This is a genomic window from Burkholderia sp. Tr-20390, assembly GCF_017104595.1.
Classification (GTDB): domain Bacteria; phylum Pseudomonadota; class Gammaproteobacteria; order Burkholderiales; family Burkholderiaceae; genus Burkholderia.
Genome location: NZ_JAAGPC010000006.1, coordinates 56,873 through 111,087, shown reverse-complemented (window position 1 = coordinate 111,087; position 54,215 = coordinate 56,873). Strand labels below are relative to the sequence as shown.

Below are 54,215 nucleotides of genomic sequence, written 5' to 3'. Positions count from 1 at the left end.
CCGAGCGCCTCGCCGAGGCCGACCTGCCGGACGATGCGCGCGCACGGCTCGCCGCGCTGCGCGGCGGGCTCGACCGCAGCCGCCACCTGATCGGGCAGCTGCTCGCGCTCGCGCGGGCGCAAAGCGCGCCGGCCGCGCCGCCCGGTGACGTGTCCGTCCATGCGATCTATCGACGCGTGCTGGAAGACCTGATGCCGCTCGCCGACGCGAAAACCCTCGACATCGGCATCGAGGACGCCCCGGACACGCACGTGCCCGTCGACGAGCTCGAACTCGTGTCGCTCGTGATGAACCTGGTCGACAACGCCATCCGCTACACGCCGCCGGGCGGACGCGTGGACCTGTCGACGCAACGCACGGACACGCACGTGTACGTGACGATCGCCGACACCGGGCCGGGCATCGCGCCGCACGAACGCGAACGTGTGTTCGACCCGTTCTACCGGGTGCCCGGCAACGCGCAGATCGGCTCCGGGCTCGGCCTGTCGATCGTGAAGATCGTCGCGGACCGGATCGGTGCCGACATTACGCTCTCGTATGCGGATGAAACGGAAGCGCGCGGGTTGCGCATCTCGGTGCGGATTCCGCTCGTGCGGCCGCCTGGCGCGGCGCAGCCCGACAGCCGGGCCGATACCCCGGCGCAACACGCACGACGCGACGCAGGCCGCGCCTGAGCGTCAGCCGCCGATCGTCCCGCGATCGATCTTGCGCGACAGGATGATCGACGTCGTCGTGCGTTCGACGCCTTCGAGCGTGCCGATCTGGTCGAGCAGGTCGTTGAGCCGTTCGGGCGAATCGGCGCGCAGCCACGCGACGTAGTCGTACTCGCCGCTCACCGCGCACAGCAGTTGCACCTCGGGCATCCGGTCGAGCTTGCGCAGCACGTCCTTGCCGAACTTCGGCGTGAGAATGATGCCGACATACGCGTAAATGCTTGCATCGAGCACGTCCTGCCCGAGCCGGACGCTGTAGCCGGCAATCACGTTGGTGCGTTCGAGCCGCGCGATGCGGGCGACGACTGTCGTGCGCGCGACGTCGAGCTGGCGCGCGAGATCCGCGACGCTGGCGCGCGCATCGGCCTGCAGCAGCGCGACCAGTTGCCGGTCGAGATCGTCGAGTTGGTCGAGGCGGGGTGGACGCATGAGGCTGGGCCGGGGCACGACGCGCCGGCTGAGTGGAAGGTGACGCGATGATAGCGCCGAACGCCGGCCCGCCCAAACGCCATCGCCCGGACCCGAGTCGGACCTTTCAATTTCGATTCGTATCGGATGTAAGCAAGTGTCGCATTCACTGCTGCGCTGCACGCAACGTGCTACTAATACCGTGCGACGCGAGAAGCGCGCTTGCGGCAGTTGCCGCCGCGCCCGCTCGCAAGACACCACCCCGGAGAGCCAACCATGAAGAAAATCTCGCTCACCCTCGCTACGCTCGCCGTTGCAGCCAGCGCGTTCGCGCAAACCCCGGCGCAGCCGCAAGCGCTCGCCCAGGCCCCCGCAACGACGGCCGCGTCGTCGGCCCCGAGCGCCGAGCAGCGCGCGGCACGCCATGAAGCGCGCGTCGAGCAGCGCATCAAGTATCTGCACGACCAGTTGAAGATCACGTCGGCGCAGGAACCGCAGTGGAAGACGTTCGCGGACACGATGCGCGACAACGGCGACACGATGGGCCGCCTCTATCGCGAACGGATGGCGAAGCACGACGTCTCCGCGCTCGACGACATGAAGCAGTACGCGGAACTGTCGCAGGCGAACGCCGACGGCGCGAAGAAGCTCGCCGACACCTTCGCACCGCTCTACGAGAGCTTCCCGGCCGACCAGAAGGCGCTGGCCGACACGACGTTCCGCAGCTGGCTGCACCACGGCGGCGAGCACCGCGGCAAGGGCAAGACGAAGGGCACGGATGGCAAGGCGGCAGCCGCGCCGGCCGCCAGCGCCCCCGCGCAGCCCTGACGCCCGCCCTGCCGGCGCCGTACCGCCCGTCCGGGCCGAACGGCGCCGCGCCAGGCGACCGGCGCGTCACACGGCGCGCCGAATTCGGGATAAGCTCCCCGCTTTTACCGCTTTCCCGCCCTTTCCCGTCATGCTCGAACTCAAGCACCTCGACCTGCGCACCGATCCGCAGGCCCGTCGCGTCGTCAAGGACGAAACCGTTGCCGTTGCCTTCGCGCAGGCCGACGGCGAACTGATGAGCCTCGAAGGCCCGAACCGCTACGCGGCGGGCGACGCGCTGATCACGGGCTCGACCGGCGACCGCTGGGTCGTGTCGCGCGCGCGCTTCGACGCCAAATACCTGCCCGCCGATCCGGCACTCGCACACGGCGCACCGGGCGCCTACCGGAACCGGCCGGCCGTCGTGCTCGCCCGCCGGATGGACGAGCCGTTCACGATCGCCCGCTCGGAAAACGGCGACACGCTGCGTGGCGTGGCCGGCGACTGGGTGATGCAGTACGCGCCCGGCGACTACGGTGTCGTGCAGGCCCAGCGCTTCGCGCAGGTCTACCGCGACGCGTAATGCAGCGCGCCGGCATGGCGCCGGCGCGAACGGTCACGCAAAGTCTTCGTCGAGTACGAGTTCCGCGTCGCGCTCGACGGCCTCGCCGGCCGCGTGACGCTCCTCGAGCGACCCGAGCATCGCTTCCGTATACGCATGCAGCACCGCATGGCTGCGCGCCCGCTGCATCGGCTTGAGCGCAAAATAGCGCGCGAGCGCGGCCGGCACGATACGGATATCGAGCGTCATCCGCTTCGGCGCCGAGCCGAAACGCATCGCGAGCCACTGCACGGACAGGAACCGCCCGCGTGCGTCGCTGCTTTCGGCGAAACGCGTCTGCTCCGGAAAGAGATCGCAGATCACGCGTGCGAGCGCGTCGAATTCCGCGCTCTGGCATTCGATCAGATAGTCATCCATCCCGTCTCTCCCGTCAGGCTGCCGCTTGCGACGGCCGGCATGCCTTCACCAGCACGACGACCAGGATCGCGGCGAGCACGAAATACGCGGCCTCGACCCCGCCGGCCGGCAGCACGCGCACCTGGTACAGCAATGCCGGCGCGGCCGCGAGCGCATGCAGCACGATCGCGAGCGGCAACACGCCCGCGCGGCCGGCGCGCACGCCACGCCAGACCAGCACCGACAACGCGAGCTGCAGCACGAATGCCGTGCAGCGTTCGAGCAGCAACAGCAGCATCGACTGCGCCGACAGCGTCGCGAGCATCACGTGCAGGCGCACGACGGTGTCGCCCGGCAGGTCGGCGAGTTGTGCTTCGAGCTGGCCGCGGCTCGCGAGCCACGCGAGATACGACCACTGGCCCCACACGAGTACGCCGACGAACCATGCCTCGGCGCCACCGTGACCGATCCCGTAGCCGATTCCGCGGCTGTCGCCTGCCGACGACGGGCCATAGCGGCGATTCAGGAAACACATCCCGAGATAGCGGCCGACTTCCTCGAATACGGCGGTCGCGAGCGCGCTGTACGCGACGAACGCGAGCGGCTGCGTGAGCCAGCCGTCCGGCGGCGTCTGGCTCAGCACGAGCCCGTGGAACGCGCGTTCGAGGATCATCGCGAACAGCGTGAAGACGGCCACGCCGACGATCGTGTCGCGGCGGTTCAGCGCCAGCGGCTTGCGCAGGAGTCGGTAGAGGACGAGCGGCAGGAGCGCGATGATCAGCGTGGCGGCGATCAGCACCGCCAGCGTGACGGGAGCGACAGTCATGAATTTCCTTGTTCGGGGCAGCGCACCTGACGCGCTGCGTGCCCCGAATGATACTCAGCTTGCGGTCGACGCGCGCGCAACCAGCTCGCCCGGCAACAGCGAGACGCGTACGTCACCCGCCGCACCGTCGATCCGCTCGTGCACGAATTCGACGGCCTTGTAGCCGATTTCGTAGGTCGGCTGGCGGATCGTCGTGATCCCGATCAGCTCGGCCCATTCCGGATCGTCGATCGACAGCAGCGCCGCCCGCTGCTGCCATGCGGTGCCGAAGCGCGCGCGCAGGTGGCGCGCGATCGCGAGTGCGACCGGCGCGTTCGCGGCGAACAGCGCCGCGCGCACGCCGCGCCGTGCCGCGTCGTCGATGCGGGCATCGATGTCGGCCAGCGCCGTCGTGACCGCGTCGGGTTCGTTCAGGTCGAGCACGACCGTCGACGGCACCGTCAGCCCGCGCGCCGCCAGTGCCGTGCGGAACGCGGCCTCGCGCAGGCGCCGCGAGCTGACGCGCTCGAACGGCTGCACGACGAAATGGATCGCGTCGAAACCGTGTTCGATCAGGTGCGCGAGGGCCGTCTCGATCGCGTCGGCGTTGTCGAGGCCGATCAGGTCGGCCTCGAAGCCTTCGACCGTGCGGTCGACGAGCACGGCCGGGATGCCGGCGCCGCGCAGCGGGCGCAGCACGTCCTCGTCGGCACCGAGCGCGTTGACGATCAGCCCTTCGACGCGGTAGGTCGTGAGCAGCTGCAGGAAGCGGCGCTCCATCTCGACTTCATTCGCCGCGTGGCAGATCAGCGGCATGTAGCCGAGCGCGTGGCATGCGGCCTCGACGCCCTGCAGCACCTCGACGGTATAGGGATTGGTCAGGTCGGCCGCGAGCATGCCGAGCAAGCGGTTGCGGCCGCGCTTGAGCCCGCGCGCCATCTGGTTCGGCCGGTAGTTGAGCTGCGCGATCGCCGCTTCGATCCGCTGGCGCAAATCGGTGGACAGCACGTGCGTCTCGCCGTTCAGATAGCGCGACACACTGGTCTTGCCCGTGCCGGCCTCGCGCGCGACGTCGCTGATCGTCGCCGGACGCGTCGTGGTTGGTTGCGAATCGGTCACTGTCGTGCCTCGCGACGTACGATCCGCGCCGCTTCGTGAGCAGACGGACCTTTGTTGTTGGAAACGTAAGCCACCCGGTGGAATCTCCCTGTCGGTCAGCGTTAGCGCTTCAGCGCTTACGCTGACCCCATGCTTCGCGGTCGATCCACGTTAGCGCTTTAGCGCTTACGTGGATCCCATGCTTCGCGGTCGATCAGCGTCTGCCCTTCAGCACCGGCGCGTCGGCACCCGCCCCGGTCACCTGCAACAGCAGTCGGCCGCACCGGACTGGCGCGGATACCCGTCGCGGGACGCCGCCGGCAGCATTGCCGGGCCGTCGATGCGACGCGCGGGGATCATAACGCAGCCAGCCCTCCGGCACCAAGACCATCGACTCTAACGAAGCCGGCGCCCCGCCGGCCGGGGGTCGCCCCGCTACCGCCGCGGCTCAAGCGCGCGCGAGCGCATCCGGATTGACGAGATTCGTGCGCAGCGTGCCGGCCAGCGCGCCGACCAGGTTTTCCGCGGCGCAGCGCGCCATCGCATGGCGCGTCTCGTGCGTCGCCGAGCCGATATGCGGCAGCGCGACGACGTTCTTCATCTGCAACAGCGGCGAATCCGCCGCCAGCGGCTCCTTCTCGAACACGTCGAGCCCCGCGCCGCGGATCGTGCCCGCGCGCAGCGCATCGATCAGCGCGGCTTCGTCGACCACCGGCCCACGCGATGCGTTGATCAGGATCGCACCGCGCTTCATCTTCGCGAATTCGGCCGCACCGATCAGGTGGTGCGTTTCCGGCGACAGCGGCACCTGCAGGCACACGAAATCCGATTGCGCGAGCAGTTCGTCGAGCGTGACGCGCCGCGCGCCGTACTGCGTCTCGGCTTCCGCGTGCGCGGAGCGGTTCGCGTACAGCACCTGCATCCGGAAGCCGAGCGCCGCGCGGCGCGCGACCGCGCCGCCGATCCGCCCGAGCCCGACGATGCCGAGCGTCTTGCCCTGCACGTCGGTGCCGTACAGGTCGGGGCCGATGCTGTGATGCCAGTGGCCGGCCTTCACCCACTCGGCCAGCTCGACCACGCGTCGCGCGGACGCGAGGATCAGCGAGAACACCGTATCGGCGGTCGACTCGGTCAGCACGTCGGGCGTATGCGCGAGCACGATCCCGCGCCGCGTGAGATCCGCGACGTCGAAGTTGTCGTAGCCCACCGAGATCGTCGACCACGCCTTCAGCCGCGGTGCGCGGTCGAGCATCTGCGGCGTGACCTTCAGGCTCGCGCCGATCGCGCCGTCCGCGTCGCCGAGTGCATCGGCAAGGGCGGCGGCGCCGTCGGCCTGCACGACGTCCGCATGCTCGCGCAGGTACGCGAGGACGTCATCGGGCAGCGGCTTGTACGCGACGATACGGGGCTTCATCGGATTCATTTTCCTTGCAGCGGCGTCGCGAGCGGATGCGCATCGCGCGCCTGGGGTTTGACGGACAGCGTGAGGATCACCGCGGCGACGAGCGCGGCGCTCATGAACGCATACGACGCGACGGGCGAGCCGGTCGCCCCGTTCAGGTAGCCGACGAAGTACGAGCCCACGAACGAACCGAGCGCGCCCATGCTGTTGATCAGCGCCATCGCGCCGCCGGCGACGTTCTTCGGCAGCAGTTCCGGCACGATCGCGAAGAACGGGCCGTACGGCGCGTACATCGCGGCGCCGGCCACGACCAGCAGCGCATACGAGATCCAGAAGTGCGACGAGCCGAGTGCGTACGATGCGGCGAACGCAGCCGCGCCGATCAGCAGGAACGGCCACACGAAACCGCGGCGGGAGCCGACCTTGTCGGACGCCCACGATGCGGCAATCATCGCGATCGTCGCGGCGAGATACGGCAGCGCGGACAGCCAGCCGGTCGCGACCATCCCGAGGTCGGAGCCGTTCTTGACGATCGACGGCAGCCACAGCACGAAGCCGTACACGCCGATGCTCCAGCAGAAATACTGGGCGCACAGCTTGATCACGGCCGGCGAGCGGAATGCTTCGCCATAGTTGCGCACGGGCTTGATCGCTGCCTGCTCGGCCGCGAGTGCGGCGTCGAGGTCACGCTTTTCCTGCGCGTTGAGCCACGGCGAATCGGCCGGCTTGTCCTGCACGAGGAACCACCAGCACACAGCCCAGAGGACGGCCGGCACGCCTTCGGCGATGAACATGTGGCGCCAGCCGAATTCATGCACGAGATAGCCCGACACGATCGACATCCACAGCACCGTGACCGGGTTGCCGAGGATCAGGAACGTGTTCGCGCGCGAGCGCTCCTTCTTCGTGAACCAGTTGCTGATGTAGATCAGCATCGCCGGCATCACGGCTGCCTCGACGACGCCGAGCACGAAGCGGATCGCCATCAGTGACGGGATGTTGCTGACCACGCCCGTGAGCGCCGCGCACGCGCCCCACAGGATCAGGCTGACGAACACGAGCTTCTTCACGCTGCGGCGTTCCGCATAGATCGCGCCGGGAATCTGGAAGAAGAAGTAGCCGAGGAAGAACAGCGCGCCGATCAGCGACGACAGGCCCTTGCTGATCCCGAGGTCCTGGTTGATGCCGGCCGCGGCCGCGAACCCGTAGTTCGCGCGGTCGAGGTAGGCGAGGCTGTACGTGATGAAGACGATCGGCATGATCGTCCACCAGCGGCGGGCAGCGAGAGAGTTGGCCATCAGAATGTCTCCTGTGTCGGCCGGAGTTAGCGCTTTAGCGCTTACTCCGGCCCCATGCTTCGCGGTCGATCAGCGTTAGCGCTTTAGCGCTTACTCTGATCCCATGCTTCGCGGTCGGCCGGAGTTAGCGCTTTAGCGCTTATTCCGGCCCCATGCTTCGCGGTCGGCCAGAGTTGGCGCTTCAGCGATTACTCTGGCTCATGCTCCACAATCGACCAGAACAAACGCGTCAGCGCCCGTCCCGGTCCCGTACCATGCCGTGCGCATGCACGACGAAATGAGTCCGCGGATTGTGCCGTGTCCGGCCTCTCATTGCGCGGTGAAGGTTTCCTCTAGGCGATCGGCGCCATTGCTGACGTTTTCGAATCGATCGAGCGCGGCGCGGGTCGGCAGTCCTTCCGAGTCGCCGATCACCTGGATCGCGAGCGCACCGATCCGGTTGCCGCGCGCCACCGCCTGCTCGATCGTCTTGCCCTCCAGCAGCGCGCTGACCACGCCGACCGCGAAGCCGTCGCCGGCGCCAACCGTATCGACGACGTTCTGCACGCGCTCGCCCGTCACCGTTCCGTCACGGCCGTCGGCCGTCCGGTAGTACGCACCTTCCGCGCCAAGCTTGATCACGACACCGCGCGCGCCCTGTGCAAGATAGAAGCCCGCGATGTCGGCCGGCGTGTCGTGCCCGGTCAGTTGCCGCCCTTCGGCGATGCCCGGCAGCACCCAGTCCGCGAGCGACGCGAGCGCGTTCAGCGTCTTCGCCATCACGTCGGCGGACGGCCACAGCGTCGGGCGCAGGTTCGGGTCGAACGAGATCGTCTTGCCGGCCGCGCGCATTTCGCGCGCGAGCTTGAACGCGAGCTCGCACGACGTCGCGGAGATCGCCGGCGCGACGCCCGTCAGGTGCAGGTGGCGCGCGCCGAGCACGTAGTCGGCCACGTAGTCGTCGCACGACAGGTGGCTCGCGGCCGAGCCCTTGCGAAAATATTCGACAGTCGGGTCGCTGCCGTCGTCGTTGCGCGACTTGAGCTGGAAACCGGTCGGGTAACGCGGATCGACGGTCACGCACGACGCGTCGATGCCCTCGCGCGCCAGCGTGTCGAGTACGTAGCCGCCGAACGAATCGCGGCCGACACGGCTCATCCAGCCGACCCGGAAGCCGAGCCGCGACAGGCCGATCGCGACGTTCAGGTCGGCGCCCGCGACCCGCTTCGTGAACTGCGTCGCGTGCGCGAGATGGCCGGGCTCGGTCGCGACGAACATCGCCATCGCTTCGCCGTAGGTCACGACATCGAGTGCTGCTTTCATGAATGTACTCTCCAGGATCCTTGCGCCGTCACGCCGTGGCGAGCCACGCAACGCGCCGGCATGCATCGCCCGCCAGGTCGGACGCGTCGAACGGGAACTCGATGCCGCGCGGCGCGTGCTGCGGCAGCACCGCGAGCACGCCGGTCACGAGCGGATCGTTCGGGGCCGGCGCGGTGGCGAAACGACGCGCGCCCTCGCCCGCGACTGCCTTGCAGTGAATGTATTCCACATGCGGCGCGAGCACTTGCGCGCAATCAAGCGGCGCTTCGCCCGGCCACTGCCAGTTGCCGATGTCGAACGTCATCCCGAGCGCATCGGGCACGCCGGCCGCGGCCAGTGCGTCGAACAGCCCGCGGAACTGCGCGAGCGCGCCGCCGACCGGAAGCTGGCCGTTTTCGACCACCACGCGGGCCCGCGCGCCGCGCGACAGCGCGACGATCTCGGCCGCGTGCGCGTCGCCGGCGAAGCCGCCGAGCTGGAATTTCACGAAGCGCGCGCCGAGCGCGTCGGCTTCCGCAAGCGCGCTGCGCAATGCGTCCGCATCGAGCGCGCCCGTTTCCGTGTACAGGTTGGCCGGCGTCGAGAACACCGACCACAGACCGTGGCCGGCCAGTTGCGCGCCGAGCGCGGCCAGCGCGCCAGGCGCGGCCGCCTCTTCCGACGCGAACAGTTCACGCCGCACCTCGAAGCCGGTCGCACCGGCTGCCGCCGCGGTCGCGATGAATGCGCTGTGGCCCTCCTGACGCACGCGGTCCATCCCGAATGCGCTCGCCACGATCACGATGTCTGTCATGTTGCCCTTTTTCACCGGAATGGAACCGGTTCCATTTGCTTGAGACGGATGGTGCGCTTCGCTTCGGACCCACGCCATAGAGGAAATCCCTAAGACGGTGCACGGCGCGAACGCGCGCCCGACGGCGCGCAACGCACGTTCCCGGGCCGGGTTCGTTCGCTCAGGCGCTGTCGTGCGCGAGGCTCATTTCGAGGAATTGGGCGGCGACCCGCGACGGCGCACCGCCGTGCGGCACGAGAATGGAAAAGTGACGAGTGAGCGGCTTGGGCGCGAGCGAGCGCAGGACGAGCGCGGCATCGTCGTGACGCAGCGACATCGCCGATACGAACCCGACGCCCATCCCGGCCCGCACGGCTTCCTTCACGGCCTCGACGCCCGCGATCTCGAACGCGACGCGCATCGGCGCCGCGCCTTGCGCGAACGCACGCTCGACGAGCTGCCGCACGGCGGACCCCGCCTCGCGCAGCACGAGCGGATGGGCGGCCAGCGCGTCGAGCGTGACCCCGGCCGCATATTCCGGAGCGGCCAGCGGATGGCCGGTCGGCACGATCGCCACGATCTCGTCCTCGCGCCACGCGTGCACCGCGGTGCCCGGCGGCAGTGCCTCGCCGGGCGGCCCTTCGATCATTGCGATATCGAGCGACGGCAGCGCCGCGACCACGTCGGCCGTGTTGCCGCTCATCGTCTGGATCGCCACGCGCGGCGCGCGCGGCTGGAACGCCGCGATCAGGTACGGCAGCAGGTAACTCGCGGGCGTCGTGCTCGCGCCGATGCGCAGCGTGCCGGCCTCGAGGCCGCGTACCGCGTCACGAAACGCACGTGCCTGCGCGAAGGTGTCGCGCTGCGCCTTCGCGTACTGCGCGAGCTGCTCGCCGACCGGGGTCAGGCGGATACCGCGGCCTTCGCGCTGGTACAGCGGCTCGCCGAATTCGTCCTGGAGCAGCCGCAACTGGCCCGACACGGCCGGCTGCGACAGATGCAGCGCCACGGCGGCGTGGCTGATGTTCAGGTGCTCGGCGACGGCGGCGAACGTTATCAGTTGATCCGGGGTCATGGGGATAAATTATCGGCTTTCCGGATAGTTTACGTCACAAATCACAATTTTTCATATCGATATAACGAAATTAGGATTACACCATCGCAACACGCTCCATCACGGTGCTTCCATGTCCACTGCTCCGACTCCCCATCTCAGCCCCGCCGCGCCGTCGATGCGCGGCCAGTTGAACGGCGTGCTGTTCGTCGCGCTGTTCGCCGCCGCCGTCACGAGCCTGTCACAGCTTCCCGCGATCGCGGGGCTCGGCCTGTCGCCGCTGATCGTCGGCATCGTCGCGGGCGCGTTGTACGGCAACGCGCTGCGCGACGGCATGCCGGCCAGCTGGGCGGCCGGCGTCAATTTCTCCGCGCGCAAGCTGCTGCGCATCGCGGTCGCGTTCTTCGGGTTGCGCGTGAGCCTGCAGGAAATCGCGCAGGTCGGGCTGCCGGGCCTGACGGTGTCGGTGCTGGTCGTCGTCAGCACGCTCGTGATCGGCACCTGGGCCGGCATGAAGATCATGAAGCTCGACCGCGATTCCGCGCTGCTGACCGCCGCCGGCAGCGCGATCTGCGGCGCGGCCGCCGTGCTCGCATTCGAATCGACGCTGCAGTCGAAGCCGCACCAGAGCGCGATGGCCGTGGGCAGCGTCGTGCTGTTCGGCACGCTGTCGATGTTCCTGTACCCGATCGCGTATCACGCCGGGCTGCTGAACCTCGATCCGGCCGGCCTCGGCCTGTTCTTCGGCGGCACGATCCACGAGGTCGCGCAGGTGGTCGGCGCGGCGAGCGACATCAGCCCGCAGGTCGCGCACATCGCGACGATCGTCAAGATGACCCGCGTGATGCTGCTGGTGCCGGTGCTGCTGGTGCTCGGCGGGTGGCTGGCCCGCTCGGCACGCGCCACTGCCGGCGGCGCGCACGGCAAGCGGAAGGTGGCCGTGCCCTGGTTCGCACTCGGCTTCCTCGGCTTCGTGATCGTCAATTCGCTGAACGTGCTGCCCGCCGACGTCACCCACACGCTGAACGTGCTCGACACCTTTGCGCTGACGATGGCCATGACCGCGCTCGGCATCGAAACCCGCGTCGCGCAGATCCGCGCAGCCGGCCCCCGGGCGCTGATGACCGGCCTGATCCTGTACGTGTGGCTGATCGCCGGCGGCTACGGGATCACCTGGGCCGTGCAGCACTGGCTTGGCTGAGTTGCCCGCCCGTGACACTTCGCGCGCCGCGCCCGACGGGAAGGTCCCGCGGGCGCGGCGCAGTGCTATGCTTCGCGTCGTTTTCCATCGCCCTCTTTCAGCCGTGCTCTCGTTCCTGCTGAAGCTGCGCACTCGCGCCCAAACGCTGTTCCGCCTGTCGGACTCCCATACGATGCTGATCTGGTCGGCCATCGTCGGCGTCGGCGGCGCCTTTGCCACGATGGCGTTCCGCGAAGGCATCGACCTGATGCAGCACCTGATCTCCGGGCAAAGCGGCAGCTTCGTGCAGATGGCCAAGCGCCTGCCGTGGTACGTGCGGTTCTGGATGCCGGCCGCAGGCGGCTTCCTCGCCGGCTGCGTGCTGCTGCTCGCGACCCGCGGCGCCAAGCAGGCCGCCAAGACCGACTACATGGAATCGGTCGCGCTCGGCAACGGCATCGTGCCGGTCCGCCAGAGCCTGTGGCGCAGCGTGTCGTCGCTGCTGACGATCGGCAGCGGCGGCTCGATCGGCCGCGAAGGCCCGATGGTGCAGCTCGCGGCGCTCGCCGCGTCGCTGGTCGGCCGCTTCGTGCACTTCGACCCGCCGCGCCTGCGCCTGCTGGTCGCCTGCGGGGCGGCCGCCGGCATCACGTCCGCGTACAACGCGCCGATCGCCGGCGCCTTCTTCGTGTCGGAGATCGTGCTCGGCGGCATCGCCATGGAAAGTCTCGGGCCGATGATCGTCTCGTCGGTCGTCGCGAACATCGTGATGCGCGAATTCGCCGGCTACCGGCCGCCGTACGAGATGCCGGTGTTTCCGGCCGTCACCGGCCCCGAAGTGCTGCTGTTCGTCGTGCTCGGCGCGCTGTGCGGCGTGCTCGCGCCGCAGTTCCTGCACCTGCTCGATGCGTCGAAGAACCAGTTCAAGCGGCTGCCCGTGCCGCTGCCCGTGCGGCTCGCGCTCGGCGGCCTCGTCGTCGGCGTGATCTCGGTCTGGGTGCCGGACGTGTGGGGCAACGGCTACAGCGTGGTGAACCTCATCCTCCATTCGCCGTGGACCTGGCAGGCACTCGTCGCGGTGCTCGTGTTCAAGGTGATCGCGACCTCCGCCACCGTCGGCTCCGGCGCGATCGGCGGGGTGTTCACGCCGACGCTGTTCGTCGGCGCGGTGTTCGGCTCGCTGTTCGGGCTCGCGATGCAAGCCGTGTGGCCCGGCCATACGTCGGCGTACTTCGCGTACGCGATCGTCGGGATGGGCGCGTTCCTGACGGGCGCCACGCAGGCGCCGCTGATGGCGATCCTGATGATCTTCGAGATGACGCTCAGCTACCAGGTCGTGCTGCCGCTGCTGGTGTCCTGCGTCTTCGCGTACTTCGTCGCGCGCGCGACCGGCACGACGTCGATGTACGAGATCACGCTGCACCACCACCAGGATGCCGAGGAACGCAGCCGGATCCGCACCACGCAGATGCGCGAGCTGATCCAGCCCGCGCAGACGGTCGTGCCGCTCACCGCGAGCGTCGCCGACATGACGCGCGTGTTCCTCGAATATCCGGTGAAGTATCTGTACGTGACCGACGACGCCGGGCGCTTTCGCGGCGCGGTCGCGCTGAAGGACATCACGTCGGACCTGCTCGACAAGCGCGACACGGCCGACAAGACGGCCGCGCACTATGTGCACACGCCGTTTCCGCTGCTCACGCCCGACATGCCGCTCGCCACCGCGCTCGAACGGTTCATGGCGTTCCAGGGCGAACGCCTGCCGGTGATCGAAAGCGAAGCCGAGCCGACGCTCGCCGGGGTCGTCTACAAGACGTCGCTGCTCGATGCGTACCGGCGGATGACCGGCGAGCGCTGACCGGCCGGTTCGTCGCCGGCAGCGTGACGAAGGTGGCCCGAGGCCGGAGCCCGCTCAGTCCGGCGCGCGCCCAAGCACCACGCGCGCGAAGAACCCCGCCAGCACCGACTCGGCCACCTCGGCCGACACGTGCTGCGGATCGGCCGAGTAGTACGACTGCACGCCGTCGCACAGGCACATCAGCCCGAACGCCAGCGTCTCCGCCGGCAGCAGCAGCGGCGTACCCGCGCGCTCGGAGAAGCGCCGGATGAACTCGGCCATCTGCAGGCGCTTGCCATGCAGGAACTGGTTGAAGCGCACGCGGAATTTCGCGTCGCGCGCGGCCTGCAGCTTCGCCTCGCCCCACAGCAGCGAATATTCGTCGTCCTGAAACAGCGTCCGGTAATACGCGAGCGACATCGACTCCATCTGCTCGCGCGTGCCGCCCCCGTCGAAGATCGCCTGGAAATCGGCCTGCACCTCCGCGTGATTGCGCTCCAGCAATGCCAGCAGCAGGTCGGACTTGCTGCGGAAATTCGAGTAGAACGCGCCGCGCGTATAGCCGGCCGCCGCCGCGATGTCCTCGACGCTCGCGGCGACAAAACCTTTCTTCAGAAAAATACGGTGCGCGGCAATCAGCAGACGTTCGCGCGTCTGGTCCCTGCTCTGCTCGCGAGTTAAGCGCTGTGGTTTCATGGCGCGCAGTCTAGCACCCTTTACCTTTCGGATTCATCTTTGCATTCAGATACAGGTGTGTATTAGAATTCGCCACAGTTTCTGAAAGATGGTGTCCGCACGCCCGTGCCGGCGCCGCTCGGGGCAAGCGCCCGCCGCGCTTGCCGGCTTCGTTCCGCTCTCGCTCTCACCTCATCTGGGGGTTTCGTGAATCGCTCCGGTTCCCGCGTCGCGCTGCTGGTCGGCGCCGCGCTCGTCGTCGCCGCCTGTCATCCGAAAGAATCCGCGCCGCCCGCCCCACGCCCCGTCGTCGCGCTGCCCGCTCATGCCGACGACGCTGCCGTCGCCCGCACGCTCCCCGGCGAGATCCAGCCGCGCTACGCCACCCCGCTGTCGTTCCGCATCGCCGGCAAGATCATCGAGCGCAAGGTGCGCCTCGGCGATACGGTCAAGGTCGGCCAGGTCGTCGCGCTGCTCGATCCGTCCGACGTCGAGAAGAACGCCGCGAGCGCGCAGGCGCAACTCGATGCCGCGACGCACAGCCTCGCGTTCGCGAAGCAGCAGCTCGACCGCGATCGCGCGCAGGCGCGCGAAAACCTGATCGCGACCGCGCAGCTCGAGCAGACCGAGAACAGCTACACGTCGGCGCTCGCGCAGCGCGACCAGGCGCAGCAGCAGCTCGCGCTCGCGAAGAACCAGCTCCGCTACGCGACGCTCGTCGCCGACCACGCGGGCTATATCACCGCCGAACAGGCCGACACCGGCCAGAACGTGTCGGCCGGCCAGGCCGTCTACCAGCTCGCGTGGTCCGGCGACGTCGACGTCGTCAGCGACGTGCCCGAGGCCGCGCTTGCATCGCTCACGCCGGGCCACGCGGCCACCGTCACGCTGCCGTCGCTGCCGGGCCGCCCGTTCGCCGCGAAGGTGCGAGAAATCGCACCGGCCGCCGATCCGCAAAGCCGCACGTATCGCGTGAAGCTCACGCTCGCCGCGCCCGATCCGGCGATCCGGCTCGGGATGACGGCCAGCGTCGCGTTCGACGGCGCACCGGCCGCCGGCGACGCGCAATCGATCACGCTGCCCGCGACCGCGCTGTTCCATGACGGCCAGCAGCCGGCCGTGTGGGTCGTGCGCACGAAGGACGACACGCTCGAGCTGCGCCGCGTCGACGTCGCGCGCTTCAACGAGCGCACGGTGACGGTGTCGCACGGGCTGCAGCCCGGTGAACGCGTCGTGCTGCAGGGCGTGCACACGGTCAGCGCGGGCGAGAAGGTCCGCGCGATCGCGCCGCTGCATCCGGAGGACTTCGCATCGTGAGCGTTTCCTACGAAGAAGGCCGCTTCAACCTGTCGGCGTGGGCGCTGCGCCACCAGGCGCTGGTCGTCTACCTGATCGCGCTCGCGACGCTCGCGGGCATCCTTGCCTACACCCGCCTCGCGCAATCCGAAGACCCGCCGTTCACGTTCCGCGTGATGGTGATCCGCACGTTCTGGCCCGGCGCGACCGCGCGGCAGGTGCAGGAACAGGTCACCGACCGGATCGGCCGCAAGCTGCAGGAAACGCCGGCCATCGACTTCCTGCGCAGCTACTCGCGCCCCGGCGAATCGCTGATCTTCTTCACGATGAAGGATTCGGCGCCCGTGAAGGACGTGCCGGAAACCTGGTACCAGATCCGCAAGAAGGTCGGCGACATCGGCTATACGCTGCCGCCCGGCGTGCAGGGCCCGTTCTTCAACGACGAATTCGGCGACGTCTATACCAACATCTGGACGCTCGAAGGCGACGGCTTCACGCCCGCGCAGCTCCACGATTACGCCGACCAGCTGCGCACCGTGCTGCTGCGCGTGCCGGGTGTCGGCAAGGTCGACTATTTCGGCGACCCCGACCAGCGGATCTTCATCGAGGTCAACAACGCGCAGCTCACGCGCCTCGGCATCTCGCCGCAGCAGCTCGGGCAGGCGATCAACGCGCAGAACGACATCTCGTCGGCCGGCACGCTGACGACCGCCGACGACCGCGTGTTCGTGCGGCCGAGCGGCCAGTTCGACAACGTCGACGCGATTGCCGACACGCTGATCCGCATCAACGGCCGCACGTTCCGGCTCGGCGATCTCGCGACGGTGAAGCGCGGCTACGACGATCCGGCCGTCACGCAGATGCGTTCGAACGGCAAGGCGGTGCTCGGCATCGGCGTCACGATGCAGCCGGGCGGCGACGTGATCCGGCTCGGCAAGGCGCTCGACGCCGAATCGAAGGATCTGCAGGCGCAACTGCCGGCCGGCCTCAAGCTGACGCTGGTATCGAGCATGCCGCATGCGGTCGCGCATTCGGTCGATGACTTCCTCGAAGCCGTCGCGGAAGCCGTCGCGATCGTGCTGGTGGTGAGCCTCGTGTCGCTCGGCCTGCGCACCGGGATGGTGGTCGTGATCTCGATTCCCGTGGTGCTCGCGGTCACCGCTCTCTTCATGTACCTGTTCGACATCGGGCTGCACAAGGTGTCGCTCGGCACGCTCGTGCTCGCGCTCGGGCTGCTGGTCGACGACGCGATCATCGCGGTCGAGATGATGGCCGTGAAGCTCGAACAGGGCTACACCCGTGCCCGCGCCGCCGCGTTCGCCTATACGAGCACCGCGTTCCCGATGCTGACGGGCACGCTCGTCACCGTGTCGGGCTTCCTGCCGATCGCGCTCGCGAAATCGAGCACCGGCGAATACACGCGCTCGATCTTCGAGGTGTCTGCGATCGCACTGATCGCGTCGTGGTTCGCGGCGGTCGTGCTGATCCCGCTGCTCGGCTTCCACCTGCTGCCCGAGCGCAAGCGGCAAGCGCATGAAGCGCACCTGCCCGACGACCACGAGCACGACATCTACGACACGCGCTTCTACCGGCGGCTGCGCGGCTGGATCGACTGGTGCATCGAACGGCGCTTCGTCGTGCTGCTGATCACCGGCGCGCTGTTCGTCGTCGCGCTGATGGGCTTCACGCTCGTGCCGCAGCAGTTCTTCCCGAGCTCCGACCGCCCCGAGCTGCTGGTCGACCTGCGGCTGCCCGAAGGCGCGTCGTTCGCGGCGACGCTGCGCGAGACCGAACGGCTCGAGAAAGTGATCGACAAGCGCCCCGAGATCGATCATTCGGTGAACTTCGTCGGCAGCGGCGCGCCGCGCTTCTACCTGCCGCTCGACCAGCAGCTTCAACTGCCGAACTTCGCGCAGTTCGTGATCACCGCGAAATCGGTGAAGGACCGCGAAAAGCTCGCGACCTGGCTCGAAACCACGTTGCGCGAGCAGTTCCCGGCCGTGCGCTCGCGGCTGTCGCGGCTCGAGAACGGCCCGCCGGTCGGCTATCCGGTGCAATTCCGCGTGAGCGGCGACAGCATCGCGACGGTCCGCTCGATCGCCGAGAAGGTCGCGGCGACGATGCGCGGCGACGCACGCACGGTCAACGTCCAGTTCGACTGGGACGAGCCGGCCGAGCGCTCGGTGCGCTTCGAGATCGACCAGAAGAAGGCGCGCGAGCTGAACGTCACGTCGCAGGACGTGTCGAGCTTCCTCGCGATGACGCTGTCCGGCACGACCGTCACGCAGTACCGCGAGCGCGACAAGCTGATCGCGGTCGACCTGCGCGCGCCGCGCGCCGATCGTGTCGATCCGGGCAAGCTCGCCGGCCTCGCGCTGCCGACCCCGAATGGCCCCGTGCCGCTCGGCTCGCTCGGCCGCTTCAAGCCGACGCTCGAATACGGCGTCGTGTGGGAGCGCGACCGCCAGCCGACCATCACCGTGCAGTCCGACGTGCGCGCCGGCGCGCAGGGCATCGACGTCACCCATGCGGTCGACGCGAAGCTGAACACGTTGCGCGCGCAACTGCCGGTCGGCTACCAGATCAACATCGGCGGCTCGGTCGAGGAAAGCGCGAAGGCGCAGAAGTCGATCAATGCGCAGATGCCGCTGATGGCGATCGCCGTGTTCACGCTGCTGATGATCCAGCTGCAGAGCTTCTCGCGCGTGCTGATGGTCGTGCTGACCGCGCCGCTCGGGCTGATCGGCGTGGTCGCGACGCTGCTGCTGTTCGGCCAGCCGTTCGGCTTCGTCGCGATGCTCGGCGTGATCGCGATGTTCGGGATCATCATGCGCAACTCGGTGATCCTCGTCGACCAGATCGAGCAGGACATCGCGGTCGGCCACCGCCGTATCGACGCGATCATCGGCGCGACCGTGCGGCGCTTCCGCCCGATCACGCTGACGGCCGCGGCCGCCGTACTCGCGCTGATCCCGCTGCTGCGCTCGAACTTCTTCGGGCCGATGGCAACCGCGCTGATGGGCGGCATCACGAGCGCGACCGTGCTGACGCTGTTCTACCTGCCTGCGCTGTATGCGACGTGGTTCCGCGTGAAGCACGACGAACGCGACCCGCATGACGGCCCGCCGCCTGGCGGCACGCCTGCCGCGCCGTCGGGAGCCTGACCATGGATCGATCGATGAACCTGAAAACACACGCCGTGCGGGCACTCGCGGTGGCGAGCCTCGCCGGCCCGCTCGCGGGCTGCGCCTGGTTCGCGCCGAGCGGCGAGCCGCCCGCGATGCCGTCGCCCGCGCACTATGGCGCCGCGCCGCAAGTCCAGCAGACCGTGTCCGCGCAAGGCGTCACGCAGCAGTTCGAGGTCGGCGCGCAACCGGTGCCCGACTGGTGGAAACAGTACCGCTCCGACGCGCTGAACGCGCTCGTCGACGAAGGGCTGCGCAACAGCCCGACGTTGAGCGCGGCATCCCACTCGCTCGATGCCGCGCGCGAACAGTTGCGCGGGCAGATCGGCAGCTCGATGCTGCCGTCGATCGACGCGGGCGGCCAGGCGACCCGCCAGCGCGCGCTCGGCGTGCCGATTCCCGCGCTCGGCGCGCCGACGCTGCTGTACGACACGTTCGTCGGGCAGCTGCAGGCGAGCTACACGATCGACCTGTTCGGCGCGTCGCGTTTCGCAAACCGCGCGCTGGCCCGCCGCGTCGACGTCAGCGCGTTCCAGCTCGAATCCGCGCGACGCGCGCTGGCCGCGAACATCGTCACCGCGTCGATCACGGTGTCGGTGCTGAATGCGCAGATCAATACGACCGAGCGGCTCGTCGCGCTCGCCAACGATCAGGCGCACGATGCCGAACGCCGTTACGCGCTCGGATCGGCCTCGCGCAGCGACGCGCTGAACGCGCGGCAAAGCGCCGACACGTTCGCGGCAAGCCTGCCCGCGCTGCGCCAGCAGCGCGACTCGGCGCGCCATGCGCTCGCGGTGCTGGTCGGCCGCACGCCTGACCAGCCGCCGGCCGATCTGACGCTCGCCGACCTGCACCTGCCCGAGCAGGTGCCCGTCGTCGTGCCGTCGGACCTGCTGCAAAGCCGCCCGGACATCCAGGCGGCCGACGCGGGGCTGAAGGCGGCCGCGGCCGAAGTCGGCCTCGCGACCGCGCAGATGTTCCCGCAACTGTCGCTGTCGGCGGCGATGGGTAAAGGCGGCTTCAGCTGGCCGACGATGCTGTCGGGCGCCGGCTCGATCTGGAACATCGGCGCGTCGCTGAGCCAGCCGATCTTCCATGGCGGCGCGCTGCTCGCGCAGCGCCGCGCGGCGAAGGCGACCTACGAGGCCGCCGTCGACCAGTACAAGCAGGCCGTGCTCGGCGCGTTCCAGAACGTCGCCGATTCGCTCGCCGCGCTCGAGCACGATGCGGAGGCGCTCGACGCGTCGTCCCGTGCCGCGCTGTCCGCGCGCGGCGCGTACGACGACGCGGCGGCCCGCGTGCGGCTCGGCGCACTGCCGCCGTCGGCCGCGCGCGCCAGCGAGCTGCAGTATCGCAACTCACGGCTCGACGAGATCCGCGCGACCGGCGCGCGGTTCGCGGATACCGCGCGGCTTTACCAGGCGATGGGCACGCCGCCGGTCGACAAGACTGACAAGGCCGACCAGTCGGGCAAGACCGACAAGTCGGCCGACGCGTCCGCCACCGGCCAGCAAGCGCGCGCCGCCGGCGCCGACACCCCGCCTTCGCCGCAATAAGCCGGCCCTGCGATCGGGTGCGCGGAATCCCGCCGCGCACCCGATTTCCGATCTTCCGCTTGACCCTCACGTAGCGTAACGTTCGAGACTCCAGTGTGCGACCCGAATGGAGGAACGAATGCGACTGAAAGTGGGAGAACTGGCGAAACGCAGCGGGCTGACTGTCCGCACGCTTCATCACTATCACGCGATCGGTCTGCTGACGCCTTCGGCGCGCGCCGACAACGGCTACCGGCTGTACGACCGCCACGACATCGCCCGGCTCCACCAGATCCAGGCGCTGCGTCGCTTCGGCCTGTCGCTCACCGAAATCGGCGACCACCTGAACCAGCCCGACACGCCGCTCGTCGAGATCGTCGCGAAGCAGATCGCGCTGCTCGACCGTCAGCTCGCGCAGACCACGCAGCTGCGCGAGCGGCTCGTAAACCTGCATGCGCAGCTCGCCGCGGGCACGGAGCCGGAGCTGGCTGATTGGCTCACCACACTGGAGTTGATGACCGTGTACGACAAATATTTTTCCGAGGAAGAACTCGCGCGCCTGCCGATGTACCAGAAGAGCCAGGCGGGCGACGCCGAATGGATCGCACTCGTCGACGAGGTGCGTGCGCTGCACGACGCGGGCGTGCCCGCCGAGGACGAACGCACCCGTGCGCTCGCCAGCCGCTGGATGGCGCTGCTCGTGCGCGACACGAACGGCGATCCACGGCTGCTGGCGAAGCTGAACCTGATGCACGAACACGAACCGGCGATGCAGTCGAAGATCGGCATTTCGACCGCGCTGCGCGACTATGTGCTGCGCGCGTCATCGGAAACCAAGATGCGGATCTTCGAGAAGTATCTCGCGCCGGACGAGATCCGCTTCATGCGGGCGCACTATGGTGAAAGCGCGATGGCATGGCCGCAACTGATGGGCGACGTGCGCGATGCCATCGATGCGGGCGCTCGGCCGGATTCACCGGAAGGCCGCGCGCTCGCGCAGCGCTGGCTCACGCTGTTCTGCAGCTATGCCGGCAACGATCCGGCCACGCACGCGAAATTCCGCCACGCGATGATGAACGAGCCGTCGCTGACGAAGGATTCGTGGATCGACGACACGCTGATCGGCTTCGTGCGGGAGGCGATGGCGCAGCTGGCGCCGGCGCGTTGAGCAGGTTGAGCGCATGAGCTTGCGGGCGGCAGGCGGGTTTTCCGTGTGTCGCCCGCTTCACCTTTGCAACCCGTGCGCGGCGCGGGACCGGCGGCACGCCGCCACCACGTCACCTCGGCACCTGGAAGTCACGGTGTGTCAGTCCGCCTCGCCGACACCGTCATCGCTGAACGCGAGCAGGTCGCCTGGCTGGCAGTCGAGATAGCGGCAGATCGCCTCGAGCGTTGCGAAGCGGATGCCCTTGACCTTCCCTTGCTTGAGCAGCGACAGATTCTGTTCGGTGATGCCGACGGCGGCCGCGAGATCCTTCGAGCGGACCTTGCGCGTCGCGAGCATCACATCGAGCCTGACCACGATCGACATGGCGCGCCTCAGACGAACTGCCGATGCTCGGCGTCGAGCGTACTCGCCTGCCGGAGGATGTGTGCGATCACGGCAATGCAGGCCGCGGTGAACAGCGCGACGACGTACGGCAGACCGAAGCCGATGCTGACCATCCGCTGGCCGACCGGTTCGAGCATCGTCGCCCACATACTGAGGAGCGGTTCGCACAGTACGCTCAGCAATACCCACAGGCCGATCGCGCGCCCGGTCTTGCCGAGATGGCCGGCCGCTTGCGCGGAGAAGTAGTCGCGCTGCGCATACGTGCGGAACAGCAGACGCAGGTGACGCAGGCCGTTCGCAAGCGCGACGAGCGGTACGCCCGACAACAGAAAGCCGCCGACCTTCTGCCACCACGGGAACGCAGCGACGTCGACGTTCAGGTTGGAGATCACCGAGTCGGACAAGCCGAATGCAAACCCGGGCCCAGTTCGACTCAGGATCAACGACGGAAAGGCCCAGAACGCTGCGTTAAGCACCAACAAGCCGACGATCAACGACAGCGTGACGGCAGCCATGCACTGGCTGATACGGGCAATGCGATCGGAATGCATGCGAAGTCCTCGGCGGGAAATGAATGTGCGTTGAGTGTACACCGAAAATTATCGTAAAACGATAATTAATCATCGCACATCCATGATTTCTTATCGTACAGCACGCTCGATTCACCTCGACAGGCGCATGTCGAACGCACCGTCGCGGCCGCCGCGCGCGTCCCTACCGATAGTCGCGCACGCTGATCCCGTGCCAGTGCTTCGTCATGTAGCGCAGAAACGCGGGTTGGGCTTTCAGGTCCGCATTCGGCACGGGCGCCGCGCCGCCGTCCATGAACTTGCCGTTGACCGTGACCGTTTCCTCGCCGCGCAGCACGTACTTCGTGCCCTGGTCGATCAGGAAGTATTTGACCTGGTCGGCGCTCACATCACCGCGACAGCCGATCTTGTACGCGAACAGGAACTGCTTGCGGCCGTTGCCGAGCAGGTCGCGCATTTCGATCGACGCGGGGACGACGTCGAGAATCACGTCGACCGGGCATGCCTTCACGTAGTCACGCACGGTCCAGTCGGGCCGGCCGTCGAGCGTCGCGGCGACCTTGAGTTCGACGTCGTCGCCGGACTCGGTTCTCGCGAGCGTCACCGCATGCGCGCCGGCCGCGTCGGTCCACGTGTACTCGGCGGCGGCCTGCGCCACGTTGCACAGCGCAGAGGCTGCTAGAAACAGGCAAGGCGAAAGGAGGCGTCTTTTCATCGGCGAGGGGGAGGCAGATTCGAACGCGCCATTATCGACAAAGCCGCCTGCCGCTGCCAGCCACCCGTCGCGTGCGCACGCTCAGCGCTCGCGCGTCCCGAGCCCCAGTGCCTTCATCCGCCGGTACAACGTCCGCTCGCTCATCCCGACCTGCTCGGCGAGCGCCTTGCGCGTGCCGTCGAACGTGCGCGCGATGCGCACGAGTTCCGCGTCCGACACGCCGCGCGCATCGGCAGCCCGGTCCTGCGGCGCGCCCGATGCGGCGACCAGCTCTGCGGGCAGATGCTCGATCCGGATCGTCCCGTCGTCCGCGAACAGGCACGCGCGTTCGAGCACGTTGCGCAGCTCGCGGATGTTGCCCGGCCACGCGTACGCATCGAGACACGCGAGCGCGCGCTCGGTCAGCACGAACGGCCGGGCCGCGAACGGCCGCGCGCCCGCATCGCCCGCACTGGCACGCGTGTTCGCGATCCGCCGCAGGATCGATTCGGCCAGCAGCGCGACGTCCCCGCGCCGCTCGCGCAGCGCCGGCAATGGAATCGGAAACGCGTTGATCCGGTAGTAGAGGTCCTGCCGGAACCGGCCGTCGTCGATCATCTCGCGCAGCGGCTTGTGCGTAGCCGCGACCAGCCGGAAATCCGCACGCAGCGCCTCGACGCCGCCCACACGGCGGAACGTGCCCGACTCGATCAGGCGCAGCAGCTTCACCTGCATCGGCAGCGGCACGTCGCCGATCTCGTCGAGAAACAGCGTGCCGCCCTGCGCGGTCTCGACGAGGCCCGGCTTGCGCTGGTTCGCACCCGTGAACGCGCCCTTCTCGTAACCGAACAGTTCGCTCTCGAACAGCGTCTCGGCGATCCCCGAACAATCGACGACGACGAACGGCCCCATCGCGCGGTCGCTCGCCTCGTGCAGCGCGCGGGCGAACAGCTCCTTGCCGGTGCCCGATTCGCCGAGCAGCAGCACCGGCAACATCGACGGCGCGACGCGCTGCAACGCGCCGAGCGCCGCATTGAACGCGTCGGCGCCGCCGACGAGCCCTTCCGCGCTCGGCTGCGCGGACGCGCTGCGCACCGTCGTCAGCCGCTCGACGTACGCGATCACGTTGCCGTCGGCATCGAAGATCGGCCGCAATTCGACGTCGACATGCTCGGGGCCGCGCGGCGTATGGTGGATGTGCAGCACGCGGTTCAGCCCGCGCGATTCGAGCGCCTGCTTCATCGGGCAATGCTCGCCGGCCTGGTCGCACGGCACGTCGTAGTGATGCGAGACCTGGAAACAGTGCCGGCCCACGTGCTCGACGCCCGCGACCCCGAACTGGCGCCGGTACGCATCGTTCGCCGCGAGGATGCGGTAGTCGGGATCGACGACGATCATCGGCTGCGGATCCTGCTCGAGATACGCGACGAGCGCGCGCACGTCGGGCATGGCGTCGCGGCGCGGCGCGGGGACGATCGGGATGGTGTCGTGCGGATTCATGCGGACGCTCGGTGAAAGGCAGCCTGACGAACTGCCAGGCAGGCTGCCAATTCTGCCACGACACTGCCAAACATGGCAGTCAGCAGCCGCAGCCGGGTGCCGCCAACACCCGCGCATCGCTGCAACTGCACCGAAAACCCGAGCCGAATCAAGTCCCTGGCGGATCGGCCGGTGCGTCGGCGCACGCTGGCACGCTTCTTGAGTAACCCATCCCGATTGCAGATGCAGAACCCGATCGAGGACACCCCGTGAGCCATGCCACCACGCTGTCGGTCGAAGGCTTTTTCGACCCGGCGACCCACACCGTCAGCTATCTGCTGCTCGATACCGTGAGCCGCGCGTGCGCGCTGATCGACAGCGTGCTCGACTACGACCCGAAATCCGGCCGCACGCACACCGCGAGCGCCGACCGGCTGATCGCCCGCGTCGCCGAACTCGGCGCGGACGTGCACTGGCTGCTGGAAACCCACGTGCACGCCGACCACCTGTCGGCCGCGCCGTACCTGAAGGAACACGTCGGCGGCCGGATCGCGATCGGCTCGCACGTGCGCCGCGTGCAGCACGTGTTCGGCACGCTGTTCAACGCGGGCCCCGGCTTCGCGCAGGACGGTCGCCAGTTCGACCGGCTGCTCGACGACGGTGACACGCTCGCGCTCGGCGCGCTGACGATCCGCGCGTTGCATACGCCGGGCCACACGCCCGCATGCATGACCTACTGCGTCGACGACGCGACACAGCGCGCGGCATTCGTCGGCGACACGCTGTTCATGCCCGACTACGGCACGGCCCGCTGCGACTTCCCCGGCGGCGACGCGCGCACGCTGTACCGCTCGATCGCGCGCGTGCTCGGCCTGCCGCCCGACACGCGCCTGTACCTGTGCCACGACTACCAGCCGGGTGGCCGCGACGTGCAGTTCGAGACGACCGTGGCCGAGCAGCGCCGCGCGAACGTGCACGTGAAGGACGGCGTGACCGAGGACGATTTCGTCGCGATGCGCACCGCGCGCGACGCCACGCTCGCGATGCCCGTGCTGATGCTGCCGTCCGTGCAGGTCAACATGCGCGCCGGCCACCTGCCCGAGCCCGAAGACAACGGCGTGCGCTACCTGAAGATCCCGCTCGACGCGATCTGAGCGACACGCCCCCCATCCGGAGACCCCCGACATGACCATCCGCAAGCTGACCGACACGCTGTCGGTCTCGCCGCAGATCGCGGCGGCCGACCTGCCCGCGCTTCACGCGGCCGGCATCCGCGCGATCATCTGCAACCGCCCCGACGGCGAAGGCCCCGACCAGCCGACCGTCACCGAAATCCGCGCGGTCGCCGCGCCGCTCGGCATCGACGTGCATTACCTGCCGGTCGATACCGGCAAGGTGACCGACGACCAGGCCGCGCAGTTCGGCGCGCTCGTCGCGTCGCTCGAAGGGCCGGTGCTCGCGTACTGCCGCAGCGGCACGCGCTCGGCCACGCTGTGGGCGCTGTCGCAAGCCGGCCTGCGTCCGCTGAACGACATCGTCGCGACGGCCGCTGCGGCCGGCTACGACCTGCACGCGATCGCCTCACGCGTCGCGCAAGGCGGCAGGCAGGCGGCACCGGCCGTCGACGCGCGGCACGACATCGTGATCGTCGGCGCGGGCGCAGCAGGCATCGCGGTTGCATCGAGCCTGCTCGCGCGTGACGCATCGCTCGACATCGCGGTGATCGATCCGGCCGACGTCCACTACTACCAGCCGGGCTGGACGATGGTCGGCGCGGGCGTATTCCGGCCCGAGACCACCGCACGCCGGATGACCGACGTGCTGCCGCGCGGCGTGCACCGGATCCAGGCCGCCGTCGCGGGCTTCGAGCCCGACGCGCACACGGTCGTGCTCGACGGCTGCCGCCGCATCGGCTATCGCAAGCTCGTCGTGTGCCCGGGGCTCAAGCTCGACTGGCACGGGATCGAAGGCCTGGCCGACACGCTCGGCCGCAACGGCGTCACGTCCAACTACCGCTACGATCTCGCGCCGTACACGTGGGAACTCGTTCGCGCATTCCGCGGCGGCAACGCGCTCTTCACGCAGCCGCCGATGCCGATCAAGTGCGCGGGCGCGCCGCAGAAGGCGATGTACCTGTCGTGCGACCACTGGCGGCGCGCGGGCCGCCTCGAGGCCGCGAACGTCGAGTTCCTGAATGCTGGTGCCGCGTTGTTCGGCGTCGCCGACTACGTGCCCGCGCTGATGGAATACGTGAAAAGCTACGACATCGCGCTGTCGTTCGGCCACAACCTCGTGTCGATCGACGGGCCCGCGCGACGCGCGACGTTCACGCGCGCGCTGCCGGACGGCGGCAAGGAAACCGTCGTGCGTGCGTTCGACATGATCCACGTCGTGCCGCCGCAGAAGGCGCCCGACTTCGTGCGGTCGAGCCCGCTCGCCGATGCAGCCGGCTGGATCGACGTCGATCCGGCGACGCTGCGGCACAAGCAGTATCCGGACGTCTACGCGCTCGGCGACGCCACCAACACGACCAACGCGAAAACGGCCGCGGCCGCCCGCAAGCAGGCGCCAGTGGTCGCGCACAACCTGCTCGCGTCGCTCGGCCGCGCGCACGGCGATGCCGCCTATGACGGCTACGGCTCGTGCCCGCTCACCGTCGAGCGCGGCAAGATCGTGCTCGCCGAATTCCTGTACGGCGGCAAGGTCGCGCCGACCTTCCCCGCGTGGCTGATCGACGGCAAGCGCCCGTCGCGGCTCGCGTGGCTGCTCAAGGAGCGCGTGCTGCCGCCGCTTTACTGGAAGGCGATGCTCAAGGGCCGCGAATGGCTTGCGAAGCCCGCGATCGCACGTTGACCGGAGCCCGCTGACGTCATGCTGATTTCCCTCGTACTGGGCGGTTTCGTCGGCGCCGTGCTGGGCCTGACCGGCGCCGGCGGCGGCATCCTCGCGGTGCCCGCGCTCGTCGTCGGCATGGGCTGGCCGATGCAGCAGGCCACGCCCGTCGCGCTCGTCGCAGTGGCCGGCAGCGCCGCGCTCGGCGCGCTCGAAGGTTTCCGCCGCGGGCTCGTGCGCTATCGCGCGGCGCTGCTGATGGCCGTGGCCGGCGTGCCGCTGACCACGCTCGGCGTGCGGCTCGCGCACGTGCTGCCGCAACGCCTGCTGCTCGCGTTGTTCGCGCTGACGATGCTGGTCGTCGCCGGCCGCCTGTTGTTGCAAGCGCTGCGGCACGCGCCGGTCGACGCGGAAGCGTCGCCGCTGTGCGTCGGCCGCGTGAATCCCGATACGGGCCGGCTCGTGTGGTCCTGGCCGGTCGGCGTCGCGCTGGCGTCGACCGGCGCGATGACGGGCCTGATGACGGGGCTGCTCGGTGTCGGCGGCGGCTTCGTGATCGTGCCGATGCTGCGCAAGTTCACGAACGTGTCGATGCACGGTGTCGTCGCGACGTCGCTGATGGTGATCGCGCTCGTCGGCACCGGCGGCGTGTTCGCCACGCTCGTGTCGGGCACGCGCGCACCGCTCGACGTGACGCTGTGGTTCACCGTCGCCACCGCGCTCGGCATGGCCGCCGGTCGTGGCGCGTCGCGCCACCTCGCCGCGCGGCACGTGCAGGCCGGGTTCGCGGCCGTGCTCGTGTGCGTCGCGCTCGGGCTGCTGGCGAAGGCGGCGTTCGGCGCGTAGGGCGGTGCGCGACCGGGCGCGGGAATCGAACCCGCGTCCCGTCTACGATGCCGTTCATCTGTCGCAATCGCGTATAGACCAGCACCGATCCACACGCAGCGCCACCCAAACAAAACGCCCGGCCCGACTCGTCGTCGGCACCGGGCGTTTTTTTACAGTAGCGATCGCAACCCGAACGTCAGGCCGCGAACCCCGCCATCCGCTTGCGTTCCTGGCGCAGCATCACGAAGTTCGCGATCACGACGCCGGCCGTCACCGCGACGATGAACAGCGTCGCGAGCGCGTTCATCTCCGGGTTCAAGCCCAGCCGCACACGCGAGAACACCACGAGCGGCAGCGTCGTCGAGCCGGGGCCCGACAGGAACGCCGACAGCACGAGGTCGTCGATCGACAGCGTGAACGACAGCAGCCAGCCCGCGATCAGCGCCTGCGAGATCAGCGGCAGCGTGATCGTGAAGAACACCTTCAGCGGCGTCGCACCGAGATCGAGCGCGGCTTCTTCCAGCGACGGGTTCAGCTCGCGCACGCGCGACTGCACGATGATCGCGACGTACGAGATGCACAGCATCACGTGGCCGAGCCAGATCGTAAACACGCCGCGCTCGGCCGGCCAGCCGATCCACTTCGCCAGCTCGATGAACAGCAGCAGCAGCGAGATCCCCTGGATCACCTCGGGAATCACGAGCGGCGCGTTGATCATCCCGCTGAACAGCGCGAAACCGCGAAAGCGCCCCATCCGCGCGAGCACGAAGCCGGCCCACGTGCCGATGAACACCGACGCGAACGCGGTCAGCACGCCGATCTTCAGCGACAGCCACGCGGCCGTCAGCAGCTCGTCGTCCTCGACGAGCGCCGCGTACCAGCGGAACGAGAAACCCGACCACACGGTGACGAGCTTCGACTCGTTGAACGAATAGACGATCAGGCTGATGATCGGGATGTAAAGGAACGCGAAGCCGGCAAACAGCGCCGCGAACTGCAGGTAACGATTCGGCTTCATCGGCGGCCTCCCTGCTCCTTCGCCTGGAAGTGCTGGAACATCGCCATCGGCACGAGCAGCAGCAGCACCATCGCGCAGGTCACCGCCGACGCCATCGGCCAGTCTGCGTTGTTGAAGAACTCATTCCACATCACGCGGCCGATCATCAGCGTGTTCGCGCCGCCGAGCAGTTCGGGAATCACGTACTCGCCGACCGCCGGGATGAACACGAGCAGGCAGCCCGCGATGATCCCGTTCTTCGACAGCGGCAGCGTGATCTGCACGAACGCCTTCCACGGCTTCGCGCCGAGGTCGTACGCGGCTTCGAGCAGGCGCAGGTCCATCTTCACGAGGTGGGCGTAGAGCGGCATCACGAGGAACGGCAGGTACGAATAGACCATCCCGATGTACACCGCGTAGTTGGTGCGATACAGCTCGATCGGCGTATGCGTGAGCCCGATCCACATCAAGAAGTTGTTCAGCAGCCCGTTGTTCTTCAGGATGCCGATCCACGCATACACGCGGATCAGGAACGACGTCCAGAACGGCAGCATCACGCCCATCATCAGCAGGTTGCGGGTCGCCGGGTTCGAGCGCGCGATGTAGTAAGCCATCGGATAGCCGATCAGCAGACACAGCAGCGTCGTGATCGCGGCCACCCACACCGAATTCACGTAAGTCGCGAAATACAGGCTGTCCGTGAACAGGAACGCATAGTGCGACAGGTTCAGCGCGACGTGCACGACGCCGTCCGCGTACGACGCGAGCTCCGTGTACGGCGGAATGCCGAGCTGCAGCTCCGCGAAACTGATCTTGACGACCAGCACGAACGGCACGAGGAAGAACAGCACGAGCCACGTGAACGGCCCGGCGACGACCGCCGTGGCGCCCGTCAGGTTGAAGCGCCGCACCGGCCACTCGAGCAGGGACTTGAACGCGGTCATGACGTCAGCACCACGCCGGCCGTCGCGCTCCAGCGCACGTAGATCTCGTCGCCGAGCGCCGGCGTCTCGAGCTCCGAAATCGCGAGGCTCGACACGTTCGCGATCACCGTCTTGCCGCCGTCGAGCTTCACGTGATACAGCGAGTAGCCGCCCATGTACGCGACGTTGCTGATCCGGCCGCGCGCCCAGTTGAACGCGCCTTCGGGCGGCTTGCGCGTGAGCGCGATCCGTTCGGGGCGCACCGACACGGTGACCGGCATCCCGAGCGGGCCCGAGATCCCGTGGCTCACGTACAGCCGGCTCGGCAGCTCCGGCGACTCGATGTACACGTGGTCGGGTTCGTCCTCGACGGTCACGCCGTCGAACAGGTTCGTCGAGCCGATGAATTCGGCCGAGAAGCGGCTGTTCGGATATTCGTACACCTCGTTCGGCGAGCCGATCTGCACGATCTGCCCTTCGCTCATCACCGCGAGGCGATTGGCCATCGTCATCGCCTCTTCCTGGTCGTGCGTGACCATGATGCAGGTGACGCCGACCTTGTTCAGGATGTTGACGAGCTCGATCTGCGTGCGCTGGCGGATCTGCTTGTCGAGCGCGGACATCGGCTCGTCGAGCAGCAGCAGCTTCGGCCGCTTGACCAGCGAGCGCGCGAGCGCGACGCGCTGCTGCTGGCCGCCGGACAGCTGATGCGGCTTGCGCTTCGCGTACTTGCTCATCTGCACGAGTTCGAGCGCCGAAGCGACGCGCTCCTTCAGCTCGGCCTTCGGCGTGCCTTCCTGCTTGAGACCGAACGCGACGTTCGACTCGACCGACATGTGCGGGAACAGCGCATACGACTGGAACATCATGTTCACGGGCCGCTTGTACGGCGGCATCTGCGCGAGGTCCTCGCCGTCGATCAGGATCTTGCCCGACGTGACCGTCTCGAGGCCCGCGAGCATCCGCAGCAACGTCGACTTGCCGCAGCCCGAGCTGCCGAGCAGCGCGAACAGCTCGCCCTGGCGCACGGTCAGGTTGACGCTGCGCACGGCTTCGGTGTCGCCGAATTTCTTGACGACGTCGACGATCTGGACAAAGTTCTCGGCGCGCGCATCGGCGCCGGAGGAGGAAACGGAGGACGGCGCGCCCGCGACCGGCGCGCCCGACTGGCTATTCATGATGTGCTGCTTCTCTCCTGCGTTGAACGAACAAAGCCCCCGGGGGCACCAGGGGCTTCATGACTGCTGATTCACTCCGGCTCGCGTCAGCGGCCCGACTTCAGCTCGGTCCACAGACGCGTCTGCAGACGCTGGATTTCAGGCGGCAGCGGCTTGAGCAGGAACAGCGTCTTCACGACGTCGGCCGGCGGATAGACGGCCGGGTCGTTCGCGACGTCGGGCCGCACGTACTTGCGGGCCTCTGCGTTGGCGCTCGGGTAGTACACCGCGTTCGTGATCGCCGCGTGCACCTTCGGATCCTCGATGTAGTTGATCCACTGCAGCGCGGCATCCTTGTTCTTCGCGTCCTTCGGGATCGCCATCACGTCGAACCACACCGGCGCGCCGCCCTTCGGAATGTAGTACTCGACCTTGTACGGCTTCTTCGCCTCGATCGCGCGATGCTTCGCGATCACGACGTCGCCCGACCAGCCGAACGCGAAGCAGATGTCGCCGCCGACCAGGTCGTTGATGTAGCCCGACGAGTTGAATTGCGTGATGTACGGGCGGATCTTCTTCAGCACTTCCATCGCGGCCTTGTAGTCGGCCGGGTTCGTGCTCATCGGATCCTTGCCGATGTAGTGCAGCGTCGCCGCGAACATCTGGTCGGGGGCGTCGAGCACCGACACGCCGCAGGTCTTCAGCTTCGAGATGTTTTCCGGCTTGAACAGGATGTCCCAGTTGTCGAGCGGCACCTTGCCGAGCGCCTGCTGCGCCTTCGTCAGGTTGTACGCGAGACCGGTCGTGCCGTACGCCCAGGGCACCGAGTACTTGTTGCCCGGGTCCGCGCCGGCGACGAGCGCCATCAGTTGCGGATCGAGGTACTTGAGGTTAGGCAGCTTCGACTTGTCGAGCGGCGCGAAGATGCCGGCGGCGATCTGCTTGCCCGCGTAGTTGCTGGTCGGCACGACGATGTCGTAGCCCGAGCTGCCCGTCAGCAGCTTCGCCTGCAGCGTGTCGTCGCTGTCGTAGTTGTCGTAGCGGACCTTGACGCCGGCCTGCTTCTCGAAGTTCGGGATCGTGTCCTTCGCAATGTAGTCCGACCAGTTATAGACATTGAGCTGCGTATCCTTCGCCGCTGCCGCCGATGCACCCACGCACAGCGCGAGCGCTGCGAACCGGCCCACTACCTTTGCTTTCATCCCGTTCTCCCTACGGCCGGACCGTGTGTCCGGCTGCCGTCTGCCTCGTCATGACGGCGCATTCTGGCGCGCCGCCCCTCGAAAACCCCGAAAACTACCATCATTCGCGCCCCGTCACAAAAAAATCATGCCGGTGTCGCGCAAACGGAACAGATTACCGCCGCCGGCCAGGCTGGCCGCCCGTGCGGCGGGGCGTTCCCGGGGAATTCTATCGGGTAATCGGCGGCTGTCCACCGGGAAAAACGGGCGGCGGCGCACCTGCGTCCGCGGGCCGGACGCGAACCGCCTGGCGCGCTGTGCCCGAACCCGCCGTACTGTCACGCCCCTGCACCGGTACGGCATGCCGGCCGCACCCGTCCGACCGTCCGGCCGCGATGCATTAAAATGGCGGCTGACGATTCAACGGCGTGAACCCTTCCGATGGCCTCCAATCTCCACGACCTGCCCGACAGCCCCTGCATCGGCGTGTGCTCGACCCTCTTCGACGAAGTCTGCAAGGGCTGCGGCCGCACGGCTGCCGAAGTGTCGAACTGGGTGTTCCTGAGCGACGACGAAAAGCGCGCGGTGTGGGAGCGCATCTCGCGCGAAGGCACCGCGATGCGCTTCCAGTACGACAAGCTGTAAATCCGCCGCCGCCGCGCATAAAAAAAGCGGCATGCCGACCGACATGCCGCCAACCCCAACTCTGTTCTTTTCCCTTCGCGTCTAGAACTTCATCCCGACGCCCACGCCGACGATCAGCGGATCGATGTGCAGCGTGCCGATGCCCTTGTCGCCCAGCGTCGCATCGGTGCTCATCCAGATCTTCTTCACGTCGACGTTCATGAAAATCTTCTTCGTCACCTGCACGTCCACGCCGAACTGCAGCGCGGGGCCGAAGCTGCTCTTGTTGATCGACACGCCCTGCCCGCCGACGTTGAGCCCGTTGTTGTAGAAGTACGTGTAGTTCACGCCCGCGCCGACGTACGGACGCACCTTGCCGGCATGGTTGAAGTGGTACTGCAGCAGCAGCGTCGGCGGCAGCACGCCCACGCCGCCGAGATTGCCGACGCTCGACGTCAGCTGGTGCCGCGACGTACCCAGGATCAGCTCGACGCCGAGGTAGTCGCGGATCATGTACGTGAAGTCGAGCTCGGGCACGATCGCGTTGTTCACCCCGACGTTGAGCGCGCCCAGCGTATCGCTCGCGCGTTCGTTCGGCTGGATGCTGATCGCGCGCAGCCGGACCAGGACGTCGCCCTGGTTGATGCCGTCCCCCGGCGAGGCTGCGTGCGACAGCGAAGGCATCGCGGCGAAAGCGGCAGCAACGGCCGCAGCGGTGACACAAGTTCGAATCGTTTTATGCATGGTACGGACCCCCAAAGAATGGTTTCCATTCTCCCTGTAGGGTCTTTTCTTTATCTTGATATTCGTCAAGCCAGCGTAAACGTGGGGCGGTTTGCCGCAGGCTCCGTCGCACGGCCCGTCAGCAGCAGGTCGAGCAAATCGCGCACGCTGCGGATCGCACGGCCGAACGGCAACGCTTCGCGGCCGCGGAAGAACAGCCCGTTCGCCACGTCGCCACGCAGCGCGGCCGCGAGCCGCGTATCGATGCAGAAATGGCCGAACTTCTCGATGCCGTCGCGCAAGCCGCATACGCTCAGGCATTCGAGCGCGGTCGGGCAACGCTGTTTCAGCGCACCGAGCTTGGTGCGGATGCGCGTCTCGTTGCGCAGGTAACGATCGAGCCACGGCGTCTTCACCGCGCGCGCGGGCAACCCGGTCACGCTGACGAAGTCGACGATGTCCTCGGGTGTCGCATCGGCCAGCACGCGCTTGAAGTGCGGATGCGCATCGCCTTCTTCCGTCACCGCGAACGGCGTCCCCACCTGCACGCCGTTCGCACCGGCGTCGAACGCCGCGCGCACCGTGTCGTGGCTGTTGATCCCGCCCGCAACGATCAGCGGGATCGTTTCGCGCGCGAGGCCGAGCGACGCCATCACCTGGGCGGTCTCGTCGAGCACGCGCGCGAAATCGAAGCGAGGGTCGTGCATGTCGTCGATCTGCGTGACGCCGAGATGGCCGCCCGCATGCGCCGGATGCTCGATCACGATCGCGTCGGGCAGGCGCCCCTTCTTCATCCACTTCTTCAGCACGAGCGCGATCCCGCGGCTGTCCGACAGGATCGGAATCAGCGCAATGTCGTGGCCTTGCGTGAGATCGGGCAGGTCGAGCGGCAGGCCCGCGCCCATCACGATCGCGTCCGCCCCCTCGTCGCACGCGACCCGCACGTAGTCCGCATGCGCGCTCACGGCCTTCATCACGTTGACCGCGATCATCCCGCGCCCTTCGCTGTAGGTCTTCGCGAGGCGGATCTCGCGTGCGAGCGCCTCGAGGTTCGCGGCCTCGAGCGTCGCGCGATCGGGTTGCGCGCGGCAACGCGCGAGCAGGTCCGCATGATGGTGGCGCAGGTCGATGCTCGCGATCGTGCCGACCGCGCCTTCGCGCGCGACGCTGCCCGCCAGCCGGTGCGCGGAGATGCCGACGCCCATGCCGCCCTGCACGACGGGCAACAAGGTGCGGCCGCGAATCGTCAGCGGCGGAAAGGAAGTGCGTACGGTCATCTGAAACCTCGTCGGAACATCGGAACCGCGATGATCGACGATCCACCGACGCGCACCTTGACGGCCGTCAATAAAAAACGGCACGCGAGCGTGCCGTTTTCATGTCATGCGTGAGAAACGCTCAGGCCGGCTTCGCGGGCTTGAGCTGCATCGACTTGTACTCGAGATATTCTTCGAGCCCGTACACGCCGTTCTCGCGGCCGTGCCCCGACTGCTTGTAGCCGCCGAACGGCGCGGCCATGTTCCATGCGCCGCCGTTGATGTCGACCTGCCCGGTGCGGATGCGGCGCGCGATGCCCATCGCGCGTTCGTCGCTGCCGGCCCATACCGCGCCGCCGAGCCCGTACGGCGAATCGTTCGCGATCCGCACGGCCTCGTCTTCATCGCGATACGTGATGATCGACAGCACCGGCCCGAAGATTTCTTCCTGCGCGATCGTCGATTTCGGATCGACGCGGCCGAACACGGTCGGCTTCACGAAGAAGCCTTTATCCAGCCCTTCCGGCAGGCCCGTGCCGCCCGTCACGAGTTCGGCGCCTTCGTCGATCCCGCGCTGGATGTAGTCCTGCACGCGCTGCTGCTGCACGGCCGATGCCAGCGCGCCGAGGCGCGTCGCATCCTGCCGCGGATCGCCGGCGACGTAGGTTTCGGCCGCCGCCTTCGCGATCGCGCGCGCCTCGTCGTAGCGCGCTTCCGGTACCAGCATGCGCGTGTGCGCCGAGCAGGTCTGCCCCGCGTTCAGGTAGCACGCGTTGACCGTGCCCTTCACCGCCGTCGCGAAATCGGCATCGTCGAGGATCACCGACGCCGACTTGCCGCCCAGCTCGAGCGCGACGCGCTTGACGCCCGCGGCCGCCAGCTCGGCCACGCGCTTGCCGGCGCGCGTCGAGCCCGTGAACGACACCATGTCGACATCCGGATCGGTGGCCAGCACTTCACCGACCACCGGGCCATAGCCGCACACGAGGTTGAACACGCCAGCCGGCAGCCCGGCTGCGTGAATCGCTTCGGCGAGCATGAACGCATTGAGCGGCGCGACTTCGGACGGCTTCAGGACGACCGTGCAGCCGGCCGCGAGCGCCGGCGCAACTTTCAGCGTGATCTGGTTGAGCGGATAGTTCCACGGCGTGATCGCCGCGACGACGCCGACCGGCTCGCGCACGACGAGCGAGTTGCCGACCTGCGCCTCGAATTCGAACGACTCGGCGAGCTTCGCATACGCCTTCCAGTTGTAGATCGGGCCGCCGACCTGGATCGCGCGCGACAGCTTGATCGGCATCCCGACTTCGCCGGTGATCGACTGCGCGAGTTCCTCGCTGCGCGCCTGCAGATGCTCGACGATCTTGCGCAGGTAGCCCGCGCGCGTCGCGGGCGGCGTGGCCGCCCACGCGTCGAAGGCTGCGCGCGCCGCGCGGATCGCGTCCTGCGCGTCGGACGCGACACCTTCCGGAATCCGGCCGATCACGGCCTCGGTGCCCGAGTCGATCACGTCGATCGTGCCGGTGCCGGCCGGTTTGCGCCACGCGCCGTCGATATAGAACTGGTCGTAGAGTTTCATCGCTTTCCGCCTCCAGGAAAGCCGCCATTCTAGCGAGCGTTTCGGTCCGCCGGTGTGACCCGCCGTGACGATTGACAGCCATTCGAAAGGTCTTTAGCCTCGGCGCCTCATTCATCATAAGAAAGGAGAATGCCTTGAGCATCCTGACCAAAATCGAGGGCGGCTATCTTCAGGTATTGCGCGTGATCGTGCTGTTGTTCGCGACCGCAGTCCTGATCGGCGGGGTCATATTCGGCGTGGTCGCACTCGATGCGCGCCTGTCGAAACCGCCGAAGGTCGATTCGGCCATCCAGGTCGATCCCGCATCGTTCGCGTGGGAGAACGATGCACCCGCCAAGGCCACGCCGGCCGCCGGCGGCGCCGCAGCCAAGGACGACGATGCGTCGCCCGCGCTGCGCCTGTCGACGCAACTGTCCGGCATCGTGCAGAAGCACGGGCGCGCGGCCCTGTCGCCGGACTACGCGGTCGATCGCGACGCGTACGAGCCGTCGTTCCAGCGCGTGCTCGGCGACGACGACCATCCGGACGTCGCGTACTACGAGCAGCAGATCGCATATCTCGACAAGGTGCTGTCGCGCCCGGACGTCGCGGCCAGCGTCAAGAAGAAGGTCACCGGTCACGGCGACGAATATGCGCGCGAGCAGGCGTACACCGACGTCGTGTCGACGGTCATGCGCGACTTCTCGCAGCGCTACGACGCACGCCGCACCGCGATCGACGACGAAAAGAAGGCCGCGGAAGAAACCGCTGCCGAGAACGGCCAGACCGCGCGCTACGCGGGCGTCGCCGCGCTCGTCGCGCTGTATTCGTTCGTGTCGCTCGCGGTGCTGATCATCCTGATCCGCGTCGAGCGCAGCATCCGCTCGATCGCGCGCGCCACGCACACGACGACCTGAGTTCACTCACCGGCAGCCGGGCTCGCGGGCCGGGCTGCGGCGGGCCCGGCAACGGGCCCGCTTCACGGCGCCGGCGGCCGTTCCCCGGCCGCCTCATTCCCCGCCGCTCCTCACGCGCGTGCGCACTTTCCGTTCCCGCTGTCCCCTCACTTCGCCGTCGGCGATCCTCGCCGGCGCGGCGTCCGTTTCACCGCCGCCATGTCAGCATCCGCCCGGGTGCGCGGTCGGGCCCGCATCGTGCTATGTTTTTAATATCGGCACCGGCCCAATGCAACCGGCGCCGCCCGGAATCGACGTATTTCGTGAGCGCTGCCATGTCCGACGCACCCCATATCCTCGGCTCGCAAGACCGCCTGGAACTGCTTTGCTGGCTCACCTGCGGCAATCTCGGCGCGTTTTACCTCAACGAATCGTGGCCGGACGCCACGTTCCAGGTCCAGGCCGCGCACCGCTGGCTCGACCGCCATCATCGCCAGGCCGACTGGCTGGCCGTTGCCAAGCTCGCGGCGCTTGCGCAGGACATCGCGAAGCGGCATGCCGGGTTCGTCGATGCGTCATGGGCCCGCGACGCGGTCGAGGAAATCGTCGATACCGACGATCTCGACTATCGGGCGAAACTCGTGCAATGGGTCTACGAAGACTGCTGCAAGGCGCTCGCCGACAAGCGGCTGGCCGACTGAGTCCATGCGTGCGGGCCGCGACAGCGCGCGGCCGCCCGTCTGCTCATCGATGTCTTCTCATCGATGATGTGCGTGGGGCGGCCGGAATGGCCTGCGGAAACGGTACGCATCGCACCGCCCCCTGCGCCGCCAGGCACCGCGACACTTACAGCAGCGACTTCGCCTGCGTCAGCACCTTGTCGCAGATCTGCTTGGTCACCTGCTGCTTCAGGCCGCCGCCGCTCAGGTCGAGCTTGCTGCCGTTGCCGGCATCGAGGACCCCGCTCGCGCCGCTGGTATAGCCGCTGTCGGACGATGCGTTGCCGCCGAGCTTGCCCATCAGCGCGTCCTTCACCGACGACGCGCCGCCGGACGCCCCGCCGAGATAGTTGTTCTGGATGCAGAACTGCAGCAGGCCGGCGACGTTGCCGGTGCTGCCCGGCATCAGCGACGCACCGCCCCCGCCCGTCAATGCCCCGCCGAGGCCGCCGAGATTGCCGAGCGCACCGCCCGCGCTGCCGCCTGCATCGCCGCCGCCGCCGACCTGCTTCAGGACATCGCCCAGTTGCGCATGCGCCACCGAAAACGGCGCGAGCAATCCGATCAGCGCGCCGGCAACGGTCGCGCGGTATAGACGTGCATTCATGTGAAGCCTCCCGGTTGTGATGACATGAGTACCGCGAATCGAATCCAAGGATACGCAATCGACCCGTGCATGACAGCCTTCGAAGGCGGCCCGAAACGTCAGGCATCGTGATATCGCCGCAATTTGACAAAGCTTGACGGCGCGCCGTGTGCGGAAAGTCGGTTTGACGCAGGCTCGCGATCGCGGCGCCAGGTCGCCGGCGCGCGTGAAGCGGCATAGAATCGTCGTCGCCGGCCGTTCGGACCCTCCGGCCCGATCCCCATCCCGAACCTGAAGGATGCTCGCGTGATGCCTGCCCATCGACTTCTGCTGATCGCCGGCGCATCGGCCGCGCTGCTTTGCGGTTCCGGCACCGCCCGCGCGGCGACGGCCACGGCGGCCGCCGCATGCCCGTCGCCTTCGTTCGACCGCTATCCGGCACTCGCCGCGAGCGCGCCGCGCAAGCCGGCCGCGGCACCCCGCCTGACCACCAGGGAAACCCGCCGCTACCGCACCGTCATTCGCGACGAATTCACGCAACCGGCCAATTTTGCCGGCCACTACCGGGTCGCGGTCTGGGGTTGCGGAACGGATTGCCGGAATTTCGCGATCGTCGACAAGTACACGGGCGCGACGTACACGATGCCCGGCGTGCAGGCCATCGCAGGCGTGATGGGCAACGACGAGGAGCGCGTCGATTTCCGTCCCGGCAGCAGGCTGCTGATCGTCGCGGGCTGCTTCAACGACGAATGCGACGACAACAGCGCGAAGGCCGCCCGGTTCTTCTACGCGTGGACCGGCACGCAGTTGCGTCGGATCGGCACCTGTCCGCTGGCGATCGAGCCGCTCCAGTAGCCGGCCAATGGATGCGCATGCCGCCGCTCGCCGCGACTTGCGCTATCGTTGCTCCGGTACACCTTGAACGACGCACTCACCCGCAATGTCCATTCGCCTCAGTTTCGACGACGGGCCCGGTCCCTCGACACTCCCCTTGCTCGATGTCCTGCGCGCCGCGTCATGCCACGCGACCTTCTTCCTGCTCGGCCAGAATCTCGAAAACGCACTCGATGTCGCGGCAAGAATGGTGAGCGAAGGCCACCCACTCGGCAATCACACCCATTCGCACGCGAAGCCCGGCGCGCTGGCGGACGATGCACTGATCGACGAGATCGAGACGACCGACGCGCTGATTCGCGAAGCCTATCGTCGAGCCGGCGTTCCGGCGCCGGATACGATTCCATTGCGCCTGCCTTACGGCCTGATGCCGGAGGACAGTCGCGCCGGCGTGCTGGCGCGGCTGCAGCGCGAACACACGGGCTGGACCGCGATACTGGACGACTGGCAGCGGCCGGCGCCGTCGCCGCAGGCGCTGTTCGACGCGATGTGCGCGCACGTCGACGCCAGCGCGGCACGGCAACGTGACGTGCTGTTCTGCATGCACGACGGATCGCGTCACGGCGAGGCGCGACCCCATACGGTCGAAGCGGTACGCCTGTTCCTGAATCGGCCGCGCTGATAAAGCAGCCGGTTAGCGTACCGGCGCCGCACCACCGAGCAACTGCCTCCAGCCGCCGAGAAAGCCGATGCCCGGCCCCGGTGTCCACAGCCCGCGTTGTGCGGCTTCGAGATGGATCAGCGTCTGGTCCGCGCAGAACAGGGCCATCAGCGCATCGCGTCGGTCGTGCATCCAGTCCGGCACGTCATCGGGCCGCGTCGCGGTATAGGCTTGCAGGCCAGCATCCCAACGCTGCGCATCGAATACGAAGCCATCGTCCCTGCCCGCATCGCGCGACAGCGCGAACAACGCAAAAGCCGCTTCGAGCCACTGCGCGCCCTGCCCGACATCGTCGAAATCGAGCACGCCGTTCACCGCGTGCCCCGCATACAGCAGGTTGCCCGCGTGATAGTCGCCGTGCAGCCAGTGCACCGCGCCCGTCAGCCAGCGGGCAGCAGCGTCGAGATGTGCGCCGATCCGGTGAATCATCGTCTCGTAGTGGCCGCTCAAGTCACCCGGCAACGACGGCGCAGCGCGCGCCGCGACACGTGCGTAGCGCGCAGAGAGCCAGGCCAGCGGCGCCGATTCGGTCACGGGTATCGCCGCCATCGCCGCATGCAGATGCGCAAGCGCACGCATCGCATCGATCGCGCCCGCCTCCGCTTCGTCCGGCAGGCCGGGGCGGCCGTCGATATGCTCGAACAAATGCAGCCAGCTCCCGTCGGGCAGTTGCACGCCGGACCGTGCGTCCACGGTCGGCCGCAGCTTCGGCAGCGCAGGCAGCATCGGCGCCGCACGCGAGTGGCCGAGATGGCCAAGCATCGCCGCCTCGCGATGCACCTGCTCGACCGCCTTGCCGGGCCACGACACGCGCAGCACCGCGCGCCCCGCATCGCACTCGACGAGATACGTTTTGTTAGTATGGCCCGACGCCAGCGCCTGCATGCGCGCCGGCCCGATGTTCCAGTACCGGTGAAGCCACGGTTCCAGCGTTTTCACGTCACTCCTACTCGTTGCATTGACCATGTCAGAGCGTCCCTCGGCCCGCATGCGGGACATCAATATCGAATGGCTGACACGCGCCGCCGAATTCGACCATCTGTTCCAGACACGCTGGCTCGGCGAGCGCTTCTTCCACCTGCCCGGCGACATGCTCGCGCTCCAGGAGCTGATCTGGCGCGAGCGTCCCGACTGCATCGTGCAGACCGGGATCGCGGCGGGCGGCGGCGTCGTATTCTCCGCGTCGATGCTGGAGCTCGCTGGCGACAGCGGCCGCGTCGTCGCGATCGAGCCGCGCCTGCGCGACGAGGTCAGGCAGCGCCTCAAATCGCACCGGCTCGCCCACCGGATGACGCTGATCGAAGGCGAATCATGCGCGGCCGACACGCTCGCCTCGGTGCGTGCGCAGATCGATGACGGCGCACGCGTGATGGTGATCCTCGATCTCACGCACACCCACGCGCACGTGCTGCGCGAACTCGAATGCTATGCGCCGCTCGTGACGCCCGGCAGTTACGCGATCGTGATGGACACCATCATGGAGTACCTGCCCGCGTCGATGTTCGACGGCAAGCCGTACGGCAAAGGCAACAACCCGGCCACCGCCGCGCATGAATTCCTCGCTCGCGACAACCGCTTCGAGGTCGACTACGACATCGAAGACCGCGTCCTCATGACGCTGTCGCCCGGCGGTTTCCTGAAGCGAGTGCGCTGATCAGGCGCGCCGCCTCGGCAGAACCATCGCGCGACGCATAGCTCGCGCGGATCCGTGCCGCCTGCTCGCGCAACGTCCCGGGCCGCAGCAGGCGTTCGAGTGCATCGGCGATGTCCGCCACGCCGGCCTGCTGCAGATCCAGCACGCACCCCGCGCCGGCCCGCTCGACGAAGTGCGCCGAATGGAACTGGTCATTGCAGAACGGCGACAGCAGCATCGGCACGCCGCTCGCAAGCGACTCCATCACCGAATTCGCGCCGCCGTGACTGACGAACGCGTGCGTGCGCTGCAGCAGCGCCAGTTGCGGCACGTAACGCACGGCGACCACGCGCTCGTCGTCGGCCGGCAACAGATCCGAATCGACCAGCTCGCCCACCGACAGCACCAGTTGCGCCGACGTCGCGCGCGTCGCCTCGATGACCTTCGCAAACACGTCGGGATGGTAGTAAAGCTGGCTGCCGAGCGACATGTAGACCAAAGGACGATCCGCATCGAGGCGTTCCCACGGGAACGGCGTCTCGTCGCCGCGCGGGCCGGACGGCATTGCCGGGCCGACCAGCTCGACACCCGGCGGCGGCGCACCGACCAGCGCGTCGGTCGTGAACGCGAGCGTCAGGTGCGGCGAAAGGATGTCGCATCCGCGAAAGCGCGCATCGAGCCCGTAGCGCGCGAACAGCCGCGTGCGTTCCGGCGTGAGCCATCGCACCGTGCGCAGCAGTTCCGAATCGAGATCGTCCGGCAGCACCGGATTCAGCGAATTCGACATCGAGACCCACGGCAGCCCTTCCAGTTCGGCGGCAATCGCCGCCGCATAGAGCAGCGGATCGATCACGACCACGTCGGGCCGCCAGTCACGCAGCACCGCGCGAATGCCGTCCACCTGCGCGGGCGCGAGATCGATCAGCAGCGTGCGGATCCAGTGCCGCAGCCAGGCCGCGTCGCGGATGTTCGCGGCGAAGCTCGCGCCGCGTGACAGGTCGTGGCGCTCGGGCGTTTCGCGCGGCCCGACGAATTCGAAGCCTCCGGCACCGTCAAGCTGCGCACTGATATCGGCCGGCGCATAGAACGCGACGTCGCACCCGGCTGTGCGCAGATGCTGGGCCGGGCCGATACACGGATTGACGTGCCCCTTTTCGGGCACCACGCAGAACAGGATGCGTTTCATGAACGATTCAGGTTGGGCGATGCGCGGCATCGAGGTGGTCGAAATGATCGAGGATCAGCGACAGCGTCGTCCACAGCACGCGTTCGGTATCCGCCTGCAGCGTGGGTGCGGCCAGGCCGAGCGTGTCGGCCAGCGCGTGCATGCGGTCGCGATCGAGCAGCGCCGTGAGATCCATCGCCGGGGCGAGCCGCCCGCGCTTGGGGCCGTGCACGAGACGGTCCGGCAGGCTCAGGCGCGCACCGAGATCGCGCAGGCATTGCTTGTCCGGGTCGGGCGCGATGCTCGTCAGATGCGCGACGACGGCAGCGTCGACGAACGGCGGATGCAGGTCGACCGACGCCGCATCGAACAATGCATGGCATAGCGGCAGATAGTTGGCCGACTGGTCGCGTCGCAGCACCTGGTCCGCGCCGTCGCCGGTGATGGCCACCTCGACGCCGTCCCCGGCCATCGCCTCGGCGAGCAGCAGCTTCGCGACCGGATGCAGGTTGAACATCGGCTCCTCGACCGCATGCGTCGTTCTCGGCAGCGCCGCGACGAAATCGGCCTCGTTCGCGCGCACGATCTTCACGTTCGCCTGCATCTGCGCGGCCAGTTCGAGTGCGGCATCGCGCTCGCAATAGTCGGGCATGTCGGTCACGAGGACATAGGACGCCACGTGCCGCTGCGCGCCGAGTTCGCGCAGCAACGCGAGCAGCAGCGCCGAATCGAGCCCGCCGCTCAGCGCCAGCGCGACGCGCTTGCCGCTGTCGAGCGCGCGCTGCAGCGATGCGCGCAGCACGGTTTCCAGATCGGCGTGCTGCGGCTGCCCGGGTGCCGGCTGCACGGTCAGCCCTTGCGGCGAACGGATCAGCGCATGGCCGGGCGGCACCGCGCGCACGTCGCGCAACACGGTGCGGCCGACCAGCCGCTCGCCGCTCAGGTAACCGGCGATGGCCGCCGCGTCCGGCTCGCCGGCCGGTTGTCCCGATGCGTGCAGGACGGCCCGGATGCCGGACGCCGCCGCACCGCTGCGCGGATGGTAGTGAAGCCGGTCGAAGCCGAACAGGTCGCGCGTGCCGACGATCATGGATAACGCGCCTTCAAGGCGTCCACTTCAATGCGTTTGAGGATGCGATGCGGCGCCACCGGCGCGCTGCCGCCCTGGCAATGCAGGCACGCTTCGAGCGGTGCCTCGCGTTGCAGATAGGCGAGCATCGCGTCGAGCATGCCGGCGTCGTCGCGCAGCGGCAGGCCGTCGGACTGAAAATCCTTCTCGCCCTGGTAGAGCGTATGGAAATGCGCCGGACGCGTGCAGGTGTAGAACATGCCGTCGCGAATCATATGGCAGCGCTCGCGGATCCAGCAATCGTGATAAAGGCGCTGCGCTGCGTCACGATCGGTGCCGGGCTGCGCACGGTTCATCGTCGTGAACACGTCCTGCACCTTCCAGTTCAGGCGCACGTCGAAGCGCGCGGCCTGGCGCTCGATGTGCGCAACGAGGTCGGGCGACAGCGACGGCTTCGGATAGCGCGAGATCGTCAGCGCATCCACCGCCTGCCAGAACGCGTCGGTCATCTCGCCGAGCTTCAGGCCGTTCGTCGTGACGGAGATCACGGGCGCGATGCCCGTGGCGCGCACGCGCTGGACGAGTTCGACGAGCGCCGGATGCAGCAGCGGCTCGCCGCCGACCAGCTTGAACATGCGCGGGCGCAGCACCTTCGCGGCGCGGCGCAGATCGGCTTCGATCGACGCGGGGCTTGCATACCACTCGGGCAGCAACGGCGACAGCGAGCAGCATTCCGCGCAGGTCAGGTTGCAGTGATCGACGATGTGCGCTTCGAGCGAGCGCGTCAGCACGCGCCCGTCTTCGACGCGGTAATCGCGATCGAGCGGCGGCGGAAACACATGCTGCCGCTCGGTGGGCGGCGTCGGCTTCGACATCCGGTTCAGATTGGCATTCACTTCAGCGTCCTGCTTCCACACAACGGGAAAAGAAATCGACCAGACGGTCGCGCGCATCCACCATCGCGGAGGCCATCGTCACCGCGCCGTTCAGATGCGATGCAAAGCGCGACGGATCGTCGAGCCAGCCTTGCACGATCCAGAGCTTGAGCGCGTGCTGCAGGCACGCGGCATCGACCGCCCATGCAATGCGCGCGGGATCGACCGGCCGGGTCCGCCGATAAGCCAGCACGAACGCTTCCGCCCGATGCGGCGCCTCCAGCGGCAGATGATTCAGGCAACGCACCAGCTCGTATTCACGCGGCGCGCCGATCGATGCTTCCCAGTCGAGGATGAGCGGCGGCGGCGTGCCCGTGAACAGATAGTTGAACTGGTTGTAGTCGTTGTGGATCGGGTGCTGCGGATCGTCGACGGGAAACGCGTCGATGCTGCCCGGATAGTAGCGGTCGAGCAGGCGCAGCGCGAGATCGACGTAGCGGCGCAGGTTGTCGGCGGCATGGTTCGCGCGTGCGCGATCGAGTGCATCATGCAGGCCGCGGCGCACTGCGTCCGCGTCGATCGCGGTCAGGCGTGCGCGGAGCGTGTCGAGCTGCGGCAAATGAAGCTGCTCGAGACTCAGATGCAACGCGGCCAGGCTCGCGCCGAGCGCATCCCATTCGGCCGGCGAAAACGTGTCATAGGTTCTGAACTGCCCGGCTTCCCAGCGCGTCAGCATCGCGTGCGAGCCTTGGCCCGTCCACAGCGGCTCGCCGGACGTCGTGCGTTTCAGCATCTGCACACGGAAACGCGCATCGCGATGCGTCTCGAAGTGCGCAAGCACGGCGGCCTCCTTGGCCGCACGCGCATGATGCCCGGACGCGTAGAGCTTGACCGCCACACCGCCGTCATCGGTCGGCAGGTGCCACACGCGTTCGCCGACCTGGCGCGGCGGCCCGCTGCGGCCCAGCGCATAGGCATCGCGGATCTCGTCGAAGGTCGCGGCGAGCGAGTCCATTCAGATGTGCTCGGCCGGCCCGTATCGATACGGATGGCCGCTCAGGAACGTGTTGTGCCCGACGTAGCGCACCTTGTACATCGCCGGGCGGAACAGCACCGAAGGATCATTGTTCGCGATGCCGAGCAGCGGGTACAGGTCCTGCCGCACGAAGAACGCGTTGTTGCCCATGTCGTCGCAGCAGACGAGTTCATAGCCCTTCTGCCTGCCGAGATGGACGAGCGATTCGAGACTCGCGCCGTAATACGTCGAGCCGTCCCATTCGTGGTCCGGATTGAAGCACATGACCCAGCGCTCGGGCGGCGTGTAGTACGGGTTGTATTCGATCACGACGATACGCGGCTGGAACGCTTGCAGGCCGCGCCAGACCCAATAGTCGTTGCCGTCGATGTCGATCGACAGCAGGTCGAAGTCGGTTGGCGTGTTGGCATCGGCGAGCAACGTGTCGATCGTGTCGGGCTGTACGCGATCATGGTGCAAGCGAACGCGTTCCGCTCCCGCGTAGTGGGCCGCAAGCTTGCCGAAGCGGTACGCGCTACCTTCCACCAGCACGCCGGACCAATCCCGTTCGCGCAGCAGCCGCGCGGTGTTGCTGTTGCGCAGGCCGTCGCTTGCGCCGATATCGACGCAGAAGCGGTTGGTCGGCGCGATCCGCTCCATCAGGCGCGCCAGGATGCCTTCCTCGGTGCCCTGTGCATAGAGGCTTGGCGCAAGGCCGGATAAATCGAGCGGGAGAGGATGATCCTGCATCGAGGGGCGGCTCCGGGTCGGAATTGAGGGTGGTATCCGGAGCGTAATTTACCCGAAGTCGATTGAGGGGAGGAAACGGGAATGTGCGACACCCCCGCGCTTCACCCGCACGGACATGAAAAAGCCCGCATCGACAATACTGTCGATGCGGGCCCGATGCGCTTCTCGCGGCTTCGCGTTGCTATGCGCTCCAGCTTCGTACCACGGCCAGACCGCAACACATGAACGGAAGCGTCAGGACACTTACTCCTGCCCCTGACTCGTCAGGAACTCCTCGTAATTGCCACCAAAGTCGAACAGCGTGCCATCCGTCCGCACTTCGATGATCCGGTTCGCCAGCCCGCTCACGAACTCACGGTCGTGCGAAACAAAGATCAGCGTGCCTTCGAACTGCTCGAGCGCGATCTGCAGCGACTCGATCGACTCCATGTCCATGTGGTTGGTCGGCTCGTCCATCAGCAGCACGTTGTGGCGGCCGAGCATCAGCTTGCCCCAGATCATGCGGCCCTTCTCGCCGCCCGACAGCACCTTCACCGACTTCTTGATGTCGTCCGACGTGAACAGCAGGCGGCCCAGCGTGCCGCGCACCATCGTTTCGTCGTCGCCGTCCTTGCGGTACTGGTCGATCCAGTCCATCAGCGTGATGTCGTTCGGGAACTCCTCGTACGTGTCCTGCGGCATGTAGCCGACGTTCGCGTTCTCGGACCACTTCACCGTGCCGTGCTCGAGCTCGAGCGCGCCGAGCAGCGAACGCAGCAGCGTCGTCTTGCCCGCGCCGTTCTCGCCGATGATCGCGATCCGCTCGCCCGGCTGAACCGACAGGTTGAAGTTCTGGAAGATCGTGCGCTCGTACTTCTTCGTGATCTCTTCAGCGACCACCGCGACGTTGTGCAGCTTCTTCTCGAACTCGAAACGGATGAACGGGTTCTGGCGCGACGACGGCTTGAATTCCTCGATCTTGATCTTGTCGATCTGCTTCGCGCGGCTGGTCGCCTGACGGGCCTTCGACTTGTTCGCCGAGAAGCGGCGCACGAAGTCCTGCAGTTCCGCGACACGCTCCTTCGCACGCGTGTTCGCCGCGGCCTGGCGCTCGCGCGCCTGTGCCGACGCGAGCATGTAGTCGTCGTAGTTGCCCGGCCAGACCTTCAGCGTGCCGAAGTCCATGTCGGCCATGTGCGTGCACACCGAGTTCAGGAAGTGACGATCGTGCGAGATGATGATCATCGTCGAGTTGTACTCGTTGAGCGTTTGCTCGAGCCAACGAATCGAGTTGATGTCGAGGTTGTTGGTCGGTTCGTCGAGCAGCAGCACGTCCGGCTTCGAGAACAGCGCCTGCGCGAGCAGCACGCGCAGCTTCCAGCCCGGCGCGACGTCGCTCATCGTGCCGTTGTGGAATTTCTCCTCGATGCCGATGCCGAGCAGCAGCGCACCCGCGCGCGCCTCGGCGTCGTAGCCGCCGTATTCGGCGAACTTGCCTTCGAGCTCGGCGGCGTGCATGTAGTCGTCGTCGGTGGCTTCCGGGTTCGCGTAGATCGCGTCACGCTCGGTCATGGCGGCCCACATTTCGGTGTGGCCCATCATCACGACGTCGAGCACGCGCACGTCTTCGTACGCGAACTGGTCCTGGCGCAGCTTGCCGAGACGCACGTTCGGCTCCAGCGCGACGTTGCCGGCGCTCGGCTCGAGGTCGCCGCCGAGGATCTTCATGAACGTCGACTTGCCACAGCCGTTCGCGCCGATCAGACCATAGCGGTTGCCCTCGCCGAATTTGACCGAGATATTCTCGAACAAGGGCTTCGGCCCGAATTGCATCGTGATGTTGGCAGTAGAAAGCACGGCAGGTCCCGTTAAAGGATAAATCGACGGAAAACCGTGTATTTTAGCAGGTGTCGGAGAAACTGCCGACCACGCCGTTCCGGCAGCGCATTTCCGGCCCCCGCGGCCTGCCGCCCGGCGGCCCGCCAACACGACGGCACGCGCCCCACCGCCGCCTTACCGGAATCGCACATGCTCGCCAGCCAGCTTCGCGAACAACTCGTCGGCGCATGGCGCCTCGTGTCCTACGAAATCCGCCCGCGCGACGGCAGCGCGGTCACCTATCCGCTCGGCCGCGACGCGCTCGGCTGGATCCTGTACACGCCGGACGGCTACATGTCCGCCCAGCTGATGGCCGCCGGCCGGCCGCCCTACGCGGACGGCGACCTGCAGGGCGGCACCGCCGACGAGCGCGCGGCGGCCGCGGGCGGCTACATTGCGTATTCCGGCCCCTTTCAGGTCGCCGACAACGGCACGCTGACCCACGAAATGGACGTCAGCCTGTTCCCGAACTGGATCGGCAACGTCCAGCAGCGCGCCGTCAGGCTCGGCGGCGATCGCCTGCAACTCGGCACGGCCGCCCCGGTACGGATCGACGGCCGGGAAGTCGATGCCGTGCTGCTCTGGGTGCGCGCGGGCCGCTGATGCGCCCGCGCGTCACTTGCCGGCCTTCGCCGCCGCCCGCTGCGCCGCCTTCGCATTCATCTGGCCGAACAGCTCCGAGCACGGCACGTCGCGGTTGTTGCTCGGCGCGATCAGCGGAATCAGGGCCGCGAACGGGTTGATCAGCCCGAGGCCGACCATCGCGCCGGCACGCAGCGCGAGCGCGCCCGCGTCGACGCCGACGTTCGGGTTCTTGAACGTGCCCTTCGCATACAGCGGCGAGCGCAGCGAGAAGATCCGGAAACCCTTCGTGTGCGGATGGATCTTCAGGTTCAGCGTTTCGTCGCGCAGGCTGATCGGGCCGTCGACGTTGATCAGCGCGTCGTCCGTATCGAGCGCGAACACCTTCGGGTCGAGAATGCCGTTGGTCGCGACGAAGTCGATCGCCGCGCAGTTGATCTTCACATCGTTGTTGCCGAACAGCTTCTCGTAGACGACGTTCGCGACGTTCAGCCCCGCCGCTTCCATCAGCAGGCGGCTGATGCGGCCGTCCGTCACGAGCGCCTTCACCTCGCCGGTCGACGTCGCGGCCAGCGCGGCCGGCGAGTTGCCGGTCGCCGACAGCGACGCATCGCCGTTGATCTCGCCGAGCGCCGACTGCATGACCTTCTGCGCCGGGAACAACTGCTTGAGCTTCAGGTGCCGCGCCGCCACGGTGAAGCGGCCCTTCAGCGGCGCACCGCTGCCGTCGAGATGCGCGGTCGTCGCGAGCGTGCCGCCCGCGACGCCGAACTGCAGCGGCTCGAGCGACAGCACGCCGTCCGTCATCACGATGTGCGTGTACAGGTTGGTGATCGGCAGGTCCGAACTCTTGACCAGCTTGCGGCCGGTGAACTTGACGTCCGCGTCGAGCGCACGCCAGCGGTCCGTGCGGAACGTCTCGACCGGCAGCACGCGGCCCGACGGCTGTTTCGTCGTGTCGCCGCGCTTGGCCTTGCTCGCGGCCGTATCCGCGCCGATCACCGGCGCGAGGTCGGAGAACTGCAGCAGGTTGGACACGAGTTCGCCCGACAGCTTCGGCCGCGGCTCGCGCTGCTCGTAGACGAGCGTGCCGCCGAGATCGCTGCCGCCGACGCGACCGTTGAAGTTCTCGTAACGGAAGGTGCTGGCCTTGCGCTTGAAGTTGCCGATCAGCCGCCCTTCCGTCGCGTAAGGCGGCGTATCGGGCAGCGTGATGCCGGTCAGCTGGTAAAGGTGCGACATCGACGTGCCCTGCAGCCATAGTCGCAGGTCGATGGCCGCGAGATGCATCGGGTCGGTCAGCGTGCCGACGATCGCGAGCCGCGTGTCGCCGGCCTTCACGTCAGCCTGCAACGGGAACGGCCGCGATGCGTCCTGGATCGCGAGCACGCCGCCCAGCTTGCCGGTGCCGCTGATCGGCACGTTCTTGTAGCGGCCGTCGACCTTCAGCCCGAACGCATAGGCCGGGCCGGACGGCTTCGCGGGCGCTGCGACGCTGCTTGCACCGCTTGCACCGCTTGCACCCGATGCGGCAGCGGCAGACGATGCCGAAGCGGTGGACGAGGAAGCCGACGCCGGCACCACGGCAGACACGGCCGCAGCCCCCGTTGCCGATGCCGCACTCGCAGCCTGCGCCGCAGAAGCACTCGACGCGGCCTCCGCGTTGGCCTTCGCGCTCAACTGCGCGGCGCCATGCTTGCCGACCCGCTGCGCCGATGCCTCGCGCGACGTCTGCTCCTGCTCCTTCAGCACGTCACCGAGCGGAATCGGCTGCCCGAGCGTATCGATCGCGACGCTCAGGTCGGCCTTCGTGATCGCGTCGCGGTACGTGACGGTGCCCTTCGCGAAGCCGAAGCTGTCGAGCCGCACCTTCCACGGCGACGGCTGCGACGATTGCTTGAACTGGAAGGTCCACGTGTTGCGGCCGTCGGCGAGCCGCTCGAGGTCGACGGCCGGATTCACGACGTCGATCGACGGGATCACGATTTCATGCGCGAGCAACGGCAGGATCGCGAGATCGAAGTGCGCGGCATCGAGCGTGACGAACTTGGGCATCTTCGCCCAGTCGGGGTTGCCGATCTCGAGCTGCGTGGCCGTGAAGCTCGGCCAGGGCACCCAGGCGCGCCAGCCGGTTTCGCCGTCGGGGCGGCGCCAGCCGACCTTCAGGTCGCCGTTGATCGCGAACGGGCGGCCGAGCGCGGCCGTGACCTGCTCGTTGACCCACGGCTTCGCGCGGTTCCAGTCGAAGATAAAGAGAAAGACGCCGGCCGCCGCGATGAGCACCGCGACGATACCGACGATCCATGCAGCCGATTTGCCGATGGCTCGGGCTAGCGTCATGGCGGTTCCGTTGTTGTTCTGAAATGTTGCCGCACCATGCCGGGCCGCTTGCGTGGACGAACGGCGCACGACACCCGCGGCTTTTCAATCGGTATTATGACGCACGCCATGGTGACGTTTCGGCGCCGTTAACGCTTTTTTTCATTTGTGACATGACAGCCCCCACCGGCCTCATCGATGCAGCGCGCATCACGCGGCGCGACGCCAGCAGCGGCAAGACCCTGCTCGCCCCGACCGATTTCAGCCTCGCGGCGGGATCGCGAATTGCTATCACCGGGCCGTCCGGGTCGGGCAAGAGCCTGCTGCTGCGCGCGCTCGCGCTGCTCGACCCGCTCGACGGCGGCCACATCCTGTGGCGCGGCAAACGGATCCGGCGCAATGCGATCCCGCGTTACCGCCGCAGCGTCGCCTATGTCCGCCAGCGCCCCGCGCAGATGGACGGCACCGTCGAATCGCAGTTGCGCTACCCGTACTCGCTCGCGATCTATCGCGACGTTGCGTTCGATCGCGCGCGCGCCGAAGCGCTCGCCGCGCAGGCCGGCCGGGGTCCCGACTTTCTCGACAAGCGCGCGAGCGACCTGTCCGGCGGCGAAGCGCAAATCACCGCGCTGCTGCGCGTGCTGCAACTCGATCCCGACGTGCTGCTGCTCGACGAGCCGACGTCCGCGCTCGACCCCGAATCGGCGCGCGCGATCGAGGCGCTCGTCGGCGCATGGTTCGACGCGGCGCCCGCCGCCCGCGCGTACTTGTGGATCTCGCACGATCCGGCCCAGGCCGCGCGGATCGGCACGATGCGGCTCGTGATGCAGGCCGGCGTGATGCATGTGGCCAACCCGACGGAGGCCGCGCAATGAGCCCCGCCCTGCAGGACCTGAGCCTCGTCGACGTCGGCATCGCCGCCGCGCTCGTCGCGGTCAACGGCGCGATCTCGATGGCCCTGTCGCTCGGCCTCGGCCGCAAGCTCGCGCTCGCGGCCGTGCGCACCGTCGTGCAGTTGCTCGCGATCGGCTACGTGCTCGGCTGGGTGTTCGGTCATCCTCACTGGTACATCGTGCTGCCGCTCACCGCGCTGATGACGCTGATCGCCGGGTTCGCCGGCGCGGGGCGCGGCAAGCGCACGTATCGCGGCCAGCGCATCGACAGCATCGCGTCGATCTGGTTCAGCAGCTGGTTCGTCGCGGCGGTCGGCCTGTTCGTCGTGATCCGCATCCACCCTTGGTATGCGCCGCAATACGCAATTCCGATCCTCGGGATGATTCTCGGCAACACGCTCACGGGCGTGTCGCTCGGTGTCGAGCGGATGATGGAAGAACTCACGGCGCGCCGCGACCGCGTCGAAACCGCGCTGGCGCTCGGCGCGACGCGCTGGGAAGCCGCGCAGGACGCCGCGCGCCAGGCCGTGCGCGCCGGCATGCTGCCGACGCTGAACCAGATGGCCGTCGTCGGCGTCGTGAGCCTGCCGGGGATGATGACGGGCCAGGTGCTGGCCGGCCAGTCGCCGCTGCAGGCCGTGCGCTACCAGATCGTGATCATGTTCCTGATCGCCGCGGCCTCCGCGCTGGGCACGGTCGGCGCGGTGCTGATGACCTATCGCCGGCTGTTCTCGGCGGATCACCGCTTTCTCGCCGCGCGGCTCGAAGAACGCGCGCACTGACACGCGGCCCCATCGCGCGATGCGTTCGCGCGGTTCGCCAGTCAGCGCGCGCTGCGGCGCTTGCCGAGCGCCTGCCGCAACGCCGCTGCGATGTCCGTGTCCGGCGCGAGCCCGTCGACCGACGCGACGAGCCTTACCGCACGCGGTGTCGTCACATAGGCCTGCGCGCCGACATAGCCGCCGCTGCCGGCCGAGCGCGTCGTCACGACGAGCGCCTGCGGCGCACGTGCGCCGAGGTCGGCCGTGAATGCATCGGTGACCGTACCATCACGCGCATGCAGCGTGCCCGTCACGTAATCATCGGTATCGAAGCCGGGGGCGGCATGCGCGGTCGAATACACGCGCACCGCGTAGCTGCCGGTCGAGCACGGTTCGAGCGCGCCGCTCGACACGACCGCCACCTGCTGCCGCGACGGCAGCCCGACTTTCTTCACGAAGCCGCAATCGTCGGCCGCGTGCGCGTGCGCGACGACGAACGCAATGGCGTACAGCAACGCGCGCATTCGGTATTTCATCGGGATGTCGTGACAGGAAGGTGATGATGCGGGCGAGCATAGCGTGACATTCGCATGACGTCATGCGGGTCGCTACGGCCGTCGCACGGCGAACGGCTGCCATGCCGTTGAAGCAGGTCGCAAGAAAGCATGGTGACGGCGACACGAAACGGTCACGTGTCGCCGCGTGGTATTGCAGCAAGTCGAATCCGTTGCGCGCGCACCCGCTCCGACGCCGGCCCGCACGCGCCGCTCAACGCTTGATCGACACCGTCACCTTCGAACCATCGCTCATCGTGACGGACTTCGACCCGCCGTTGGTCGGGATCGACACCCACTTCACCTGGCTCACCGACACGACGTCCG

Annotated in this window: 54 protein-coding genes (1 of these 54 cut by a window edge); 22 read left to right on the top strand and 32 right to left on the bottom strand. The window is 67.8% G+C overall.

Going from position 1 to position 54,215, the window contains the following annotated elements; translation table 11 throughout:
• The coding region (locus G3N98_RS04150) for a HAMP domain-containing sensor histidine kinase (protein ID WP_206147302.1) at positions 1 to 674 on the top strand (674 nt) is incomplete at its 5' end.
• A 3-nt stretch (positions 675 to 677) separates the two neighbouring features.
• Here the strand turns inward: G3N98_RS04150 and G3N98_RS04145 are convergent.
• Positions 678 to 1,142 (bottom strand): Lrp/AsnC family transcriptional regulator, encoded by a 465-nt coding sequence (locus G3N98_RS04145; RefSeq protein ID WP_006481526.1) that lies wholly within the window; start codon positions 1,140 to 1,142, stop codon positions 678 to 680.
• A gap of 255 nt (positions 1,143 to 1,397) precedes the next feature.
• On the opposite strand from G3N98_RS04145, the gene G3N98_RS04140 reads away from it, so the two are divergent.
• Positions 1,398 to 1,949 carry a Spy/CpxP family protein refolding chaperone gene (locus tag G3N98_RS04140; RefSeq protein WP_206147300.1) on the top strand — a complete coding sequence of 184 codons (552 nt, stop codon included), beginning with the start codon at positions 1,398 to 1,400 and terminating at the stop codon, positions 1,947 to 1,949.
• Between the two features lie 130 nt (positions 1,950 to 2,079).
• Positions 2,080 to 2,511 (top strand): PGDYG domain-containing protein, encoded by a 432-nt coding sequence (locus G3N98_RS04135; RefSeq protein WP_175239878.1) that lies wholly within the window; start codon positions 2,080 to 2,082, stop codon positions 2,509 to 2,511.
• Between the two features lie 33 nt (positions 2,512 to 2,544).
• Here the strand turns inward: G3N98_RS04135 and G3N98_RS04130 are convergent, their stop codons facing one another.
• The 8 genes from G3N98_RS04130 to G3N98_RS04095 form a co-directional block, all read right to left on the bottom strand.
• A complete protein-coding gene (locus G3N98_RS04130; protein ID WP_206147298.1) occupies positions 2,545 to 2,907 on the bottom strand; it encodes a DUF3022 domain-containing protein in 363 nt (120 codons plus the stop codon).
• 13 nt (positions 2,908 to 2,920) lie between these two features.
• Positions 2,921 to 3,712, bottom strand: a complete 792-nt coding sequence (locus G3N98_RS04125; RefSeq protein ID WP_206147296.1) for a YhfC family glutamic-type intramembrane protease — start codon at positions 3,710 to 3,712, stop codon at positions 2,921 to 2,923.
• Between the two features lie 54 nt (positions 3,713 to 3,766).
• The gene (locus tag G3N98_RS04120; protein WP_206147294.1) at positions 3,767 to 4,810 is read right to left on the bottom strand and encodes a LacI family DNA-binding transcriptional regulator; all 1,044 of its coding nucleotides are present in this window, start codon (positions 4,808 to 4,810) and stop codon (positions 3,767 to 3,769) included.
• A gap of 427 nt (positions 4,811 to 5,237) precedes the next feature.
• Positions 5,238 to 6,203 (bottom strand): NAD(P)-dependent oxidoreductase, encoded by a 966-nt coding sequence (locus G3N98_RS04115; protein ID WP_089425927.1) that lies wholly within the window; start codon positions 6,201 to 6,203, stop codon positions 5,238 to 5,240.
• Between the two features lie 5 nt (positions 6,204 to 6,208).
• The gene (locus G3N98_RS04110) at positions 6,209 to 7,489 is read right to left on the bottom strand and encodes an MFS transporter (protein WP_206147292.1); all 1,281 of its coding nucleotides are present in this window, start codon (positions 7,487 to 7,489) and stop codon (positions 6,209 to 6,211) included.
• Between the two features lie 309 nt (positions 7,490 to 7,798).
• A complete protein-coding gene (locus G3N98_RS04105) occupies positions 7,799 to 8,791 on the bottom strand; it encodes a sugar kinase (protein WP_206147291.1) in 993 nt (330 codons plus the stop codon).
• Positions 8,792 to 8,819: 28 nt separating this feature from the next.
• Positions 8,820 to 9,584, bottom strand: a complete 765-nt coding sequence (locus G3N98_RS04100; protein WP_206147289.1) for a sugar phosphate isomerase/epimerase — start codon at positions 9,582 to 9,584, stop codon at positions 8,820 to 8,822.
• Between the two features lie 160 nt (positions 9,585 to 9,744).
• The gene (locus G3N98_RS04095) at positions 9,745 to 10,638 is read right to left on the bottom strand and encodes a LysR family transcriptional regulator (RefSeq protein WP_089472880.1); all 894 of its coding nucleotides are present in this window, start codon (positions 10,636 to 10,638) and stop codon (positions 9,745 to 9,747) included.
• A gap of 112 nt (positions 10,639 to 10,750) precedes the next feature.
• Between G3N98_RS04095 and G3N98_RS04090 the strand changes: the two genes are divergently transcribed.
• Together G3N98_RS04090 and G3N98_RS04085 are read left to right on the top strand one after the other, a co-directional pair.
• The gene (locus G3N98_RS04090; protein WP_089425506.1) at positions 10,751 to 11,818 is read left to right on the top strand and encodes a YeiH family protein; all 1,068 of its coding nucleotides are present in this window, start codon (positions 10,751 to 10,753) and stop codon (positions 11,816 to 11,818) included.
• Between the two features lie 103 nt (positions 11,819 to 11,921).
• Complete coding sequence (locus G3N98_RS04085; RefSeq protein WP_206147306.1) at positions 11,922 to 13,655, top strand: ClcB-like voltage-gated chloride channel protein; 1,734 nt, start codon at positions 11,922 to 11,924, stop codon at positions 13,653 to 13,655.
• 54 nt (positions 13,656 to 13,709) lie between these two features.
• On the opposite strand, the gene G3N98_RS04080 is transcribed toward G3N98_RS04085, so the two are convergent.
• The gene (locus G3N98_RS04080; RefSeq protein WP_089425509.1) at positions 13,710 to 14,330 is read right to left on the bottom strand and encodes a TetR/AcrR family transcriptional regulator; all 621 of its coding nucleotides are present in this window, start codon (positions 14,328 to 14,330) and stop codon (positions 13,710 to 13,712) included.
• A 186-nt stretch (positions 14,331 to 14,516) separates the two neighbouring features.
• On the opposite strand from G3N98_RS04080, the gene G3N98_RS04075 reads away from it, so the two are divergent.
• The 4 genes from G3N98_RS04075 (at position 14,517) to G3N98_RS04060 (ending at position 21,493) form a co-directional block, all read left to right on the top strand.
• Positions 14,517 to 15,626 (top strand): efflux RND transporter periplasmic adaptor subunit, encoded by a 1,110-nt coding sequence (locus tag G3N98_RS04075; protein WP_089425510.1) that lies wholly within the window; start codon positions 14,517 to 14,519, stop codon positions 15,624 to 15,626.
• Entirely contained in the window at positions 15,623 to 18,769 is a 3,147-nt protein-coding gene (locus tag G3N98_RS04070) for an efflux RND transporter permease subunit (RefSeq protein ID WP_206147287.1), read from the top strand. The genes G3N98_RS04075 and G3N98_RS04070 overlap by 4 nt, the downstream gene beginning before the upstream one ends.
• 2 nt (positions 18,770 to 18,771) lie before the next feature.
• A complete protein-coding gene (locus G3N98_RS04065) occupies positions 18,772 to 20,346 on the top strand; it encodes an efflux transporter outer membrane subunit (protein WP_206147286.1) in 1,575 nt (524 codons plus the stop codon).
• Between the two features lie 118 nt (positions 20,347 to 20,464).
• Entirely contained in the window at positions 20,465 to 21,493 is a 1,029-nt protein-coding gene (locus G3N98_RS04060) for a MerR family transcriptional regulator (protein WP_206147284.1), read from the top strand.
• A gap of 138 nt (positions 21,494 to 21,631) precedes the next feature.
• Here the strand turns inward: G3N98_RS04060 and G3N98_RS04055 are convergent, their stop codons facing one another.
• The 4 genes from G3N98_RS04055 to G3N98_RS04040 all read right to left on the bottom strand — a co-directional run bounded on the left by G3N98_RS04055 (position 21,632) and on the right by G3N98_RS04040 (position 24,601).
• A complete protein-coding gene (locus G3N98_RS04055) occupies positions 21,632 to 21,856 on the bottom strand; it encodes a helix-turn-helix transcriptional regulator (RefSeq protein ID WP_089472884.1) in 225 nt (74 codons plus the stop codon).
• 8 nt (positions 21,857 to 21,864) lie between these two features.
• Positions 21,865 to 22,428: a DUF2975 domain-containing protein gene (locus tag G3N98_RS04050; RefSeq protein WP_089472885.1), complete on the bottom strand. Its 564-nt coding sequence runs from the start codon at positions 22,426 to 22,428 to the stop codon at positions 21,865 to 21,867.
• A 163-nt stretch (positions 22,429 to 22,591) separates the two neighbouring features.
• On the bottom strand, positions 22,592 to 23,122 hold the full coding sequence (locus G3N98_RS04045; RefSeq protein ID WP_206147282.1) for a DUF4124 domain-containing protein: 531 nt from the start codon (positions 23,120 to 23,122) through the stop codon (positions 22,592 to 22,594).
• Positions 23,123 to 23,203: 81 nt separating this feature from the next.
• Positions 23,204 to 24,601, bottom strand: coding sequence for a sigma 54-interacting transcriptional regulator (locus G3N98_RS04040; protein WP_206147280.1), 1,398 nt, complete (start codon positions 24,599 to 24,601; stop codon positions 23,204 to 23,206).
• Between the two features lie 72 nt (positions 24,602 to 24,673).
• Between G3N98_RS04040 and G3N98_RS04035 the strand changes: the two genes are divergently transcribed.
• The 4 genes from G3N98_RS04035 to G3N98_RS04020 are packed head-to-tail and all read left to right on the top strand — an operon-like array spanning position 24,674 to position 28,258.
• Positions 24,674 to 24,853: a hypothetical protein gene (locus tag G3N98_RS04035; RefSeq protein ID WP_206147278.1), complete on the top strand. Its 180-nt coding sequence runs from the start codon at positions 24,674 to 24,676 to the stop codon at positions 24,851 to 24,853.
• Positions 24,850 to 25,734 (top strand): MBL fold metallo-hydrolase, encoded by an 885-nt coding sequence (locus G3N98_RS04030; protein ID WP_206147276.1) that lies wholly within the window; start codon positions 24,850 to 24,852, stop codon positions 25,732 to 25,734. Before G3N98_RS04035 ends, G3N98_RS04030 begins: the two co-directional genes overlap by 4 nt.
• 31 nt (positions 25,735 to 25,765) lie before the next feature.
• Positions 25,766 to 27,433 carry a bifunctional protein tyrosine phosphatase family protein/NAD(P)/FAD-dependent oxidoreductase gene (locus G3N98_RS04025; RefSeq protein ID WP_206147274.1) on the top strand — a complete coding sequence of 556 codons (1,668 nt, stop codon included), beginning with the start codon at positions 25,766 to 25,768 and terminating at the stop codon, positions 27,431 to 27,433.
• A gap of 18 nt (positions 27,434 to 27,451) precedes the next feature.
• On the top strand, positions 27,452 to 28,258 hold the full coding sequence (locus G3N98_RS04020; RefSeq protein ID WP_206147273.1) for a sulfite exporter TauE/SafE family protein: 807 nt from the start codon (positions 27,452 to 27,454) through the stop codon (positions 28,256 to 28,258).
• A gap of 178 nt (positions 28,259 to 28,436) precedes the next feature.
• Here the strand turns inward: G3N98_RS04020 and G3N98_RS04015 are convergent, their stop codons facing one another.
• From G3N98_RS04015 to G3N98_RS04000, 4 genes are all read right to left on the bottom strand, one after another.
• Positions 28,437 to 29,258 (bottom strand): ABC transporter permease subunit, encoded by an 822-nt coding sequence (locus tag G3N98_RS04015; RefSeq protein WP_089431135.1) that lies wholly within the window; start codon positions 29,256 to 29,258, stop codon positions 28,437 to 28,439.
• On the bottom strand, positions 29,255 to 30,181 hold the full coding sequence (locus G3N98_RS04010; protein ID WP_089425520.1) for an ABC transporter permease subunit: 927 nt from the start codon (positions 30,179 to 30,181) through the stop codon (positions 29,255 to 29,257). The genes G3N98_RS04015 and G3N98_RS04010 overlap by 4 nt, the downstream gene beginning before the upstream one ends.
• Positions 30,178 to 31,338: a polyamine ABC transporter ATP-binding protein gene (gene potA, locus G3N98_RS04005; protein ID WP_089472891.1), complete on the bottom strand. Its 1,161-nt coding sequence runs from the start codon at positions 31,336 to 31,338 to the stop codon at positions 30,178 to 30,180. Before potA ends, G3N98_RS04010 begins: the two co-directional genes overlap by 4 nt.
• 86 nt (positions 31,339 to 31,424) lie before the next feature.
• The gene (locus G3N98_RS04000; protein WP_047900781.1) at positions 31,425 to 32,519 is read right to left on the bottom strand and encodes a polyamine ABC transporter substrate-binding protein; all 1,095 of its coding nucleotides are present in this window, start codon (positions 32,517 to 32,519) and stop codon (positions 31,425 to 31,427) included.
• Positions 32,520 to 32,939: 420 nt separating this feature from the next.
• Here G3N98_RS04000 and G3N98_RS03995 point away from each other — a divergent pair, with 420 nt between their 5' ends.
• Positions 32,940 to 33,143, top strand: a complete 204-nt coding sequence (locus tag G3N98_RS03995; RefSeq protein ID WP_010095552.1) for a DUF1289 domain-containing protein — start codon at positions 32,940 to 32,942, stop codon at positions 33,141 to 33,143.
• 81 nt (positions 33,144 to 33,224) lie between these two features.
• Here G3N98_RS03995 and G3N98_RS03990 read toward each other — a convergent pair whose 3' ends face one another.
• From G3N98_RS03990 to G3N98_RS03980, 3 genes are all read right to left on the bottom strand, one after another.
• A complete protein-coding gene (locus tag G3N98_RS03990; RefSeq protein WP_089431137.1) occupies positions 33,225 to 33,866 on the bottom strand; it encodes an OmpW family outer membrane protein in 642 nt (213 codons plus the stop codon).
• 65 nt (positions 33,867 to 33,931) lie between these two features.
• On the bottom strand, positions 33,932 to 35,122 hold the full coding sequence (locus G3N98_RS03985; RefSeq protein ID WP_089472892.1) for a nitronate monooxygenase family protein: 1,191 nt from the start codon (positions 35,120 to 35,122) through the stop codon (positions 33,932 to 33,934).
• A 121-nt stretch (positions 35,123 to 35,243) separates the two neighbouring features.
• Complete coding sequence (locus G3N98_RS03980; protein WP_206147272.1) at positions 35,244 to 36,680, bottom strand: aldehyde dehydrogenase family protein; 1,437 nt, start codon at positions 36,678 to 36,680, stop codon at positions 35,244 to 35,246.
• 134 nt (positions 36,681 to 36,814) lie between these two features.
• Here G3N98_RS03980 and G3N98_RS03975 point away from each other — a divergent pair, with 134 nt between their 5' ends.
• Both G3N98_RS03975 and G3N98_RS03970 read left to right on the top strand, forming a co-directional pair.
• Positions 36,815 to 37,576 carry a hypothetical protein gene (locus G3N98_RS03975; protein WP_206147271.1) on the top strand — a complete coding sequence of 254 codons (762 nt, stop codon included), beginning with the start codon at positions 36,815 to 36,817 and terminating at the stop codon, positions 37,574 to 37,576.
• A 314-nt stretch (positions 37,577 to 37,890) separates the two neighbouring features.
• Positions 37,891 to 38,256 (top strand): hypothetical protein, encoded by a 366-nt coding sequence (locus G3N98_RS03970; protein ID WP_069248063.1) that lies wholly within the window; start codon positions 37,891 to 37,893, stop codon positions 38,254 to 38,256.
• Positions 38,257 to 38,401: 145 nt separating this feature from the next.
• On the opposite strand, the gene G3N98_RS03965 is transcribed toward G3N98_RS03970, so the two are convergent.
• Positions 38,402 to 38,881, bottom strand: coding sequence for a DUF2501 domain-containing protein (locus G3N98_RS03965; RefSeq protein WP_089425527.1), 480 nt, complete (start codon positions 38,879 to 38,881; stop codon positions 38,402 to 38,404).
• 285 nt (positions 38,882 to 39,166) lie between these two features.
• Between G3N98_RS03965 and G3N98_RS03960 the strand changes: the two genes are divergently transcribed.
• Both G3N98_RS03960 and G3N98_RS03955 read left to right on the top strand, forming a co-directional pair.
• Positions 39,167 to 39,715 (top strand): hypothetical protein, encoded by a 549-nt coding sequence (locus tag G3N98_RS03960; RefSeq protein ID WP_089472895.1) that lies wholly within the window; start codon positions 39,167 to 39,169, stop codon positions 39,713 to 39,715.
• 85 nt (positions 39,716 to 39,800) lie between these two features.
• Positions 39,801 to 40,376 carry a polysaccharide deacetylase family protein gene (locus G3N98_RS03955; protein ID WP_206147270.1) on the top strand — a complete coding sequence of 192 codons (576 nt, stop codon included), beginning with the start codon at positions 39,801 to 39,803 and terminating at the stop codon, positions 40,374 to 40,376.
• 12 nt (positions 40,377 to 40,388) lie between these two features.
• Here G3N98_RS03955 and G3N98_RS03950 read toward each other — a convergent pair whose 3' ends face one another.
• The gene (locus G3N98_RS03950; RefSeq protein ID WP_346779061.1) at positions 40,389 to 41,354 is read right to left on the bottom strand and encodes a phosphotransferase; all 966 of its coding nucleotides are present in this window, start codon (positions 41,352 to 41,354) and stop codon (positions 40,389 to 40,391) included.
• A 25-nt stretch (positions 41,355 to 41,379) separates the two neighbouring features.
• Between G3N98_RS03950 and G3N98_RS03945 the strand changes: the two genes are divergently transcribed.
• Positions 41,380 to 42,069, top strand: a complete 690-nt coding sequence (locus G3N98_RS03945) for a CmcI family methyltransferase (protein WP_206147268.1) — start codon at positions 41,380 to 41,382, stop codon at positions 42,067 to 42,069.
• Here G3N98_RS03945 and G3N98_RS03940 read toward each other — a convergent pair.
• From G3N98_RS03940 to G3N98_RS03915, 6 genes are all read right to left on the bottom strand, one after another.
• Entirely contained in the window at positions 42,026 to 43,234 is a 1,209-nt protein-coding gene (locus tag G3N98_RS03940) for a glycosyltransferase (protein WP_206147267.1), read from the bottom strand. The genes G3N98_RS03945 and G3N98_RS03940 overlap by 44 nt on opposite strands.
• 7 nt (positions 43,235 to 43,241) lie before the next feature.
• Positions 43,242 to 44,303, bottom strand: a complete 1,062-nt coding sequence (locus G3N98_RS03935) for an asparagine synthase-related protein (protein WP_206147266.1) — start codon at positions 44,301 to 44,303, stop codon at positions 43,242 to 43,244.
• Positions 44,300 to 45,157 (bottom strand): 4Fe-4S cluster-binding domain-containing protein, encoded by an 858-nt coding sequence (locus tag G3N98_RS03930; protein ID WP_206147304.1) that lies wholly within the window; start codon positions 45,155 to 45,157, stop codon positions 44,300 to 44,302. Before G3N98_RS03930 ends, G3N98_RS03935 begins: the two co-directional genes overlap by 4 nt.
• Before the next feature lie 22 nt (positions 45,158 to 45,179).
• Entirely contained in the window at positions 45,180 to 46,172 is a 993-nt protein-coding gene (locus G3N98_RS03925; protein ID WP_206147265.1) for an aminoglycoside phosphotransferase, read from the bottom strand.
• Entirely contained in the window at positions 46,173 to 46,922 is a 750-nt protein-coding gene (locus G3N98_RS03920; protein WP_206147264.1) for an FkbM family methyltransferase, read from the bottom strand.
• A 243-nt stretch (positions 46,923 to 47,165) separates the two neighbouring features.
• On the bottom strand, positions 47,166 to 48,758 hold the full coding sequence (locus G3N98_RS03915; RefSeq protein WP_069248073.1) for an ABC-F family ATPase: 1,593 nt from the start codon (positions 48,756 to 48,758) through the stop codon (positions 47,166 to 47,168).
• 171 nt (positions 48,759 to 48,929) lie between these two features.
• On the opposite strand from G3N98_RS03915, the gene G3N98_RS03910 reads away from it, so the two are divergent.
• Positions 48,930 to 49,382, top strand: coding sequence for a lipocalin-like domain-containing protein (locus tag G3N98_RS03910; RefSeq protein ID WP_206147263.1), 453 nt, complete (start codon positions 48,930 to 48,932; stop codon positions 49,380 to 49,382).
• A 12-nt stretch (positions 49,383 to 49,394) separates the two neighbouring features.
• Here G3N98_RS03910 and G3N98_RS03905 read toward each other — a convergent pair whose 3' ends face one another.
• Positions 49,395 to 51,701, bottom strand: a complete 2,307-nt coding sequence (locus tag G3N98_RS03905) for an AsmA family protein (RefSeq protein ID WP_206147262.1) — start codon at positions 51,699 to 51,701, stop codon at positions 49,395 to 49,397.
• A gap of 152 nt (positions 51,702 to 51,853) precedes the next feature.
• Here G3N98_RS03905 and G3N98_RS03900 point away from each other — a divergent pair, with 152 nt between their 5' ends.
• The gene (locus tag G3N98_RS03900; RefSeq protein ID WP_206147261.1) at positions 51,854 to 52,555 is read left to right on the top strand and encodes an ATP-binding cassette domain-containing protein; all 702 of its coding nucleotides are present in this window, start codon (positions 51,854 to 51,856) and stop codon (positions 52,553 to 52,555) included.
• Entirely contained in the window at positions 52,552 to 53,355 is an 804-nt protein-coding gene (gene fetB, locus G3N98_RS03895) for an iron export ABC transporter permease subunit FetB (protein WP_039357836.1), read from the top strand. Before G3N98_RS03900 ends, fetB begins: the two co-directional genes overlap by 4 nt.
• Positions 53,356 to 53,396: 41 nt before the next feature.
• On the opposite strand, the gene G3N98_RS03890 is transcribed toward fetB, so the two are convergent.
• Positions 53,397 to 53,870: a PliI family lysozyme inhibitor of I-type lysozyme gene (locus tag G3N98_RS03890; RefSeq protein ID WP_206147260.1), complete on the bottom strand. Its 474-nt coding sequence runs from the start codon at positions 53,868 to 53,870 to the stop codon at positions 53,397 to 53,399.
• A 232-nt stretch (positions 53,871 to 54,102) separates the two neighbouring features.
• A protein-coding gene (locus tag G3N98_RS03885; protein ID WP_089473263.1) for a DUF6013 family protein crosses the window boundary here: on the bottom strand, positions 54,103 to 54,215 show its 3' portion. Its footprint extends 439 nt past the window's final position; 113 of the gene's 552 nt are visible here — the last part of the coding sequence; its start codon lies off the right edge, out of view; it ends in the stop codon at positions 54,103 to 54,105.

What these genes read in the sequence shown, in the direction of transcription:
- G3N98_RS04145 (WP_006481526.1), bottom strand. Translation starts at nt 1,142, where the DNA reads ATGCGTCCACCCCGCCTCGACCAACTCGACGATCTCGACCGGCAACTG.
- G3N98_RS04140 (WP_206147300.1), top strand. Translation starts at nt 1,398, where the DNA reads ATGAAGAAAATCTCGCTCACCCTCGCTACGCTCGCCGTTGCAGCCAGC.
- G3N98_RS04135 (WP_175239878.1), top strand. Translation starts at nt 2,080, where the DNA reads ATGCTCGAACTCAAGCACCTCGACCTGCGCACCGATCCGCAGGCCCGT.
- G3N98_RS04130 (WP_206147298.1), bottom strand. Translation starts at nt 2,907, where the DNA reads ATGGATGACTATCTGATCGAATGCCAGAGCGCGGAATTCGACGCGCTC.
- G3N98_RS04125 (WP_206147296.1), bottom strand. Translation starts at nt 3,712, where the DNA reads ATGACTGTCGCTCCCGTCACGCTGGCGGTGCTGATCGCCGCCACGCTG.
- G3N98_RS04115 (WP_089425927.1), bottom strand. Translation starts at nt 6,203, where the DNA reads ATGAAGCCCCGTATCGTCGCGTACAAGCCGCTGCCCGATGACGTCCTC.
- G3N98_RS04110 (WP_206147292.1), bottom strand. Translation starts at nt 7,489, where the DNA reads ATGGCCAACTCTCTCGCTGCCCGCCGCTGGTGGACGATCATGCCGATC.
- G3N98_RS04105 (WP_206147291.1), bottom strand. Translation starts at nt 8,791, where the DNA reads ATGAAAGCAGCACTCGATGTCGTGACCTACGGCGAAGCGATGGCGATG.
- G3N98_RS04100 (WP_206147289.1), bottom strand. Translation starts at nt 9,584, where the DNA reads ATGACAGACATCGTGATCGTGGCGAGCGCATTCGGGATGGACCGCGTG.
- G3N98_RS04095 (WP_089472880.1), bottom strand. Translation starts at nt 10,638, where the DNA reads ATGACCCCGGATCAACTGATAACGTTCGCCGCCGTCGCCGAGCACCTG.
- G3N98_RS04090 (WP_089425506.1), top strand. Translation starts at nt 10,751, where the DNA reads ATGTCCACTGCTCCGACTCCCCATCTCAGCCCCGCCGCGCCGTCGATG.
- G3N98_RS04080 (WP_089425509.1), bottom strand. Translation starts at nt 14,330, where the DNA reads ATGAAACCACAGCGCTTAACTCGCGAGCAGAGCAGGGACCAGACGCGC.
- G3N98_RS04065 (WP_206147286.1), top strand. Translation starts at nt 18,772, where the DNA reads ATGGATCGATCGATGAACCTGAAAACACACGCCGTGCGGGCACTCGCG.
- G3N98_RS04060 (WP_206147284.1), top strand. Translation starts at nt 20,465, where the DNA reads ATGCGACTGAAAGTGGGAGAACTGGCGAAACGCAGCGGGCTGACTGTC.
- G3N98_RS04055 (WP_089472884.1), bottom strand. Translation starts at nt 21,856, where the DNA reads ATGTCGATCGTGGTCAGGCTCGATGTGATGCTCGCGACGCGCAAGGTC.
- G3N98_RS04050 (WP_089472885.1), bottom strand. Translation starts at nt 22,428, where the DNA reads ATGCATTCCGATCGCATTGCCCGTATCAGCCAGTGCATGGCTGCCGTC.
- G3N98_RS04045 (WP_206147282.1), bottom strand. Translation starts at nt 23,122, where the DNA reads ATGAAAAGACGCCTCCTTTCGCCTTGCCTGTTTCTAGCAGCCTCTGCG.
- G3N98_RS04040 (WP_206147280.1), bottom strand. Translation starts at nt 24,601, where the DNA reads ATGAATCCGCACGACACCATCCCGATCGTCCCCGCGCCGCGCCGCGAC.
- G3N98_RS04035 (WP_206147278.1), top strand. Translation starts at nt 24,674, where the DNA reads ATGGCAGTCAGCAGCCGCAGCCGGGTGCCGCCAACACCCGCGCATCGC.
- G3N98_RS04025 (WP_206147274.1), top strand. Translation starts at nt 25,766, where the DNA reads ATGACCATCCGCAAGCTGACCGACACGCTGTCGGTCTCGCCGCAGATC.
- G3N98_RS04020 (WP_206147273.1), top strand. Translation starts at nt 27,452, where the DNA reads ATGCTGATTTCCCTCGTACTGGGCGGTTTCGTCGGCGCCGTGCTGGGC.
- G3N98_RS04015 (WP_089431135.1), bottom strand. Translation starts at nt 29,258, where the DNA reads ATGAAGCCGAATCGTTACCTGCAGTTCGCGGCGCTGTTTGCCGGCTTC.
- G3N98_RS04010 (WP_089425520.1), bottom strand. Translation starts at nt 30,181, where the DNA reads ATGACCGCGTTCAAGTCCCTGCTCGAGTGGCCGGTGCGGCGCTTCAAC.
- potA (WP_089472891.1), bottom strand. Translation starts at nt 31,338, where the DNA reads ATGAATAGCCAGTCGGGCGCGCCGGTCGCGGGCGCGCCGTCCTCCGTT.
- G3N98_RS04000 (WP_047900781.1), bottom strand. Translation starts at nt 32,519, where the DNA reads ATGAAAGCAAAGGTAGTGGGCCGGTTCGCAGCGCTCGCGCTGTGCGTG.
- G3N98_RS03995 (WP_010095552.1), top strand. Translation starts at nt 32,940, where the DNA reads ATGGCCTCCAATCTCCACGACCTGCCCGACAGCCCCTGCATCGGCGTG.
- G3N98_RS03990 (WP_089431137.1), bottom strand. Translation starts at nt 33,866, where the DNA reads ATGCATAAAACGATTCGAACTTGTGTCACCGCTGCGGCCGTTGCTGCC.
- G3N98_RS03985 (WP_089472892.1), bottom strand. Translation starts at nt 35,122, where the DNA reads ATGACCGTACGCACTTCCTTTCCGCCGCTGACGATTCGCGGCCGCACC.
- G3N98_RS03980 (WP_206147272.1), bottom strand. Translation starts at nt 36,680, where the DNA reads ATGAAACTCTACGACCAGTTCTATATCGACGGCGCGTGGCGCAAACCG.
- G3N98_RS03970 (WP_069248063.1), top strand. Translation starts at nt 37,891, where the DNA reads ATGTCCGACGCACCCCATATCCTCGGCTCGCAAGACCGCCTGGAACTG.
- G3N98_RS03965 (WP_089425527.1), bottom strand. Translation starts at nt 38,881, where the DNA reads ATGAATGCACGTCTATACCGCGCGACCGTTGCCGGCGCGCTGATCGGA.
- G3N98_RS03955 (WP_206147270.1), top strand. Translation starts at nt 39,801, where the DNA reads ATGTCCATTCGCCTCAGTTTCGACGACGGGCCCGGTCCCTCGACACTC.
- G3N98_RS03945 (WP_206147268.1), top strand. Translation starts at nt 41,380, where the DNA reads ATGTCAGAGCGTCCCTCGGCCCGCATGCGGGACATCAATATCGAATGG.
- G3N98_RS03940 (WP_206147267.1), bottom strand. Translation starts at nt 43,234, where the DNA reads ATGAAACGCATCCTGTTCTGCGTGGTGCCCGAAAAGGGGCACGTCAAT.
- G3N98_RS03935 (WP_206147266.1), bottom strand. Translation starts at nt 44,303, where the DNA reads ATGATCGTCGGCACGCGCGACCTGTTCGGCTTCGACCGGCTTCACTAC.
- G3N98_RS03930 (WP_206147304.1), bottom strand. Translation starts at nt 45,157, where the DNA reads ATGTCGAAGCCGACGCCGCCCACCGAGCGGCAGCATGTGTTTCCGCCG.
- G3N98_RS03925 (WP_206147265.1), bottom strand. Translation starts at nt 46,172, where the DNA reads ATGGACTCGCTCGCCGCGACCTTCGACGAGATCCGCGATGCCTATGCG.
- G3N98_RS03920 (WP_206147264.1), bottom strand. Translation starts at nt 46,922, where the DNA reads ATGCAGGATCATCCTCTCCCGCTCGATTTATCCGGCCTTGCGCCAAGC.
- G3N98_RS03910 (WP_206147263.1), top strand. Translation starts at nt 48,930, where the DNA reads ATGCTCGCCAGCCAGCTTCGCGAACAACTCGTCGGCGCATGGCGCCTC.
- G3N98_RS03905 (WP_206147262.1), bottom strand. Translation starts at nt 51,701, where the DNA reads ATGACGCTAGCCCGAGCCATCGGCAAATCGGCTGCATGGATCGTCGGT.
- G3N98_RS03900 (WP_206147261.1), top strand. Translation starts at nt 51,854, where the DNA reads ATGACAGCCCCCACCGGCCTCATCGATGCAGCGCGCATCACGCGGCGC.
- fetB (WP_039357836.1), top strand. Translation starts at nt 52,552, where the DNA reads ATGAGCCCCGCCCTGCAGGACCTGAGCCTCGTCGACGTCGGCATCGCC.
- G3N98_RS03890 (WP_206147260.1), bottom strand. Translation starts at nt 53,870, where the DNA reads ATGAAATACCGAATGCGCGCGTTGCTGTACGCCATTGCGTTCGTCGTC.